The organism is Paraburkholderia sp. DHOC27, from assembly GCF_003429005.1.
GTDB lineage: Bacteria > Pseudomonadota > Gammaproteobacteria > Burkholderiales > Burkholderiaceae > Paraburkholderia.
The window spans coordinates 114,366-172,036 of the sequence record NZ_QVQV01000004.1; the positions used below are offsets into that span (position 1 = coordinate 114,366).

Sequence of the window (57,671 nt, forward strand, 5' to 3'; positions counted from 1 at the left end):
CTCGGCGGGCTCACCAGCTTCACCGGATTCGCCGCCTACGTGGCGTAACGCGCTCACCAGATAAGCGAGGTTAGCTCGCACGGCATCCGCGAGACGCGTGCGGAAATCCACCGGCTCACGGCTCGGCCACAGTACGAACGTCGCGAGCAAGGCGATCACGCTGCCGAGCACGTTGTTGCCGAGCCGCGCCAATGCATAGATCAGCTCGCTCGCACCGGGCGTCGCGAAGTCGGCCACCAGCACGAAGGTCGGCGTGAGGAACAGCACGAACAGGCTATAGCTGACGGGACGCAGTGCCATCGTCGCGCAGATCAGCGGAAACACGATCACGGCGATTGCGACCGGCGAATGCACCGCGAGACCGATCGCTGCCGCCAGCAAGGCGCCGACGATGCTGCCCGCCGCCCGCTCGATGCTGCGCGGCCAGGTGAGCGCGATAGACGGTTGCAGGATCAGCAGCGTCGCCATCGTGGCCCAGTAGCCGAACGGCAAATGCAGCGCGCGCACGATCGCGAAGCCCGCTGTCACCGCAATGCCCACGCGCGCGGCGTGCCGCAAGCCGATTGACTTGCGCGTGGCATTCGCCTTCAGCGTGAGCCAGGCCTGCGCGAGGTTGTCGGCGGCGGCCCGCCACCACGCGTGCGCCTCACGTGGCGCGGGATCGAAGTCGAGCGGTCCCGTGCCGTGCAGCCGCAGCGCGAGCGGCTGACCCAGGGCGGTCTCCAGCTGGCCGGCCAGCTTGTGCAAACGATGTTGCAGCGCCACCGGCGCCGCCGCGGGTTCGTCGTGAATCGCGCGACCAATACGCCGTGCCACCTCGGCCATCGCCGAGAGCAGCCGCGCCGCGCGCTGCGGCTCGTGCACACTGAGATGGCCGCGTTCGCAGGCGTCGGTGACGGCGATCAGATAGGCGAACAGACGCTCGGTATCCGCCAGCGCGATCAGCAGATTCTCGTAAGTGGCGCGGTGATCGGCGCGCGCGTTGGGCACCTTGGCCAGCACCGTACGTGCGGTTTCGAGCGCGCCGCGCGCCTCACCGCGAAACGTGGCCGCGTGGCTCGCCCAATGCCGGAAGTCCGCGCCTTCGTGGCGCAGAAGACGCGCGCCGTCGAACGCCATATCCGCAAGACGGCCATACACTGCGCGCACGGCCGCGCGGCTCGGCGCGAACGGATGAATGCGCCAGAGCGTCAGACTCAGCACCAGCGCGAACAGACACCCCGACAGATAGATCGCCACGAAGCGCAGACCGCTATGCGGGTCGTGCATGGGTTTGTCGACCATCACCACGCAGGCGGTGGCCGCGAGGATGCCCACTTGCGCAGCCGCTGAACCCCAGATCCGGCACAGCGCGCCGGCGGTCGCAAAGACGAGGATCGCAGCCGTCGCGGCGCACAGCCCAAGGTTAGATGAGAGACCGGACGGCAACCCTGAGGCAACGCCTGACGGCAGGCCCGCCGACCAGCCCGACACGAAGGCCGTGAGACCGCCGCATAAGCTCGACAGCAGCGCGAAACTCAGCATCGAGGCGAGGCGCATGCGGTTGGTGCCCGCGGCATCCGCGAGGCAGGTCCAGAACGCACCGATAGCCGCCCACGCGAACGCGGGGTCGTGCAGCAGATTGCCGAGCAGCAGCATGGCGGTCGACGCGCACGCGGCCCGCAGCCCTTCTGAGAGGTTGGTCTCCGCCACCGCGAACGACACCATCCACACCGGCCGGCGGCGCGCCAGAATGGCCGTCAGCGCGTGCAGCGTGGTCAGGCGGCGGCCGGCTGCGTGTCTTACCCGGCGATGGAGAGGACCGAACATGGCGCCTGCGGAATCGAGTCACGGTGTTAGTCGAAAGCGGCAATGACGGGCGTCTGAAGCAACCCGCCGCGTCATTGATCCACCATGCCGAATAATACGGGTAAACCCTGACCACAAATATGAGATCGGTGCATGCAAAGCATGCCTTTTGGCCATCGAGCAAGTCCTTGCCGCTCATTGCCGCTCATTGCCGCACATTCGCTGAGGACTGCCGCCTATGAAGTCGCACGCGTCAAGGAAGGCTAGCCGCGCGACCACGCTGCGAGGAGCGCCGGCAATTGCGCCATGTCCCTGAACACCTGTACGGCACCCACGGCGCGCAACGCATCCGGGTCGCTGTGGCCGGCTTGACCCGGACTGTAGCCAAACACCGTGGCGCCCGCGGCCACCCCTGCGGTAGCGCCCGTCACGGTATCTTCCACGATCGCACAGCGTGCAGGGTCCACGTCGAGGGCCTCGGCGGCCGCCAGATACACGTCCGGATAAGGCTTGCTGCGCGGCGTCTCATGGCCGCTGAAAATACGGCCTTCGAAGCAATCCAGAATGCCGATCTTCTGCAACTGCAGTTCCACCTTGACCCGATCCGCGCCGGAGGCCACCGCGATCCGTCCGTTGAGTCGCGCATGCAATTCGCGCACGGCGAACGCCGCGCCCTCGATCGCGACCAGTTCGCGCTCCAGTGCTTCGTTGCGCTGCGCCCTGAAGTCTTCGAGCCACGTCTGCGTGATGGCCACGCCGGTATTCGCTTCGATCAGCGCGGTCTCATCCTTCACGGCTTTGCCGACGAAGACCCGCAGCGTTTCCTCGGGTGTGATCTGCCAGCCCAGTTCGCCGAGCATCCGGGCGAGTACGCGGTTGGTGATGGGTTCTGAGTCGACGAGCACGCCGTCACAGTCGAACAGCACGGCGTCGAAGGGGAAGTCTGTCATTGTGTCAATGCGAAGTATCTGCGGGATTGCAGCGTCCAAGGATACTTCAGGTTCGGCGCCGGTGTTCACTGCGTGGGCGGCCCGCACTCCGGCTACGCAAGATGGGCGCGCATGCTCGATAGCCATTGACAGTCATACGAGGCTGGTCGCTATACTCGCCTTGCTCTCGCACAGGAACCTGAGAAGGAGTCCCCCATGACGACGCTTCGCGGCATGCTCGCGGCCCTCGCTGTCCTGTTGCTGTCTGCCTGTGTCGGCTTGCCGCCGCAGGCCAACCGGATCGAAACGCATGCGCTCGTCGACACTGGCGGCACGCGGCTCGGCACGGCCTTCGCGCCGCAGGAACAGAAGCACCCGGAGCAGAGCGCCTTTCATCTGCTGCCCGATGGCGTCGACGCCCTGCTCGCGCGCATCGTGCTGACGGACGCCGCGGATCGCACACTCGATTTGCAGTACTACATCTGGCACGACGACCTGACCGGGCGCTATCTGGCCAATGCCGTGCTGAACGCGGCCGATCGCGGCGTCAGGGTGCGTTTGCTGCTGGACGATCTCGGCACCAACGCCGACGACCGCGTGCTGCTCGCGCTCGCCTCGCATCCCAACATCCAGATACGCCTGTTCAATCCGGTTGCGGACCGGACTTTCAAGAAGCTCGGCAGTGCGCTCGAATTCAAGCGCATCAACCGGCGCATGCACAACAAGGCGCTGATCGCCGACAACCAGGCGGCGATTCTCGGCGGCCGCAATATTGGCGACGAGTACTTCGGCGCCTCCAGCGACGTCGCATTCGGCGATCTGGATGTGCTGACCTTTGGGCCGGTGGTGCATCGCGTGTCCACGGCCTTCGATCAATTCTGGAATTCGGACGCCGCGTACCCGATCGAGAATCTGACGGGTCACACCGCTCCCCCGGATGCGTTGCCGGCTTATCGGGAGAAGCTGCACGCCTTCGTGCTCGCCAATCGCGACACGCCGTATGTCGCGAAGGCCAGCGAACGGCTCAACGAAACCCTCGCGCCGAAAGACACCGATTTCTCGTGGGGCAAAGCCACCCTGCTCTACGACGACCCGGCCAAGATCACGCGCTCGCCCGACGATGCGCAAGGCCACCTGCTCACGCAATTCAAGGCGCTCGCTATCCAGCCGCAGAAGGAAGTGCTGATCGTCTCGCCGTATTTCGTACCGGGCAAAGACGGCGTAGCGTGGATGCGTTCGCTGACACAGCGTGGCGTGAGTGTGACGGTGCTCACCAACTCGCTCGCCGCCACGGATGTCGCCGCTGTGCACGCGGGATATCAGCGCTATCGCAAGGATCTGCTCGACGCCGGTGTGCATCTTTATGAGCTGAAGCCCGCCGCCGACGAAGACGACGACGGGCATACGAAGAAATCCATTCTCGGTTCGTCGAAAGCCTCGCTGCATGCGAAGACCTACGTGTTCGATCGCAGCAGCATTTTCATCGGCTCGATGAACCTCGATCCGCGTTCCGTCACGCTCAACACCGAAGTCGGCGTGTATTGCGAAAGCCCGGCGGCGGCCGCGCAGGTGGTCGACGGACTCGAACCGAAACTCAACCAGATTGCGTGGCGGCTCGAAGAGCGTCAGGACGCGAACGGCAAGACCCGCATTGTCTGGATAGATACGCGGCCCGATGGCACCACCGCCGAACTCAGCGAGCCCGATGTCACGACGATGAAGCGGATCGGAATATGGTTTCTTGGCCTGCTGCCGATCGAGTCACAGCTTTGAGTCACAGCTTTGAGTCACAGCTTTGAGTCACAGCTTTGAGTTGCGGCTTTGAATTGCAGCCTTGAATCGCGGCGTTAGCGTACGGAGTCATAGCCGCTGTCATCTCATCAGTATCGCGACAACCCAACGCTTTGGAGCGACGCATGACTGAACTGACGAACCACCCGCTGATTTTCTTTCTTGTGTCGTTCGTGCTGATGTCGGTCGCGGCATGGTTCGGCGCGTCCGTACTGCGCCGCAAGAAGCCGCTCGACAGCGAGATGCGCGAGGACTTCAGCGTGGTGCAGTCCGCGACGTTGACGCTGCTGGCACTGGTGATCGGCTTTAGTCTCTCGATGGCGGTGGGCCGCTACGATCAGCGCAAGAACTACGAAGAAGAAGAGGCCAACGCGATCGGCACGGAGTATCTACGGGCGAATCTGCTACCCGATGCGATGGCCAGCAGCGTGCGCGCCCTGCTCGTCAAGTATCTGGAGCAACGCATCCTGTTTTATCAGGTGACCGATGCGCAGCGGCTGGCGGAAATCGACGCGGCTACCGGCAAGCTCGAAGATCAGATGTGGGTCGATCTCAAGAATGCGGCGCTTGCCCAGCCTACCCCCGTCACCGCGCTGGCGGTGGCCGGCATGAACGATGTCATCAATACGCAGGGTTACACGCAGGCGGCATGGTGGAATCGCATTCCGCTTGCGGCGTGGACACTAATGATCGTGATCGGCGCGTTTTGCAACGTGCTGGTGGGTTACGGTGCGCGTACTGCGACGCTGTTCAAGCGCTTTCTGCTGGTGATGCCGCTGGTGGTGTCGCTCTCGGTCATGCTCATTGCGGATATCGACAGTCCGCGCAATGGCATCATTCGGGTCGTGCCGCAGAATCTGCTCAGCACTGCGCAATCGATGTCCCACTAGGTTTGCTGCGTGGGTTTGCTGCGTGGGTTTGCTGCGTGGGTTTGCTGCGTGGGCTGGCTCGCGACACGCCCCGCTCAGGCGTTTTACTGATGCGCATCGCCAATGTCGTTGCGCCAATGCATTAGTATCCAGTACTCAAGTTGCCTCGACACATGCGTCACGCAACACCCCTCATTGTGGAGAGCGATATGTTGAATCAGCGTGATACCGTCGACATCGCACGCATCATGCTCATTGTCGTCATCCTGTGCGGCTTGACGATAGGCAGCCTGTACGTCGTGCGTCCCTTCATTCCAGGGCTGATCTGGGCCACTACCATCGTGGTGGCCACGTGGCCCGCCATGCTGGCCGTGCAGCGACGCTGCGCCAATCGCCGCTGGATCGCGACCACCGTGATGCTGGTCATCCTGCTGGTGGTGATCGTGCTGCCGTTATATGCGGCGATCTCGACGCTCGCCGAACACGCGGGCGAGATCATGGACACCATCAAGCACCTGCCCGACTACGCGTTGCCGCCGCCACCGGGTTGGGTGGGCGATGTGCCGGTCGTGGGGCATCGCGTCTCGACCGAATGGCAGTCACTCTCCGATGCAGGTCCCGGCGGCCTGCTCGCGAGACTGGAGCCCTACGCGACCATTGCCGCGCGCTGGATGTTCGGACATGCGGCACTGGTCGGCGCCTTCGTGATTCATATGTTCGTGACCGTCATCATCACCGGCATTCTGTATAGCCAGGGCGAGAAGGCCGGCGCGTTCGTGCTGCGTCTTGCCACGCGCATCGCCGGCGAGCGTGGCGCGCAGGCGGCCGTGCTGGCGGGCGCCGCCGTGCGCGCCGTGGCGCTTGGCATCGTCGTGACCGCGGTTACGCAATCCGCACTGGGCGGGATCGGCCTGTGGATAGCGGGTGTGCCGGGCGCGGGCATTCTCACCGCGCTGATGTTGATGCTGTGTCTCGCGCAGATCGGGCCCATGTTGCCGTTGCTCGGCGGCGTCGCATGGCTGTTCTGGCACGGCGCGCACGTGGCCGCCGTACTGCTGTTCATCTGGTCGGTGATGATCGGCATGCTCGACAACTTCATGCGGCCGATGCTCATCAAACGCGGCGTCAACCTGTCGATGCTGCTCATCCTTGCCGGTGTACTGGGCGGGATGTTTGCGTTCGGAATCGTGGGCCTGTTCATGGGGCCGGTGATTCTCGCGGTCACCAGCACCCTGCTCAATGCGTGGATCAACGAGCGGCCGGTGCCGCCGGGAAACCCGGTGACGACGGCGCCGGTCGATCCACGGGTGGATGGGCAACATTAAGCGCGCTTTGTGCCAGCGTCCCGTGCGTTGGATGTCACTGGCTCGGAACGGCCTGCAGTGCGTCGAGGGTCGCTGCTGCTGCATCGCTTTGCATCGCGATGCAGCAGCAGCACGTAATCGCGCCGCCCCGAGCGCACGCCTCGTTACACGCCTTCCACGAGCACCGCGCGATAGCGTGAACCTTTGAAGCGGTGCTGGGCGACCTCCTGATACGCGGGACTGTCATACCAGCCACGCGCGGCTTCCGTGGTCGGAAACTCCAGGATCACGACGCCCTCGGGCGCGTCACCTTCGAGAACCTGTTGCGGTCCGTAAGCCGCCAGAACCTTCACAGGATGCCCGCTAAATGTGGGGCCCACCTTGCTCGAATAAACGTCGAGTTCCGTCTGATCCTGCGTGCTTTCCCGGGTAAACACGATGTATGTAGCCATGCCGTGCGCTCCTGATGCGATGAGGGTGGATAGAGTGCCGTTCTACAGCGGACCAACTCCGTGATCTTACCCCGCTCGCAACACGCTCGTGGTCGCTGCGTTCTTGGCATTGGGTGTAGCGCGCCCGTCTCAGGTATGCCCCTTGCGCGCCTATGGATACACCATTTTCCAAGGAGGCAATAATGGGCTCAATCAATCCTCAAGGTGATACGCGCAGCGGAGCGAACGTGATTGGCGGCGGTGTCGGAGAAGGCCCGGGACCGGAAATCATGGCCGCGGCGACACTCGACGGCAACAAGGTGATGTCCTCGGACGGCGAGCATGTTGGCAAGATTTCCGACATCATGCTCGATGTGCGCAGCGGACGGATCGCTTACGCCGTGCTGGCCGAGGGGGGCTTCCTGGGCATGGGCGCCAACCTGCACGCCATCCCGTGGAACGCTCTGACGCTCGACACGGATCAGAAATGCTTCCACGTCGACATCACTGCACAGCGTCTGAAAGATGAACCGGGTTTCGACAAGGACCACTGGCCGACGATGGCTGATTCGAAGTGGGGCACCACGACGCATAGTTATTACAATCGACAGCCTTATTGGCTTGCGACGCAGGAGGTCGTAGAAGACGATCCGGATGTGCGCTCGCCGCTGGGGCATTGAGGGCAGGCTGGCGTTGTAGGTTGCGTTTAATCTGGAGGTGGCCGTTTGCGCGGGGAGGTCGCGCAAACGGTGGGAGGGGTTGGTCGTTGTCTGCGGCTCGGCAAAGATTTTGACGCAAGTAATTATGTCGTAGTCCGTAGTAATTTTTGGTTTCGTTGGCAATCGGTTTTTTGCCCTTCCCTTCCGCCTCAGATGAATCCGCCGCACCAAAAGAAAAACCCGCACCACCTTACGGTGTGCGGGTTTGATTCTTGGTCGGGGCGAGAGGATTTGAACCTCCGACCACCTGCACCCCATGCAGGTACGCTACCAGGCTGCGCTACGCCCCGAACAGCACAAAAGTATAACAGACACTTTGCTCGATTAGAACCGCTGGCAACCAACAAAAACAGCAAGCGTGCAAATCAGTGGGCTAATCAATGGCTCAGCAAGTCGATCACGTGCAGGAGTTCCTTGCGCAACTGATCGACATCCACGCTGGCCATCGTCGACGCTGCCGCCGGTTCCATCACCTCGCCTTCCTCGACCATCTCTTCAGCAGGGCCGGCGCCATGTGTTCCGCCATGCGAATCGAGCCGGTTGCGCGCACCGTTGATGGTGAAGCCCTGCTCATACAGCAACTCGCGAATCCGCCGGATCAGCAGCACTTCATGGTGCTGGTAGTAACGGCGATTGCCGCGCCGCTTGACCGGTCGCAACTGCGTGAACTCCTGCTCCCAGTAGCGCAGCACATGCGGTTTCACACCGCAGAGCTCGCTCACTTCACCGATCGTGAAGTAGCGCTTCGCCGGAATCGGAGGCAAGACGACTTTTTCGATCGTCGCTGTCATCGTCAGTTAGCCGTCGTGGTGGGTTGCGCAGGAACGCGCCAGTCGATTAGCGCGCGAAGCTCGCCTCAGCGCCGCTTTCAACCAGCGCCTTCAGCTTTTGACTTGCATGAAACGTTACAACGCGACGAGCGGCAATGGGAATTGCCTCGCCAGTCTTCGGATTTCGGCCTGGACGCTGCGGCTTGTCGCGCAACTGAAAGTTGCCGAAGCCCGACAGCTTCACGCTATCCCCGCTTTCCAGCGCGTCACGAATCACTTCGAAGAACGCCTCGACCATGTCCTTCGCTTCCCGCTTGTTGAGTCCGACATTGTCGAACAGCAACTCAGCGAGTTCTGCCTTGGTGAGCGTGGGCGTTTCCGCCGAAGCGTTAGCGGGTGATGTCGGAATATCGCGAATCATGGCGCTACGTTGCGCCGTAAGAAGGGCTTCGAAATCACTCGAGTTCATTTCATTCATATCTATCAAATGGCGCGCCAACCTGAAACGGAAAATGCGGAAACTGCCGCGTTTAGAGTATTCCGCGGGTTATCCGCGCAACCGTGCGCCATATACTCGAGCCAGACGATCCACCAGGGTTTGAATGGCCAGATCGACCGTCTCGTCCTGAAGGGTCCCGCCAGTATCTTGCAAGGTCACACGGAACGCAAGGCTTTTCTCGTGAGCTGCCAATCCGCCGGAAGTGTTTGATTTTGGACGAAATTCGTCGAAAAGCGCAACCCTTCTGACGGTCTTGCAGGCGTCTTCGACGAGCGCCTTTTGCATCTCGTCCAGCAGTGCCTGAACCTCGATTTTTTCATCCACGACCACCGCAATATCACGGCGAACCGGCGGAAACTTTGATACTTCCGTAGGTACCGGCAATGCCCGCTGGATTAATGCGTCGGCTTCGATTTCAAACAGAATCGGCGCGTGCGGCAAATCATATTTCTGCATCCAGCGCGGATGCAATTCGCCAATCCAGCCCACTGCCCGACCATTCAATTCAATCCGCGCACTGCGTCCCGGATGCAGCGCCGGATGCTCCGCTTTCACGAAGCGCGCCACTGCCGGCGCGAGCACCGCTTCGAGATCGGCCTTGACGTCGAAGTAATCCACGCCACGCGTTGCCGCGCCCCACTGCTCGTCCAGCGCCGGGCCATAGGCAAGCGCGCCAAACATCTTCGGCTGCGAGAAACCTTCGACCTGCAGTTCGCCCGCCTTGATGGCCGGATCGTGCAGGAAGACGCGACCCACTTCGAAGACGCGCACGCGGTCCGCGCGGCGATTCAGGTTCGTGCGCAGCACTTCGATAAGGCTGCCCACCAACGTCGTGCGCATCACCGAAAGCTGGCTCGCGATCGGGTTGAGCAGACGAACCGGTTGCTCGTTACCGGCGAAATCCTTCTCCCACTCGGCGTCGACGAAGCTGAAGTTCACCGTCTCCGCGTAGTCGCGTGCAGCCAGCGCGTGCCGAATGTCGTGGAGGGTGCGGCGCGTTTCGTTGGTCGCGCGCATCTCGCTCGTCGCAACGGGCGGGCGCGCCGGAATCTTTTCGAAGCCATAGATGCGCGCCACTTCTTCGATCAGATCTTCCTCGATCTCGATGTCGAAGCGATACGACGGCGGCGTCACCGAAAACACGTCGCCTTCACGTTCGAACGTGAGACCGAGGCGCGTGAAAATCTGCGCGATCTCGTCGGCGTCGATCTTGACGCCGATGATGCGATTCGCCCGCGCGACCCGCATCTTCACTGGCGCGCGTTGCGGGATATTGACGATCTGATCGTCCACCGGACCCGCTTCGCCACCGCAGATGTCGAGGATCAACTGCGTGATGCGCTCGATGTGCTCGACGGTCGTCGCATAGTCGACACCGCGCTCGAAGCGATGTCCTGCGTCAGTGGAGAAGTTGTATTTGCGCGAGCGGCCGCGAATGCTGTCCGGCCACCAGAACGCGGCTTCGAGATAGATGTTGGCGGTGTCGAGCGTGACGGCCGTGCTGTCGCCGCCCATGATGCCCGCGAGACTTTCGATGTGCTGATCGTCCGCGATCACGCCGACGGTGTCATCCACTTCAACCGTGTTGCCATTCAACAGCTTCAGCGTTTCGCCCTTGCGACCCCAGCGCACATCCATGCTGCCGTGGATCTTGTCCAGATCGAACACGTGCGACGGCCGGCCCAGTTCGAGCATCACGTAGTTGGAGATGTCGACCAGCGCGCTGATGCTGCGCTGACCCGAACGCTCCAGACGCTCCACCAGCCAGTGCGGCGACTTCGCCCGTGCGTTCACGCCACGAATCACGCGGCCCGAGAAACGGCCGCACAGGTCGGGCGCCGAAATCTTCACGGGCAACGTCTCGTTCAACGTGACCTTGACCGGCTTGATATCCAGCGGATGCAGCGGCGCGCCGGTAATAGCCGACGTTTCGCGCGCCACACCGAACACCGACAGGCAGTCCGCCTTGTTCGGCGTCAGCTTGATTTCGAACACGGTGTCGTCGAGATTCAGCGTCTCGCGGATGTCCTGACCGATCGGCGTGTCTTCCGGCAGGATCATCAGGCCGCTGTGATCTTCCGAGAGTTTCAGCTCACGGGCCGAGCACAGCATGCCCTGGCTTTCCACGCCGCGCAGCTTCGACAGCTTGATGGCAAACGGCGCACCGCCTTCTTCGGCCGGCGGCAGCTCGGCGCCCACGAGGGCGACCGGCACCTTGATGCCAGGCGCGACGTTCGGTGCGCCGCAGACGATGTTGAGCGTCGTGCCCGTGCCGGCGTCGACCTGACACACGTTGAGTTTGTCCGCGTCCGGGTGTTTCACCACCTCGAGAACCCGGCCAACGACGATCTTGCTGGTCGGCGGCGCGGCCGGCCGCAGGCCTTCGACTTCGAGGCCCGCCATCGTCAGCGCGTGCGACAGCTCGTCCGTCGTCATCTGCGGGTCAACAAAGCTTCTTAGCCAGGATTCCGGGAATTGCATGGTTCTGTGTACGTTCTGATCAGGTTAATCCACGTCCGGGTAGGGCCTTGTCCGGTTACCCCTTGGTGGGATAACCACGCGCCCTGCCGGTGGCGTTGCTTGCGTCGCGCGCTGCGTCTCGTTGTGTCGATCAGCGTGCGCGGCCGCCCTCGTTGTACGGTGTTGCGTCTGTAGCCTGCTTTGCTGAAACGACCGCTAGGCTTGGTCGCGTTGGCTGCGTTGCCGCAGCAGTCGCTTCAGCGGTTCAGCGTCAGGCGAACTGACGCAGGAAACGCAGATCGTTCTCGAAGAACAGCCGCAGATCCTGCACGCCATAGCGCAACATGGCCAGCCGTTCGAGGCCGCTGCCAAACGCAAAGCCAATGTAACGCTCGGGGTCGAGGCCCATGTTGCGGATCACCGTGGGGTGAACCTGGCCCGAACCGGAAATCTCAAGCCACTTGCCGGCGTTCTTGCCCGTTTCGAACAGCATGTCGATTTCGGCCGACGGTTCGGTGAACGGGAAGTACGACGGACGGAAGCGTACCTGGATGTCGTCGCGTTCGAAGAATTTCTTGAGGAAGTCGCTGTAGACGCCCTTCAGGTCGGCGAAGCTGATGTTCTCGTCGATCCACAGGCCTTCGACCTGGTTGAACATGGGCGAGTGCGTCGCGTCGCTGTCCACCCGGTAGGTGCGGCCCGGCACGATCACCTTGATGGGTGGCGTGTTGGTGCGGGCGTAGCGGACCTGCATCGGGCTCGTATGCGTGCGCAGCAGCAACTGACGGCCGTCGGCGTCCTTGCCGTCTACATAGAAGGTGTCTTGCATGGAACGCGCCGGATGGTTCTCCGGGCTGTTCAATGCGGTGAAGTTGTACCAGTCGGTTTCGATTTCGGGGCCGTCGGCCACATCGAATCCGATGGTACGGAAAATCTGTTCGACGCGTTCCCACGTGCGCATGACCGGATGCAGGCTGCCTGCACCCGTGCCACGGCCGGGCAACGTGACGTCAATGGCTTCAGCGGCAAGGCGCTGGTTCAGAAGCGCGTCGGCCAGCGCCTGACGGCGCGCCGTCAAGGCGGCTTCTACTTGCTGCTTGGCGACGTTGATCCGCGCGCCTTCCGTCTTGCGCGTCTCGGGATCGAGTTTGCCAAGGCCCTTCAACAGCTCTGTCAGGGCACCCGATTTACCAAGAAAGCGGGCTTTCTCGTTCTCGAGGGTGGTGACGTCGGAGGCTTCTGCGAAGGCTTTTTGCGCATCAGCGACAATCTGGTCCAGATCCATTGATCCCATCTTTTCTACGTCAGTGTTCAATCGATGCAAAACTGGTTCGACCAACAAAAAAGGGGCTCGGTGAGGAGCCCCGTTTTTGTTGCAGCGTCACCGAGACTACCGGATGTTCGCTGCAACGAACCACGCAGTTTAATTGCCCAAAGCGCAATCAGGCTGCAACGGCGGCTTTCACCTGCTGAACGATCGCAGCAAAAGCAGCCTTGTCGAACACAGCCATGTCGGCCAGCACCTTGCGGTCGAGTTCGATCGAAGCCTTCTTCAGGCCGTTGATGAACACGCTGTACGTCATGTCGTGCTGACGCACCGCCGCGTTGATACGCGTGATCCACAATGCGCGGAACACACGCTTCTTGTTGCGGCGATCGCGGTAGGCGTACTGGCCTGCGCGCATGACCGCCTGCTTGGCGATGCGATAGACGTTATTGCGACGGCCGCGGTAACCCTTGGCCAGCTTGATGATCTTCTTGTGACGGGCCCGTGCGGTAACCCCACGTTTTACTCGAGGCATGTTTCGCTCCTATGAGTGTCGGTTAAGGGTTAAGCGAACGGCAGCATTGCGCGCACGGAGTTCAGATCGGAATCATGAACTGCCGTCGAACCGCGCAGATGGCGTTTGTTCTTGGTGGTTTTCTTGGTAAGAATGTGGCGCTTGAAGGCTTGACCGCGCTTGACGGTACCGCCCGGACGCACCACGAAGCGCTTTGCAGCACTCTTCTTGGTCTTCATCTTCGGCATGACAACTCCATTATTTGATGGATATGGGTGTGCGGTCGACCAGTTGGCCACTACCCGCCCTTCGAAACCCACTCCACTTGGTATGCAGCAGACCGGTCTTGCTGGTCGCCGCTTTTTCAGGATTCGCGGCCATTTTCATGGGACGCTCCTCCGAAACCTGCCTGTCTTCGCCACACACGTGGCGGCGAAGTACAAATCAATTCACAACTCAAACTCTTCGCTATTCCGGCGCACGCCACAAGGCGCGCTGCCAACCGCCCAGCGCTCAAAACCGCGCGGGAGATTTACTTCTTTTTCTTCGGAGCGAGCACCATGATCATCTGGCGCCCTTCCATTTTCGGCATTTGCTCGACCTGACCGACTTCGTCCAGGTCCGTGCGCAGACGTTCCAGCATGCGCATGCCAATTTCCTGGTGAGCCATCTCGCGGCCACGGAAACGCAACGTGATTTTCGTCTTGTCGCCGTCTTCGAGGAAGCGAACGAGATTGCGCAGTTTGACGTTGTAGTCACCGTCGTCGGTACCCGGGCGGAATTTGACTTCCTTGACCTGGATGACCTTCTGCTTGAGCTTTGCCTCGTGCTGCTTTTTCGCTTCCTGGTACTTGAACTTGCCGTAGTCCATCAGACGGCACACAGGCGGCACCGCCTGCGGGGCAATTTCAACCAGATCCACGTCTTGCTGTTCCGACATCCGGAACGCATCAGCGAGTTTCACGATGCCGAGCGGTTCGTTCTCGACTCCGACCAGACGCACCTCGGGTGCAGTAATTTCACCGTTGATGCGGTGCGCAGACTTATCAGTAGCGATGTTACGTTTCCTCTAAAAATTAAAAAAACGAGCCGCGCTGCCAAGTGGGTTTATTTGAACGACTGCACGTCCTGATGCAGACGCTCAAGGAAGGTGCTGACGGGCATCACACCCAGATCAACACCGCCACGGGCACGCACGGCTACCGTTTGGGCATCACGCTCTTTGTCGCCGACCACAAGGAGGTACGGCACCTTTTCCAGCGTGTGCTCTCGTATTTTATAGCTAATCTTCTCGTTGCGCAAATCGGCCTCTACTCTAACCCCTTGTTTTTGCAACGTTTGGGCTAGTGATTGGGCGTATTCGGCCTGACTTTCTGCGATATTCATCACCACAACCTGCATCGGGGCGAGCCACGACGGCATTGCACCAGCATGGTGCTCGATGAGAATACCGATGAAGCGCTCCATTGATCCGACAATTGCCCGGTGCAGCATGATGGGCCGGCGACGGCTGTTATCCTCCGCCACATACTCGGCGCCGAGACGCTCTGGCAGCACCATGTCGAGCTGCAACGTGCCGCACTGCCACGAGCGGCCGAGCGCGTCCTTGATGTGATATTCCACTTTCGGACCGTAGAACGCGCCCTCGCCGGGCAGCTCTTCCCACGTCACGCCACAGGCCGTCAGCGCGTCGCGCAGGCCCTGCTCGGCGCGATCCCACGTTTCGTCCGTACCGGCGCGCGCGTCGGGGCGCAGCGACAGCTTGATCTCGACGTTATCGAAACCGAAGTCCTTGTACACGCTCATGGCCAGCGTGTTGAAGGCGATCGACTCGCTGATGAACTGCTCTTCGGTACAGAAAATGTGCGCGTCGTCCTGCACGAAACCGCGCACACGCATCAGGCCATGCAACGCGCCCGACGATTCGTTGCGGTGACACGAGCCGAATTCTGCATAACGCAACGGCAGATCGCGGTACGAACGCAGTCCGTGATTGAAGACCTGCACGTGACCGGGGCAATTCATCGGCTTGATGGCGTAGTCGCGCTTTTCCGATTCCGTCGTGAACATGTTTTCACGATAGTTCTGCCAGTGGCCCGACGCTTCCCAGAGCGAGCGGTCCATGATCATCGGCGTCTTGATTTCGAGGTAGCCCGCACCGTTCACGCGGCGACGCATGTACTGCTCGACCTGCTGCCACAGCGTCCAGCCGCGCGGATGCCAGAACACCATGCCCGGCGACTCGTCCTGCATGTGGAACAGGTCGAGCTGCTTGCCGAGCTTGCGGTGGTCGCGCTTTTCCGCTTCCTCCAGCATATGCAGGTACGCTTCCTGGTCTTCCTTCTTCGTCCAGGCCGTGCCGTAGATACGCTGCAACTGTTCGTTCTTCGAATCGCCGCGCCAGTAAGCGCCGGCCACCTTCATCAGCTTGAAGACCTTCATCTTGCCGGTGGACGGCACGTGCGGGCCCCGGCAAAGATCGGTGAAGCCGCCGTGCGAGTACAGCTTGATTTCGTCGCTGGCGGGAATCGATTCGATGATCTCGGCCTTGTACTTTTCGCCGATGCTCTTGAAGAAGTCCACCGCTTCGTCGCGCGAAACCACGCGGCGCGTAACCGGCTCGTCTTTCTTCGCGAGTTCCTGCATGCGCTTTTCGATCTTCTCGAGATCTTCCGGCGTGAAAGGACGGTTGTACGAGAAGTCGTAGTAGAAGCCGTTGTCGATCACAGGCCCGATCGTCACCTGCGCTTCCGGATACAGATCTTTCACCGCATACGCCAGCAAGTGCGCCGTGGAGTGGCGAATGATGTCGAGGCCGTCGGCGTCTTTCTCGGTGATGATCGCGAGCGATGCGTCGTGATCGATCAACGCGGACGTATCGACCAGCTCGCCGTCGATCTTGCCGCCCAGTGCGGCCTTCGCGAGACCTGGGCCAATCGAAGCCGCCACTTCGGCTACGGTCACCGGGTGCTCGTATTGACGAACAGAACCGTCAGGCAGACGTATCGAAACCATTGCGTTCTCCGTGATGCCGACCGGTGGCGGCACATGCAACAAGCAAAAGAAAAAACATCAAGACGAAAAAAATGCGGCCCCACTTTCGAGGGGCCGCATTCACATTTCCAGCAAACTGCAATGGCGAAAGTGGTCCTCGACTAGCGTCGTTCCGAAGCAGTATCGGTCAACGTTCGCGGTGTCATAACCGTATTCGCCTTTTGCGCCAAGGCGCTTGCTACATCTCTCGAAACCCCGGAAAACCGAAATTTCTTTTTCGTTGGTAGGCTCGATTGGACTCGAACCAACGACCCCCACCATGTCAAGGTGGTGCTCTAACCAGCTGAGCTACGAGCCTGAAGAAACGAGATTATATGGAGCCCCACATCGCTTGGCAAGTACTTTTGTACGGTGACACTGAAAATTACCGCTATGCTTTACCGCTTTATTTCACGTAACTTCAACGGCCCGCTTTGAGCGCAGCCATCATGCTTTGCGCGACGCACGCACGACGCCCGTGACTTCACCGAGCAACGCACACGCACGCTGAATCTGCGCCGCGCTCCACACCTCGACCGTGAATTGCATGAACGCCGCGTTACGCCGCGTCTGCGTCTTCACACCTGTCACGTTCATCTTCTCGCGGGCGAACACTTCGGAGATGTCGCGCAGCAGGCCCTGCCGATCTGTCGCCTCGATAGACAGATCGACGGGATACACCGACTGTCCTCGTCCGTTCATCACCTCCGCGGACCATGCGGTCTCCAGCACACGTTCAGGCGCGCGCTCGGCCATGCGCAAAAACGTCGGACAGTCGCTGCGGTGGATCGACATGCCTTTGCCGCGCGTGACAAAACCACTGATGCCATCGGGTGGCGCCGGGCGGCAGCAACGCGCCAGTTGCGTAAGCAACGCATCGACGCCGACGACCAGCACGCCCGTCGACGCACCCTGCGCGACGCTCGACCCACTGCTGCGTTTCTCGAACTGTTCGGGCGCTTCGACTTCCGGCTCGGGCGGCGGCGCGTCCTGCAACGCCTGCTCGATCAGCCGCAAACTGAACTCTTCCTTGCCGACCACCGAGAACAGATCGTCCGTGGTCTTGAAGCCGAGCTTTGCCGCCAGTTGATCGAGGTTGACCGAAGTCTTGCCTTCACGCTGCAAGGTCTTTTCAACCATCGCGCGGCCGGTGGCGATATGTTCCTGCACTTCGACCGCGTTGAACCACGCGCGCACCTTCTGGCGCGCACGCGGGCTATGCATATAGCCCAGTTGCGGATTGAGCCAGTCGCGCGACGGGCCGCCCTCCTTCACCGCGACGATCTCTACCGTCTGGCCGTTTTGCAACTGCGTGTTGAGCGGCACCATCGCGCCGTCGACGCGCGCGCCGCGGCACCGATGTCCCAGTTCGCTGTGCAGGTGATACGCAAAGTCCACAGGCGTTGCGCCCTGCGGCAGCGGAATCACACGCGCCTGCGGCGTCAGCACGTAGATGTGGTCGTCGTCGAAGGTGGCCTGGCGCAATTGTTCCCACGGCTGTGCCGCGCGCTTCTCGCCATGCTCGCCCTCGGAGACATCGTCTTTCCACGCCAGCAACTGACGCAGCCAGGCAATCTTCTCGTCGTACTTCTCACTGGCAGTGACCTGACCGCCATAGCCGCGCGCGCCCGCTTCCTTGTAACGCCAGTGCGCCGCCACGCCGTATTCGGCGAACTGATGCATTTCCTGCGTACGGATCTGCACTTCGAACGCACGGCCGTCGTCGCCGATCACCACCGTGTGCAGCGATTTATAGCCATTCGGCTTGGGACGCGAAATGTAGTCGTCGAATTCCTTCGGCACCGGTTGCCACAGGTTATGCACGATGCCGAGCACTGTGTAGCAATCCTTGATATCCGGCACGATCACGCGAAACGCGCGCACGTCATACAGCTCGGCAAAGTCGAGTTCCTTGCCGCGCATCTTGCGCCAGATGCTGTAGATGTGTTTTGGCCGTCCGCTGACTTCCGCGCGAATATGGGCCGCTGCGAGTTCCTGTTGCAGCCGCGCGATGGCCTCGGCCACATAACTCTCGCGCTCCACACGCTTCTCATCGAGCAGCTTCGCGATACGCTTGTAAGTAGCGGGCTCTTCGAAGCGCAGCGCGAGGTCTTCCAGCTCCCACTTCAATTGCCAGATGCCCAGCCGGTTTGCGAGCGGTGCGTAAATATCGAGCGTCTCACGCGCCACGTCGGGCGACGGTGTGACCTTCGCGGCGGCGTAGTAACGCAGCGACTGCAGCCGCGACGCAAGGCGGATCAGCACCACGCGGATGTCCTGCGCAAACGCGAGCAACATCTTGCGCAAGGCTTCGACCTGCGCGCGGCGTGCCGCTTGCGCGTCGCGCCCTGCTTCCGGAATCGCATTCTGCGCCGCGCGCAAACTCACCGTGCCGAGGCGCAGCAACTTGCGCACGTCGCTGACGAGTTGCGCAACCTCTTCGCCGAAGTCGTCTGCAATCACCTGCTCGGGATCCTGCAGATGCGGCGTCAGCGCAAACAGCGCCGCCGCCAGCACCGCCGCCGGATCGACATTGAGCGTGCGCATGATCGACGCGGTACCCGCCGCGTGATCCGCCAGCAATTCTCCCGATGACAGCCGCACCTCGCCCGCATGTTCGCGCACGAACGCCATCGCTTCCTCGAAGGAAGGGACGGGAAGAGGAGCGGTCGTGACGGTATCGGTATTCATGGTGCGACGGCCCGCCGGGCCAGACGGATCAAATTAAGTTCAAGCGTGTTTCAACAGCAGATGCATGCGCCGATCTAGTCGCGCGTTGCGGCCACGACGACGATTTCGACGAGGCACTTCGGATTCGCGAGACGCGCTTCGACGGTGGCGCGCGGCGGCGTAGCGCCCTGCGCGACCCACTCGTCCCACACGGCATTCATGCCGGGGAAATGCGCCATGTCCGAAATGTAGATCTGCGCCGACAGCAAATGCGACTTGTCGCTGCCCGCTTCGCCGAGCAACCGGTCGATGTGCCCGAGCACTTCGCGCGTCTGGCCGGTGATGTCCTGCTCGTCGTCTTCCGCAATCTGGCCGGCGAGGTACACGGTGCCGTTATGCACTGCGATCTCGGAGAGCCGTTTGCCGACGTGGTGACGAATGACTGCCATGTGGATTCCCGATGATGATGATTGAATTGAACGAACACCGCGAACGCCAGTGCGCTTCGCAGCCCGCAAAAGTGTGCCGCGCAACCCGATATTATGACGCGTCTGCGCCAGCCCCGAGAAAGAAGCGGCGCGCAATGTCGATCTGCCCGGCGCTCAAAAACGCCGGCGCATGCCCCACACCCGGAATCTCGACGCTCGATACCGCCTTACCCTGCGCCATCATTTTCGCAACCGTCTCGCGCGACAGCAGATCCGATTGTTCCCCACGCACCACCAGCACGGGGCCGGCAGTCGCCCCCAGCGCGCCCCACAGCGCCGCCTCACCAGCCTTCACGGCCTCTTCGGTGGTCGCCTTGAACGGCTCGGCAATGCGTGGGTCGTAGCGGAAGTACCAGGCGCCGTCACGCTCATGCAACAGCGGCGTATTGATCTCGCACCATTCTTCCGGTGTAAGCGGGCCGAACGATTGCGCAAGCAAAGCGGCGTAATCGATGCCCTGTTGCAGCGTCTCGAAACGCACCGGCTTGCCGAGGTAGTCCCCGATGCGCCCCACCGCGCCACCCTCGAGGTGCGGCCCGACATCGTTGAGCAACATATTCTGGATAGGCGAGCCCGGCAGCCCGGCCAGCCCCATGCCGATCAGACCGCCCATCGAGGTGCCGAACCAGTCCACTTTTTCGACATCGAGCCGCGCGATCAGCGTGACCATATCCGCCACGTACTGCGGCACGCTATAGTAGTTGGGGATGGTTAGCCAGGATGAAAGCCCACGCCCCACCACGTCCGGACAAATCACCCGGTATGTGTCGGCGAACGCCGCCGCGAGCCGGTCGAAATCGCGACCCGAACGCGTCAGCCCATGCACACACACCAGCACTCGCGGATTGGCCGGATCGCCCCATTCGGTGTACGCCACGCGATGCAAGCCGCCGGGGCTCGCACACTGGACGAAACGTTGGCGGGGCGAAGTCCGATTTGCTGCGGTGAGAGAAGCGGAAGGCGTAGCGGTCATCGAATTTCCCTTTGCAAAAGTGCGGACCCTTCAGAAACCCACAGCGAAGGCCCACAGCGTGCAAACGATTGTAAACCGCTTTGCCACACGGCACGATCGACCGAACGGCCTAGGAAAAATCGCATGCCCATGCCACCAGGCCAAGCCCCGCGCCGCATCAAAAGAAAAAGCGGGCGGAGACTCGCGTCCCGCCCGCTATACCGTCCCTCTTCGCCATTGCCCTTCACAGAGGCGCCAGCGCGAGAACAACGAACTAAGATCAGCTCACCGCGCTCACATCCAGCGGCGCGCCCGTCTTGGCCTTGATTTCCTCGACCGTGACGCCCGGCGCCAGTTCAGTGAGCTTCAAGCCATCTTGCGTCACCTCGATCACGCCCAGGTCGGTGATGATCTGATCCACCACGCCCACGCCCGTCAACGGCAGCGTGCATTCTTCGAGGATCTTGTGCTGATCGCCCTTCGCGACGTGCTCCATCAGCACCACGACGCGCTTGACGCCAGCCACCAGATCCATCGCGCCGCCCATGCCCTTGATCATCTTGCCCGGAATCATCCAGTTGGCGAGGTCGCCCTTCTTGCTGATCTGCATGGCGCCGAGAATGGCCAGGTTGATGTGGCCGCCGCGGATCATCGCGAACGAATCCGCCGACGAGAAAATCGACGAACCCGGCAGCGTGGTCACCGTCTGCTTGCCGGCGTTGATCAGGTCAGCGTCCACCTCTTCCTCTGTGGGCGATGGGCCAATGCCGAGCAGACCGTTTTCCGACTGCAGCCACACCTCGACACCGGCCGGCACGTGGTTCGCCACCAGCGTGGGCAAGCCAATGCCCAGGTTCACGTAGAAGCCGTCCTGCAGTTCCTTCGCCGCGCGTGCGGCCATTTCGTCACGAGTCCATGCCATGATCACGCTCCTTTCGCGCGGACGATGCGTTGTTCGATGCGTTTCTCCGGATGCGCATTCAGCACGATGCGCTGCACGAAGATGCCCGGCGTGTGGATCGCGTCCGGATCGAGTTCGCCCACTTCCACGATTTCCTCGACTTCCGCCACGGTGATCTTGCCCGCCATTGCGCACATCGGGTTGAAGTTGCGCGCCGTGCGGCGATAGATCAGGTTGCCGGACTTGTCGGCCTTCCATGCCTTCACGAGCGCGACATCGGCGGTCAGCGAGTGTTCGAGCACGTAGTGGTTTTCGCCGAACTGGCGGGTTTCCTTGCCTTCGGCGATCAGCGTGCCGTAGCCGGTGTTCGTGAAGAAGGCCGGGATGCCGGAGCCGCCCGCGCGCAGCTTTTCGGCGAGCGTGCCCTGCGGGGTGAATTCCAGTTCGAGTTCGCCGGCCAGATATTGCCGTTCGAATTCCTTGTTCTCGCCCACGTACGACGAGATCATCTTCTTGATCTGGCGCGATTCGAGCAGCAGGCCGAGGCCGAAACCGTCGACACCCGCATTGTTGCTGATGCAGGTGATGCCTTTGACCGCCGAATCGCGCAACGCCGCGATCAGCGCCTCGGGGATGCCGCACAGGCCAAAGCCGCCGACGGCGAACGTCTGCCCGTCCTTGACGATGTCCTTGAGCGCGGTGACCGCGTCTGGATAGACCTTGTTCATCAGTGTGTCCCTTCCTCTATGGAAACTCGAAATCCGGTACGCCGGCCCCCGGACCGGTGCGATGCAGGGTGCTCGAGCACGGTGACCGTGTCACCGCTCTGGCGTGGCGTGCGCGCGAGGCGTGTGTTGCTGTGCCCAGAACGTCATTCTAGTCATCCGCCGCCGCGCCTGCGCTGACGTTGAACAACGCGCCGGACACGCCTTGCACATGAGCGCCGGACGTAGCCTTCGCCGAAGCGCCACGCGCGTCTCTCGCTGTGACATCGCAGCCTTATGATTGGTTCGGCAAGGGTACGATGCGCCCGTCATACGGCACAATACGCAAAAATACATAAGTAGACACCCGCCGCCCCGCCATGCCTGCACTGGATTACCAAACCGCTTTCCACCTTGCGCCTATCGGGCTCGTGCTCTCACGCGAGCGTTTCATTGAAGACTGCAACGACCAGTTGGCGTCGATCTTCGGCTGCGCGCGCGAGGCGTTGCTCGGGCAGTCGTTTCAGGTGCTGTATCCGTCCACGGACGAATTCGAGCGGATCGGCGCTCGCATTCCGCCCATCATGACCGCGCAGGGCAGTTATGCCGACGATCGCATCATGAAACGCGCCAATGGCGAACTGTTCTGGTGTCACGTGACGGGGCGCTCGCTCGAACGCGCCGCGCCGCATGCCGCCGGCGTCTGGACTTTCGAGGATCTGAGCGCGACGCGCCGGGTCGCCGTGGAGCTGACGCCGCGCGAGCGGGAAATCGCCGCTCAGCTCGTCACGGGTAAAACCAGCAAGCAGATCGGGCGGGCGCTGGACATCAGCCCGCGCACCGTGGATGTCTACCGGGCGCGGCTGATGCGCAAATACGGCACGGGCAACGCCACGGAACTGTTGCAGCGGCTGCTCGGGCAATGACCCGGGGCTGCGGAATGTGCGCGTGTACGCGTGTTGTGCGTGGCGCGGATGCTGCGGCGCGCGTAGCACCCGCAGCACGTGCTTCAGGCACCCTTGACGAGCACCGCCCCTTCGATGGTGGCGCGCAGCACATCGGGGATCGGCGTCGATTTGCCGGCCGCGTAGTCGATCCACACGCAGCGTGCGGCACCGCGTGCATAGACGGTATCGGGATCGTCGGCGCGCGTGAGTTCGAACGCAGTGTCGAAACTGCTGCGCCCGGGCGTGCCGACCGACATCCGGCCAATCACGTCACCGGGGTAATGCAACTGCTTGAGAAACTCCATCGACGCATTGACGATCACCGGCCCCTGCCCTTCACTGTTGCCGCCGGCAATGCCCAGTTGCTCGAACCAGGAAATGCGCACCTGCTCCATATAGCGGAAATAGACCGTGTTGTTCACATGGCCAAACGCGTCCATGTCGCCCCAACGGATCGGCATGGACAGCTCAAAAACTGCGTGGTAATCGGTCATCAGACTTCTTCTGCGGGTTGAAACAGGGAGCGCGGCCACGCGCCGATGAATGACGGACGTTCAGGACAGCCCGAAGCCGTCATCGGCGGCAATGATCGAGCCGTTGATAAATTGCGATTCGTCGGCGGCGAGCAGCAGCAACAGCCCATCCAGGTCTTCCGGCTTGCCCACCCGGTGACGCGGCAGCATGGCCGTCAGCTTCTGGCCCTGCTCGGTGGACCAGTGGTGGTGATTGATTTCGGTGTCGATATAGCCCGGACAGATGGCGTTCACATTGATGCCATGCTTGCCCCATTCGAGCGCCATCGCCTTGGTCATGTGCACGACAGCGGCCTTGCTCATCGAGTACAGGCCGATTTGCGGCAGCACGCGCAAGCCCGCCATCGACGCGATGTTGATAATGCGGTACGACGGTTTCTGCCCGCCGTTGCCACGCATGATCATGCGTTTGGCCACTTCCTGGGCAACGAAAAAAGCGCCGCGCGTGTTGGTATCGAAGACGTACTCGAAATCCGCGGGCGTCACGTCCGACAGCTTCTGGGTGGTCGACACGCCCGAGTTGTTCACGAGAATGTCGATGGTGCCCGCCTCGGTTTCGGCGTGCGCGACGGCAGACTTGATGCTCTGGTAATCGGTTACGTCCAGCGAAACGACATGCGCCGCGCCGCCGGATGCCTCGATCTCGGCGCGCAGTTCCTTCAGGCGCTCGGTACGGCGGCTTGCCAGCACGACTTTCGCGCCCGCCTGCGACAACACCTGAGCGAAGCGCTTGCCGAGCCCGCTCGAGGCGCCGGTAATCAACGCAACCTTGCCTTCCAGATTGATCGAACGGCCCATTGTGGTTACCTTGTTCGGTTGGGTTTCGGGTTCCAGTTCCACGTTGCAGCGCTGCGGGTAAGGCCAGATACGTCAGGCACCGGCTGCGACGGGCACACCGACCGCCCATGTGCGGGACAACACCCTATCACATAAATAGAACGATCGTGCTAATCTCTACTTCTTGAGTTGCAGCTCATGGATCGTTCGCCCACAATACGATCCCGCAAAAGCATTCTCGCAAAAAGCATTCTAACGGTAAGAGGAGCATCAATGACCCCCGCAAGTCTCATTGAGCAGTACGGTCCCCGCGAGTCGATGGAATACGACGTGGTGATCGTCGGCGGCGGCCCGGCTGGCCTGTCGGCGGCGATTCGCCTGAAGCAGCTGGCGCAGGCAAAAGGCGTCGAGATCGGCGTCTGTGTGCTGGAAAAGGGCTCGGAGATCGGGGCGCACATCCTCTCCGGCGCGGTCATGGACCCCCGCGCGCTGAATGAACTGATTCCCGGCTGGAAGGAAAAAGGCGCACCGCTCGACGTGGAAGTGACCGAAGACCGCTTCCTGTTCCTCTCGGAATCCGCGGCGAAGACCGTGCCCAACTGGGCACTGCCGGACAACTTCAAGAATCACGGCAACTACGTGATCAGTCTCGCGAACGTCACGCGCTGGCTGGGCCAGCAGGCCGAGGCGCTGGGCGTGGAAATCTTCCCGGGCTTTCCGGCAGCGGAAATCCTCTACAACGACGACGGCTCGGTTAAGGGCGTCGCCACGGGCAACCTCGGCATCGGCAAGGACGGCCAGCCCACCGAGAACTTCCAGCTCGGCATGGAGCTGCACGCCAAGTACACGTTGTTCTGCGAAGGCGCGCGTGGCCATCTGGGGCGTCAGCTCAGCGACAAATTCAAGCTGCGCACGGGCGTCGATCCGCAGGTTTACGGCATCGGCATCAAGGAACTGTGGGAAATCGACCCGGCGAAGCACAAGCCGGGGCTCGTCATCCACACGGCCGGCTGGCCGCTCGACACCGACACCTACGGCGGCTCGTTCCTGTATCACATGGACAACAACCAGGTGATGGTCGGCTTCGTGGTGGGGCTCGGCTATTCGAACCCATACCTGTCGCCGTTCGAGGAATTCCAGCGCTACAAGACGCATCCGGCGATCCGCGCGTTCCTCGAAGGCGGCAAGCGGGTCTCTTACGGCGCGCGGGCCATTACCGCCGGCGGTTTGATGTCGCTGCCGAAGCTGGTGTTCCCGGGTGGCGCGCTGGTGGGTGACGATGCGGGCTTCCTGAACGCCTCGCGCATCAAGGGGTCGCACGCGGCGATCAAGACCGGCATGCTGGCGGCCGACGCAGCCTTCGAGGCAGTCCAGGCGGGACGTCAGGCGGACGAACTGGCGGCCTACCCCGAGGCCTTCAAGACTTCGTGGCTGCACGGCGAGCTTTACCGTGCGCGCAACTTCAAGCAATGGATGAGCAAGGGCCTGTACCTCGGCACGCTGATGGTGGGCATCGAGCAGAAGCTGCTGGGCGGCAATGTGCCGTGGACGCTGCACCACCAGCACTGGGATCACGAGATGCTGAAGCCGGCTTCGCAGTGCAAACCGATCGTGTATCCGAAGCCGGATGGCAAGCTGACCTTCGACCGGCTCTCTTCGGTGTTCATCTCGAACACCAATCACGAAGAGAATCAGCCGGCTCACCTGACCCTGAAGGATCCGACGGTGCCGGTGAACGTGAACCTGCACACGTATGCGGGACCGGAATCGCGCTATTGCCCGGCCGCCGTGTACGAGTTCGTGAAGAACGACGACGGCAGCGAGCGCCTCGTGATCAACGCGCAAAACTGCGTGCACTGCAAGACCTGCGACATCAAGGACCCGACGCAGAATATCGTGTGGGTCACGCCGGAAGGCGGCGGTGGGCCGAATTATCCAAACATGTGATGAGCGTGTTTTTGACGCCGCATCGCGTGAGGATGTGAAAAGCGCCGCTTTATGCGGCGCTTTTTTTGTGTCTCTGTGCTTTCGGCGTTGCTGCCGGCACCGTGCCGCTAGCGCGCTATTACCGCGCCGTTACCGCGCGGCCAACGCCTCCAGCCGCGCCCTCACGCTGGCCAGAACAGGCGCCCACGCGCCGATTGCCGGTTGACGGAACAGTTCGATCGAGTCGTACCACGGCGTTCGCTGATTCGCCGCGCCCCAGAACCACGCCGATACATGGTCGATCATCAGGCAGGTCGGGACGCCGAGCGCGCCTGCGAGATGTGCCGGCCCGCTGTCGATCGTCACGACCAGGTCCAGGTTGGCGAGCAGCGCGGCCACGTCGTCGAAACCGGCCTCGAAATGCGCGGTGGGGTCGATGATCTGGACGCCGTGAGCACGCCACGCCTCGACCGTCGCAGTACGCCCCGGTGACAGCGCAACGTACGTGATGCCCGGCACGGTGAGCAGCGTTTCGATCTGTTCGACTGGCACCGAGCGCCGCATGTCACGGATGTGCTGCGGATTGCCATTCCACACCAGCCCGACTCTCGGACCCGCCGCCGTACTCTGGGCCAGTTGCGCACGCCATGAAGCGGCGCGCTGCGGATCGGCGCTCAGATATGCGTGGCCCCAGCCGGATGCTTCGAAGACGCCAAGCCGCAGCGGCAAGCTCATCAGGCCGCAATGAAAATCGGGCCGCGTATCGAGACTGGTTTCGAGCGTCACGCCACGCGGCAACATTCGTTCGAACAGATGCCGCAATGGTCCGTCGTGGCCGAAAATCACACGGCCGCCCTCGCGCTGCGCACGCTCGGCCAGCAACGGCAAAAAGCGCACTGCCCAGAGACAATCGCCATTACCCTGCTCGCCGTACACGACGAGCGTCTTGCCGGCCAACGATTCACCCTGCCAATGAGTGCTGATGGCAGCGAGCGCAAGATGCGCTTCATTCAGATCGTCACCGAACGCAATGCGCGATTCGTAATGCGCCCAGCCTTCCGCATAACGACCCGAACGGATTTCCAGCTCGGACAGATCGAACTGCGCATGGGCACTTTGCGGCGCGAGCTCAAGCACGCGCCGCAGCAGCGCTTCTGATTCGTCGAAACGGGCTTGCTCTTTCACGCACAGCGCGAGTTTATGCAAGGCCACCGGATTGCCCGGCACGACACGCACGGCCTCGCGCAGCAGCCGCTCGGCTTCGTCAAAGTCGTTGCGTTGTTGCACGGCGGCCGCGCGCCAGACGAGCGCGTTGGCATCCTCTGCATTTTGCGTGAGCAGAATCGCTGTGGCGGAGTCGACCAGATTCCAGTCACGCACGATGAAGGCGGTTTGCGCAATCGTCGCAAGCAGGTTGGGCTCACAGGACGCGTCGAGCTGATACGCACGCACCAATGCGCCGAGTGCTTCGCGTTGCAGTTCACGCTGCGACTGGCCGCGTTGTTGCCCGGCCGCCTGTAGCACGGCCTGCCCCAACGCTAACCAATCTGTCGCGCCGGCTTGGGGTGTGGTGACGCGTGCGCGTAATTCGGCGAGGGTTGCGGCGTCGGGGCGATGCGACGCTTCTTGCGGTGCGCTTCCCGACCTGTGTGGGTCCATCATGACTACCTTTCCGCTCGAACCAGGCAACGCCTTTCAGGGCGCGCTGGCAGCAATCTTCGGTGTCGCAACGGCGACGTCGCCACACTGCGCGCGATGGCGCAACGCGTGATCGATCAGCACCAGCGCGAGCATCGATTCGGCAATCGGCGTGGCGCGGATGCCGACGCACGGATCGTGACGCCCGAACGTTTCGACGACGACCGGCTGGCCCGCTTTGTCAATGGAACGCCGTGGCGTGCGAATGCTCGAGGTGGGCTTGATGGCGATCGACACCGTGATGTCCTGCCCGGTGGAAATACCGCCCAGCACACCGCCCGCATGGTTGCCGACGAACCCTTCCGGCGTCAGCTCGTCGCCATGCACCGAGCCGCGTTGCGCGACGCTGGCGAAGCCCGCGCCGATCTCCACGCCCTTCACCGCATTGATGCCCATCATGGCGTGCGCGATGTCGGCGTCGAGACGGTCGAATAGCGGCTCACCGAGGCCGACCGGCACGCCAGACGCCACCACGTTGATGCGCGCGCCGATGGAATCGCCGTCCTTGCGCAGCGCGTCCATATACGCTTCGAGTTGCGGCACGAGATCGGCATTCGCCGCGAAGAACGGGTTTTCACGCACATGCGACCAGTCAACGAATGGCACGTCGATCTCGCCCAAGGCCGCCATATAACCGCGGATTTCGGTGCCGAAATGCTCGCGCAGCCACTTCTTGGCCACGGCGCCCGCAGCGACCGTCGGCGCCGTGAGACGCGCCGACGAACGGCCGCCGCCACGGTAATCGCGGATGCCGTATTTCTGCCAATAGGTGTAGTCGGCGTGGCCAGGGCGGAAGGTCTCGGCGATATTGCCGTAATCTTTGCTGCGCTGATCCGTATTGCGGATCAGGAGTGCGATGGGCGCGCCGGTGGTGACGCCTTCGAACACGCCGGAGAGAATCTCGACCTTGTCCTCTTCCTGACGCTGCGTAACGTGGCGCGACGTGCCCGGCTTGCGGCGATCCAGTTCGATCTGGATGTCGGCTTCGACCAGCGCCATGCCCGGCGGGCAGCCATCAATCACGCAGCCAATAGCGGGGCCGTGCGATTCGCCAAAGGTCGTGACGGTGAAAAGCGTACCAAGCGTATTGCCGGACATGGCGTGATCCAAAGAAATGCGGGAAACCCCTATTATGCCAGCCCATCTTCGGGCGAGGGCCGTGCGGCGTGAGCGTTGGCCGAATGGATAAGGCGCGGCGGGCGCGAGGGGCGTGGGCGAGGGTCCTGGAGTCACGGCGTCGTGGCTCCCGGCTCCCGGCTCTCGGCTCTCGGCTCCCGGCTCTCGGCTCCCGGCTCCCGGCTCCCGGCTCCCGGCTCCCGGCTCCCGGCTCCCGGCTCCCGGCTCCCGGCTCCCGGCTCTCGGCTCTCGGCTCTCAGGGTAGCGCCGCAGCGGCCTTGCACCCCGGCGTGGGTCGCCGCCGCGTCACAACCTCCTGCAAAATCTACTTCCGCGCCCCCCGCAGCTCCGTCACGATGTCCTGTAGACGCTCAGGCGTGACCTCTGACGGCTCCAGCGGCTCGCCCACCGCCAGCGTCAGGCGGCTCATCACGCCCTTGCGCAACGGCCTCGGCCAGCGCGCATCGATGGCGCGCGAAAACACGCTGCCCCATAAGCCACGCAATGCCATCGGAATCACCGGTGCCGGGTTGCGGCGCAGGATCTCGCTCACGCCATGCCGGAACGGGTTCAGCTCGCCGGTTTTGGTCAGCTTGCCTTCCGGGAAAATGCACACCAGTTCGCCCTCGGCAAGCGCCTCGGCACAGCTTTCATAAGCGCGCGCCAGCATCTGCGGGTCTTCGTGGGACGGTGCGATCGGAATAGCCTTCGCATGTCGAAACACCCAGCCCGCAAACGGTGCCCGGAAGATGCGGTGATCCATCACGAAACGGATTGGCCGCGGGCTCTCCGCCATGATCACGAGGGCGTCCACGAAGCTCACGTGATTACACACCAGCACCGCAGCGCCCTCTTCGGGTATGCGCTCGGCGTGCACGAGCCTGATCCGGTAAAACGTATGCACCAGCAGCCACGCAATGAAACGCAGCAGAAACTCAGGCACCAGCGAATAGATGTACGCGGCTACGACGATGTTGAGCAACGCGGTGACGAGAAAGATGCCCGGGATGCCGACGCCTGCTGAGGTCAACGCCATCGCCATCAGCGCGGACACGATCATGAACAACGAGTTGAGAATGTTGTTCGCGGCAATGATGCGCGCCCGGTGACTCGGCTGGCTGCGGCTCTGGATGAGTGCATAGAGCGGCACGCTGTAAAAGCCGCCGAACATGGCCAGCAGGAACAGATCCGCCAGCACGCGCCAGTTGGCCGGCACGACGATGAATTCCGCCACGCTCAGCAGATGCGCCGGGAGCGGCCGCGCGTGGCTGGCAAAGAACAGGTCGATGGCGAACACGCTCATGCCGATCGAGCCCAATGGCACGAGGCCCACCTCGACACGGCGCTTCGACAGACGCTCGCACAGCAGCGACCCCAGCCCGATGCCAATGGAAAACGTTGCGAGCAGAACGGTCACGACGTCCGGATTGGCGGACAGCACATCCTTCGCAAAGCGGAAGAACGACGACAGAAACGTCGCGCCCACGAACCACAGCCACGAGATGCCGAGCAGGCTCAGGAACACCGTGCGATTTTCACGGGCAATCCGCAGATTGCGCCAGGTTTCGCTGAGCGGATTCCAGTTGATCTGCAGATTGGGTTGCGCCGCCGGCGTGACCGGCACGAAGCTCGACACCACCCGTCCTGCAAACGCAACGACGATACACGTGCAGCCCAACACGACAGCGCCATGCGCGACAAAACCCGCTGCTTCGCCCCCGACGATCGTGCCCACCAGAATGGCAACGAAGGTGCCCATTTCGACCATGCCGTTGCCGCCCACCAGCTCCGATTTGCCCAGATGCTGCGGCAGGTACGAGTACTTGACCGGGCCAAAAATGGTGGAATGCACGCCCATCAGGAACGTGCACAGATAAAGCAGCGGCGCGCTATGCAGCCAGAAGCCCGTGGCCCCGATCAGCATGACGGCGATTTCGAAGGTTTTGACGAAGCGCGTGAGCATCGCCTTGTCGTATTTGTCCGCGATCTGACCGGAGGTTGCGGAGAACAGCACGAACGGCAGGATAAAAATGGCGGAAATCAGAAACGCTGCCGTGGCTGCATCCACGCCCGAAAAACGTGCCGTTTGATACGTGACCAGCGAGGTAAAGCCGATCTTGAAGACATTGTCGTTCATGGCGCCCAGGAACTGGGTCCAGAAAAATGGCGCGAAACGACGCTCGCTCAAGAGGCGAAACTGGGATTCGTGCGCGTCGCCGCTACGGGCGGCTCGGCGGGCGGCGGGTAACGGGCGATCGCTCATGAAATTCGAAGAAAGTTGAACGGGACCGCATGAACGCGGAGGCTATGTAAGGTGCCATTGCGCGAGGTGCGGGGCATGCTGCGACGTCCCGCCGCACATCCCCACAGCATTGATGGCGCATTCGCCTCAATGCCGCCTGGCGCGCGGACGCAAAAAAGGCGCACGCTTTCGCGCGCGCCCTGGATCAATAACGCTTGCCCGTGTCAGCTTGATGGCCAGTACAACGTGGGGATTGCGCTTTTGCGGATCGTGCCTGTCTAGCGTGTCTCGACGCCCGCACGCACCCGCTTCAAGCCTTCGTTACTGCGCCTGCTGCGGCTCCTGCTCTTCCGGCCAGTCGCGGATATAAGCCTTCAGCATGCGATTTTCGAAACCCTGTTCTTCCACCACGGCCTTGGCCACGTCGTAGAACGAAATCACGCCCATGAGCGTGCGGCTTTCCATGACCGGCAGGTAGCGCACGTGATGCTCGAGCATCATGCGGCGCACTTCGTTGACGTCGGTTTCGGGCGTGCAGGTGAGCGGATGGTCGTCCATGACCTTGCGGATGGTGGACGTTCCCACGCTGCCCTGGTGCCGCGAGAGTGTCAGGATGATTTCACGGAAGGTCAGCATGCCGACCAGATCGCCGTACTCCATCACCACCAGTGAGCCGATGTCGTGCTCTGCCATTGCGTTGACAGCGTCGACCAGCGGCGTATCCGGCGTGACAGTAAAAAGGGTGTTGCCCTTGACCTTGAGAATGTCGCTGACTCGCATGATTGTCTCCTGTGTCGACGGAGGTCAGCGCCCTGGCGCCTGCCCCAGTTTCATGCAAATAGTTGCCATTGACTGAAGTTAGCGTTTTAGCGCCTTCCCCGGTGCCATGCACGATGGTTGCAAAATCCGGAAAAGCCATTAATACGTGACTGACTTTCGATCCTATCGGAAAGGCCCGTAAAAGGAAAGCGAGCCGGGAACCGCCCGCTCACCGGGGCGCAGCGGACTTCGCGGCGTGCCAGGTCGGGAAAATCGCACTTGAAGGCAATAGCCCCGGTGATAGGATGGCCCCCACTTTCACCCTTCGCGGAGCCGTCCGTGGCTCCGCCGCCTCAGGATGTCCGCCAACCGTTTCGACACGCTTGCGCTGCACGCCGGCGCCGCCCCCGACCCCACCACGGGCGCCCGCGCGACGCCGATCTATCAGACCACCTCGTTTTCCTTCCGCGACACCGATCACGCCGCCGCGCTGTTCAACATGGAACGCGCCGGCCACGTCTACTCGCGGATCTCGAACCCGACCGTGGCCGTTTTCGAGGAGCGCGTTGCCGCGCTGGAAAACGGCGCGGGCGCGATCGGCACGGCCAGCGGCCAGGCCGCCCTGCATCTGGCGATCGCCACACTGATGGGCGCGGGCGCGCACATCGTCGCCTCCAGCGCGCTGTACGGCGGCTCGCACAACCTGCTGCATTACACGCTGCGCCGCTTCGGCATTGAAACGACCTTCGTCAAACCGGGCGATCTGGACGCCTGGCGGGCCGCGCTGCGCCCCAACACCCGCCTGCTGTTCGGCGAAACGCTCGGCAATCCGGGGCTCGACGTGCTCGATATCGGCGCGGTCGCGCAGATCGCTCACGACCACGGCGTACCGCTGCTGGTCGATTCCACCTTCACCACGCCGTACCTGCTCAAACCCTTCGAGCACGGTGCGGACTTCGTGTATCACTCGGCCACCAAATTTCTCGGCGGCCACGGCACGACCATCGGCGGAGTGCTGGTGGACGGCGGCCGCTTCGATTTCGAGGCCTCCGGGCGTTTTCCCGAGTTCACCGAGCCATACGAGGGCTTTCACGGTATGGTGTTCGCCGAGGAAAGCACCGTCGCTCCCTTCCTGCTGCGCGCCCGCCGCGAAGGCTTGCGCGACTTCGGCGCGTGCCTGCATCCCCAGGCCGCGTGGCAATTGCTGCAAGGCATTGAAACGCTGCCGCTGCGCATGGATCGCCATGTGGCCAACACTCGCAAGGTGGTCGAGTTCCTTGCCGCTCACGCCGCCGTTGAATCCGTGGCGTATCCCGAACTGGACACGCATCCCGATCATGCGCTCGCCAAACGTCTGCTGCCGCGCGGCGCCGGCGCAGTGTTCAGCTTCAACCTGCGCGGCGACCGCGCCGCCGGCCGCCGCTTCATCGAAGCGCTCACGCTGTTCTCGCACCTCGCTAACGTGGGCGACGCCCGCTCCCTCGTGATTCACCCCGCCTCCACCACCCACTTCCGCATGGACGCCGCGGCGCTCGCCGCAGCGGGCATTGCGGAAGGCACGATTCGCCTTTCGATTGGCCTCGAAGACCCTGACGACCTGCTCGACGACCTCAAGCGCGCGCTGAAGGCTGCACAGAAACCCGCGAAAGCCGCACCTTCTGCCAACACGACGCCGTCCCCGTCCCACGGTCCTGCCGATGCAGCCACCGCCCCCGCCACCGGTGGCGCGCAGAAGGAGTCGACATGATCTTCGAGGTGCAGCACCAGCCGGTGTACGCCTATACCGGCGGCAAGCCGTTCGACCCCAGCCTGCCCACCGCCGTGTTCATCCACGGTGCCGAGCATGACCACAGCGTGTGGGGCCTGCAGACGCGCTACTTCGCACACCACGGTTTTGGCGTGCTGGCGGTCGATCTGCCGGGCCACCATCGCAGCGGCGGCCCCGCGCTGACCAGCATCGGCGCTATGGCGCAGTGGCTTGCTGCCGTGCTCGACGCGGCCGGCGTGACGCGTGCCTGCGTGATCGGCCACAGCATGGGCTCGCTCGTCGCGCTCGAATTCGCCGCACGCTACCCCGAGCGCGCCACCCACCTCGCGTTGCTTGCCACTGCCGCGCCGATGACGGTCTCCGACACCTTGCTCGACGCCGCGCTCAACCGTGAGCCCGAAGCCATTGCGATGGTCAACCAGTGGTCGCATTCGACGCTCGCCGCCAAGCCCTCGAGCCCCGGTCCGGGCTTCTGGCTGCATGGCATGAACCAGCGCCTGATGGAACGGGTTTCGGCCACCGGCGAACCCCATCTCTTTCACACCGATTTCGCCGCCTGCAACGCCTACGCGGACAGCCTGCCGAGCGCAGCACAGGTGCGCTGCCCGGTCTTGCTGCTGGTTGGCAAGCGCGACATGATGACTCCGCCGCGCGCAGCGCAGGCGCTTGCCCAGGCCTTCGATCACGCTGGTGTGGCGCATCAGACCGTCACGCTCGATGCAGGCCACGCGCTGATGACCGAGCAACCCGACGCGACGCTCGACACGCTATTTGCCTTCGCGAAGCACAGCACCAAAGCCGCCCCGTCACCACAACGATAGTGGACAGACACGCTTCGCACCATCGGCCGAATGGCCGAGTTGCGCCCACCTGCCGATAGCAGCACAATGGCTCAAGCCTGTCGGGAACGAGCTTTGCACCACCGCTATGCGCGCCGCGTACGTTTGGCATTGCCAGGCAGCGCGGTTCGATTCACAGCGTGATAGAGGGGCAGGTCAGGAAGATGTCACACAAGCAGCGTAACGGAGGCCATGATGGCTCAAACCGCTCATACCGATCACTTCGCGAGTTTCGCGGAGTTTTATCCGTACTACCTGGAAGAGCATCGCAACAACACGTCGCGACGGCTGCATTTCGTGGGCTCGCTGGGCGTGATCGGCTTCCTCGCCATGACGCTCGCCACCGGCAACTGGCTGTGGCTGCCGGCCGCCGTCATCTGCGGCTATGGCTTCGCGTGGGTCGGCCACTTCTTCTTCGAGAAGAACCGCCCGGCCACCTTTCGTCACCCTGTCTATAGCCTGATGGGCGACTGGGTCATGTTCAAGGACATCTGTACGGGGAAAATTTCGCTTTAACGCGGGCGCGCCTTGTTCATGCCGCTCGTGCCGTTGATGCCGCTCATGCCGTTTGATGTGGCATGGACGCGGTCTGCTGTTCGGCCTGCGCTGCGCGTTCGGCTCTCGCCGCGGCGCGCAGTGCCAGCAACGACGCAAGCGTGACGCTCAGCTTGTCGTTTTCGAGCGCGGAAAGAAGCGTGGCACCGTCCACCCGCGTCGAATCCAGATTGAGCTGATATTCGAGTTCGCCGCGATCGACCACGAACAGGTCGAAAAGACGCGCCACCGTGACCTGATTCGGATTGGCGAGCAGCAGGAAACACGGCCGCGCGCCGTCCTCCTGCAAGCGCGCGATCCACTCGATTTCCTCGAGCTTGTCGAGCAGCGCGGTGGTCGTATCAATGTCACGGCGGAGCATGCGCGCCAGATCCGGCAGAGAGTAACCGCGCTTGCCGGCCTCACGCGCCTCGCAGAGCCGCGCGAGCAATTCGAGCGCGTCGAACAGGTCGCTGCCCGCAAAGCGCGGCCGGTGAAACTGGCCAATACGGATGGCTGGCAGCGCCGAGGCCACCATCGCGCCCGCCAGTGTGATGAACCAGCTCAAGTACATCCACAGCAGGAACATCGGCACGGTGGCAAAGGCGCCATACACGGCCGTGTAGGTGGGGACGCGGCGGATGTAATAGCCAAAGCCACGCTTGGCGAGCTCGAAGGCAATCGCCGCGCCCACCCCGCCTACCACCGCGTCGCGCCACTCGACGCGGCAGTTCGGCAAATACACGTAGAGCATCGTGAAAGCGAGCGCAGTGAGCGGCAACGCAGCGCCCGTCAAGGCCCAGTCGATCAGCGGCGTGACGTGCTGGGCCGCGCTGAACGCCATGGAGCGGGTGAACAGATAGGAGGAGATCGACAGGCTGACGCCGATCAGAATGGGCCCCAGCGTGATCACCGCCCAGTACACCAGTACGCGCTGGGCAAACGGGCGCGGCTTGCGCACGCGCCAGATCACGTTGAAGGCGGATTCGACGGTCATCATGGTCATCACCGAAGTGAGGAACAGGACGATCATGCCCATCGTGGTCAGCCCCTTGGCCTTGGACGCGAACTCGTTCAGATAGTTGAAAATCTGGTTGTTAAACTGCGTGGGCATCAGATGCGCGGCGAGGAAATTCTGCAGCGACATCTGGAACGAACCGAAGATCGGGAACGCCGTGAACAGCGCGAACGCCACCGTGGCCAATGGCACGAGCGAGAGCATGGTGGTGAAGGTGAGACTGCCCGCCACCTGAGGAATCCGATCTTCGCTGCTGCGCTGCGCGGCGAACTGCGCGAGGCGTTTGAGCGCATCGAGGTCTAAACGCACCCTGGACAACAAACCTGCCTCCTTCGACTTCGTAAAGCCCGCCGCGCCCATTGCGGCCGGCGGCGGATTGCCTGCGCGCGGCCTGTGCCGCGGACCCAGCCCCTATAATACCTGCTCACCCGAAGAGGCCTATGAAAGACATTCTCGTGCTCTATTACAGCCGTTACGGCGCCACGCGTGAACTTGCGCTGGCGATTGCGCACGGCGTCGACAGCGTCCCCGGCATGCAGGCGCGGGTTCGCACAGTGCCCCCGGTGTCCACCGTTTGCGAGGCCACCCAGCCGGACATCCCGAGCGAAGGGCCGCCGTACGTGGAACTGCGCGATCTGGAAGAATGCGCCGGTCTCGCGCTCGGCTCGCCCACCCGCTTCGGCAACATGGCCGCACCGCTCAAATACTTTCTGGACGGCACCACGCCGCAGTGGTTATCCGGCGCGCTCGCGGGCAAACCCGCATGCGTATTCACCGCCACCGGCAGCATGCACGGCGGCCAGGAAACCACGCTGCTTTCGATGATGCTGCCGCTGCTGCATCACGGCATGCTGATTCTCGGCATCCCCTACACCGAGAGCACGCTGACCACCACGCAAACCGGCGGCACGCCTTACGGCGCGTCCCATTACGCACGCGCGGACTCCGCTGAACACGGCATTTCAGCCGACGAGAAGACACTCGCCGTCGCGCTCGGCGCGCGTATTGCACGTACGGCTGCTGTCATGAGCGAACGGCCGTGAATACGCCTGCTCCCTTTGAGACTGCAGCGGATAACCCGGCGAGCGCGCCACCTGTTCCAGCCACACCTCGCCGTCGAGGCGCGGCCCTCGGCGCCGCCCTCGCGCTGATCGCACTGATCGTGCTGTCGGTTGCGTGGGAATGGTGGCTCGCACCGCTGCGGCCCGGCGGCACGGCGCTCGTCCTCAAGGCGGTGCCGCTGCTGCTGGCGTTGCCGGGCGTGCTGCGCCGCCAGCTCTATACGTTGCAGTGGGCGTCGATGCTCGTCTTGCTGTATTTTGCCGAAGGCATCGTGCGCGGCATGAGCGACCGTGGTCTCTCCGCGCAGCTTGGCTGGCTGGAGACGGTGCTCGCCTTGATCTTCTTTGTCTGCGCACTCGCCTATGTCGCCCCGTTCAAGCGCGCCGCACGACAGCGTGCGAAGCATCCGGGCTAACGCCACGCCTCACCCACGTCCCTTGTCTTCCGGTATCTGTCTGAGCACCTCTTGATCGACCGACCATCATGACTCAACCCACTTCCCCCGCCGGCAACGGTACTGACGCCCCCTCACAGGCGTTCATCGCCGCATGCCGCGACGCCATCGGCGCAGCGCATGTGTTGACCGAGCCGCATGACACCGGACCCTATCTGACCGACTGGCGGCGCCGCTACACCGGCGCCGCGTGCGCCGTGCTGTGTCCGGCGACGCCTGCCGAAGTGGCCGCCGTCGTCAAACTCGCGGTCGAACATCGCATCGCAATCGTGCCGCAAGGGGGCAACACGGGACTGGCCGGCGGCGCCACGCCGGATTCGAGCGGGGCGCAGGCCATCCTGAGTCTGCGGCGGCTCAACCGCATCCGCGACATCGACCCGCACAACAACACGATCACCGTCGAAGCGGGTGTGATCCTCGCCGAAGTGCAGTCGCGCGCCGAAGAAGCCGGCCGTCTGTTCCCGTTGAGTCTCGCCGCTGAAGGCAGTTGCACGATTGGTGGCAATCTCGCCACCAACGCGGGCGGCACCGGCGTGCTGCGCTATGGCAACACGCGCGAACTGTGTCTCGGCCTCGAAGTCGTGACCGCGCAAGGCGAGTTGTGGGACGGCCTGCGCGGATTGCGCAAGGACAACACGGGCTACGACCTGCGCGACCTCTACATTGGCGCAGAAGGCACGCTGGGCATCATTACCGCCGCCGTGCTGAAGCTCCATCCACAGCCCGCCGCACGTGTCACGGCGCTCGCTGCACTGGCCTCGCCGCAGGCCGCGCTCGATTTCCTCTCGCTCGCGCAACGCTTCGCGGGGCCGCTCCTGACCGGCTTCGAATTGATGTCGGATTTCTGCCTGCGGCTCGTGGGCCATCACTTCGAACAGATGCGCTATCCGTTCGCGGAATCACATGCTCAGGTCGTGCTGCTCGAACTGTCTGATAGCGAAAGCGAAGAACACGCACGCGCCCTCTTCGAACGCCTGATGGAAACCGCGCTCGAAGACGGTCTGGTCGAAGACGCGGTGGTGGCGGAAAACCTCGCGCAGTCGCGGGCATTCTGGAATCTGCGCGAACACATTCCGCTCGCACAGGCCGAAGAGGGGCTCAACATCAAGCACGATATCGCGGTGCCGATCTCGCGCATCGGCCATTTCATCACGGAAACCGACGCGGCCATCGCAGAGGCGGTGCCCGGTGCGCGCATGGTCACGTTCGGGCATCTCGGCGACGGCAATCTGCACTACAACGTGCAGGCGCCGGAAGGTGGCGACGCGAAGGCGTTCCTCGCGCAGTATCAGAGCCCGATCAACAAGATCGTGTATGACAGCGTGCACCGGCATCGCGGCAGCATCAGCGCCGAACATGGGCTTGGCCAGCTGAAAATCGACGAGGCGGCGCACTACAAATCAGAGGTGGAAGTGCAGTTGATGCGCACGCTCAAGCGCGCCCTCGACCCGCTCAACCTGATGAATCCGGGCAAGGTGATACGCTAGCAGCTGGGCACGGCCTAGCGCCGCGCTGATGCATCCGCTGTTGTACCACACACCGTCCGCGCTTTTCTGACAGGAGCATCGTTCGTGAAGATTCGCGTGCTGTCCGATCTGCATCTGGAGTGCGACGAGCCGGAAGTCATTCCGCACGCTCAGGCGGATCTGATCGTGCTTGCCGGCGACATCCACAATCACGCAGCCGGGCCGCGCTGGGCGGCAGAAACCTTTGACGGGTCGGTGCCGGTGGTGTACGTGCCCGGCAATCACGAGTATTACGACGGCGAGTTCGGTGCACTGGAAACGGCCATGCACGATGCTGCCGCCTCGGTCGACAATGTCCATCTGCTCAACAACGCCGCGCTGGTCGATCCGGCGGGCGAGTGGCGCGTGCTCGGCACGACGTTGTGGACCGACTTTGCCCTGTACGGCGCGCAACCGGAAGCCATTGCGGATTCGATTGCGGCGGCCGAACGCGTGATGCTCGACTTCCGCGGCTTGATCCAGATCGCATGGCCGCATGAGCGCACCGCCGCTCCCGAAGCCGCAGCGCCGCGCAATTTCACGCCCGGCGATTCCCTCGCCCTGCACGCGCAGGCCCGCGCCTGGCTCGCAGGCGAACTGGCGAAGCCATTCGGCGGCAAAACCATCGTCGTCACCCACCATGCGCCGCATCGCTCGAGCCTTGCCGAGCGCTATGCCAACGACCTCGTCTCAGCCGGCTTCGTGAATCATCTGCCGGAGCTGGTGCGTGCGCCCGTCGCGCTGTGGATACACGGTCATACGCATACCGCATTTGATTACACCGTCGACGGCACGCGGGTGGTCTGCAATCCGCGCGGCTATCCCGATCGTCGCACCGGACAGATGGAAAACCCGCTGTTCGCATGGGACAAGGTGGTGGAGATCTAGTCGCGCGGATCTAGCCGCCCGCTGGTCACATCCGGCGCAACGCATTAAGCTGCGGGCGTCGGCAAGCCGTTGCGCCATCCATCCGGGAGCGCTCATGTGTGGTCGAATCAGCCAGTACCGCGAAGCATCGCGCTACGCCCAGCACCTGGGCCTCGCCAATCCCTTCATGCTGTTCGATGCCGCCGACCGCCGTCCCGGCTACAACCTGCCGCCCGGCACGCATCCACTCGCCATCTATCCAGACGAAACCATGCGGCCCATTCATTGGGGATACTGTCCGGACTGGGCGCGCGCCCAGAATCTGCCGCAGACCATCAACGCACGCGCAGAAACCGCCGCCGGTGGCCGCTATTTCAAGGAATTGTGGATGACCGGCCGCGTGCTGGTACCGGCGGACGGCTGGTTCGAATGGCGGCTGGAGACCGCGCCGGAAGATGAGCGTGAGGAGAACGAAACAGGCAACGGCGCACCGGAGAGTCAGTCTGCCAGTGCGTCCGTGCTGGCCGAGAATGAGTCAACCGGGCAGATGCGCCCTCCGACGCGCCACCAAACCGATGCGATGTTCTCGAAGCAACCGGTCAGGCAACCCTACTACGTGCGTCTGAAACGCGACGAGCCGATGTATCTGGCGGCGCTATCCAACGTGCAGGGCACCCAGCCGCAAACCGAGGGCATGGGACTCGTGATCGTGACGGCCACCGCCGACGCCGGCCTGATCGACGTACACGATCGCCGGCCGCTGGTATTCGGGCCCAAGGCCGCGCGCCGCTGGCTCGACCCGGCCATAAGCGGCGCCGAAATCGACGATCTGGCCCGTCACGCAGGCGAGCCGGCGGCAAAATTCAGGTGGTATCGGGTGAGCCTCGACGTGGAACGGCCGTTGGTCGACGAGCCACGCTTGATCGAGGCGTTGCAGTAGCCTGCAGTACCGTTTGGGAGCGGCTGGTTTGAGCGCCACTTAAGGGCAGCTTACGGGCACCTCAACCGCAGCATAAGCGCGGATCGAGGACCACTTGCGCGGAGCGACCGCGCGAACTCATCGAGCGCTTCGCGAAGCGCGTTTCCGGACGGCTAGCAACTGCGCGTTACCGGACGGTCAGCAACTGGTTAGCAACCGGGATGCGACTCCGGCTGCAACCCGCGCCAGCCCGAAGCCCGCTTCCCAGGACCGCCCAGAACTCAACGCCGCCGCGTGTACCCCGCCGCATCGCGGCGCTCGGCGCGGATCGGCACGAGTTGCGGTTGAGCCTTGAAGCGGCGCAGCAGCTCGCGCGAGCCCGCAATTCCGATCAGTCCCAGCATGACGGCCACGCCGATCAGCAGATGCGTATCCATATTCCTTCTTCCTTTTTGATTCCAGATTCCTGAGCGCTGGCCGGCGCGGCCGGCAAGTACGTTGGACACCACGTTATCAAATCAAATCGGAGCCAGAAGTAAGGAAATGTTGCGACGCCGCGCTTCTGTAACATCGCGCAACGCCGCGACGAGTCCGCGCTTCGTCAAGTCCGGGCAAACTTGCGCAGTTCGGTTTGATCCGCCGCGAGCGTTGCAGGCAGTTCGTCGCGCAGGAATTCCACCCACGTGCGGATCTTCGCGTCGAGGTACTGGCGCGACGCGTACAGCGCGTACAGATTCATTTCCTGCGACGTGTATTCGGGCAGCACCCACACCAGCTGCCCGCTACGCAGCCCGCTGATGGCCGAATAAATGGGCAGCAGACCCACCCCCATGCCTTCGCGCACCGCTACTGCCAGCGCTTCGGCCACGTTGACCTGAAACGTGGCGGCGCCTAGCGCAACGCTTTCCTGGCCATTCGGGCCGTCGAAAATCCATTCAGCCGTAGGGAAGATGGGCGTCACGAGTTGCAGACAGGTGTGCCGGTTGAGATCGTTCGGCACCTGCGGCACGCCGTGCCGCTCCAGATAGGCCGGCGACGCACAGGCTATGCTGAAGGCGCCGCCCAGCCGCTGCGACACCAGACCCGAATCCGGCAGGTCCTGCGCCAGCACGAGCGCCACGTCGTAGCCCTCGTCGAGCAGATCAGGAACACGGTTCGAGAGCGTCAGTTCGATCTGCACTTCCGGATAACGCTGCTGATAACGCCCCACGGACGGCACCACGTAGTGCTGTCCGAAGCTCGTCATGCCATGCACCTTGAGCTTGCCGGACGGCCGCGCGTGGGCGTCGCTCGCCTCGGCCTCGGCCTGGTCGACGTAGGCAAGAATCTGCTCGCAGCGCTGCAGATAGCGCTCGCCGGCTTCGGTGAGCGCGATGCGGCGCGTCGTACGGTTGAGCAGGCGCGTGCGCAAATGCGCTTCCAGGTCGGAGACCGCGCGCGACGCATAAGCCGTCGTCGTATTCAGGTGCTGCGCCGCACCGGTGAAGCTGCCCGCTTCGACGACCCGGACAAATACGCGCATGTTTTGAAGCGTATCCATACCCATCCTTACTGAGACAGTGCGATTGTTACATGCTTCGTAAGAGCGATTGTCACAGTTTCCGTAAAAATGCCTTGCATCTTTACAGCTTATTCATGAATACCACCAAAAATATAATAACGCACAGGGTTCTATAGTCAATTCAGGGGGAAATCGTGCAGTGTCCGGTACAAAAAGGGATCGCCACGTTGGCCGCTCTTACGATCTCGATAATAATCGCCGGCTGCGCCAGTAACGGGGGCCTGGCACCGCAGGACCGCGCCACGGAAACCGGAACGCTCGACGCCGGCGCGGCCATCCGCGCGGCCAATGCCGAAGCACAGTGGCCCGCTGCCGACTGGTGGCACACCTATCACGATCCGCAACTGGACGCCTGGATCGCTGCCGCTCAGGCGAATAACCCCACGCTGGCCATCGCCCAGGCGCGGGTGCGCGAGGCGCAAGCCATGACGGGCATCGCACGCGCCGCGCAGGCACCGCAGATCAACGGCAGTCTTTCGATCGAGCGTGAACACTGGCCCGACAACGTCTACTACGGCCCCGGCCCGCTCTCCGACGCGAACACCTGGAACAACACCGGCACGATCGGCCTCTCCTATCACCTCGATCTGTGGGGCAAAGACCGTAACAATACCGAGCGCGCGCTCGATCTCGCCCACGCCAGCGCGGCCGACGAGCGCGCGGCGCAGCTCGAACTCGAAGCCAACGTGGTGCGCGCATACGTCGACATGTCGATGAATTACGCGCTGCTCGATATCGCCAACGCCACCCTGCAGCAACAGCAGCAGATCGTCGATCTGGCCACGCGCCGTCTGAAGGGCGGCCTTGGCACGCAGCTCGAACTGAGCCAGGCGCAAACGCCGATTCCCGAATACGAACGTCAGATCGATGCGCTCGAAGAAGCCATCGCGCTCGACCGCAACCGGTTGGCTGCGCTGGCCGGCAAAGGGCCCGGCGCGGGCGACGCGATCACGCGGCCCGCGCTTTCGCTGGCGGCGCCGGCCGGCTTGCCGTCGGCGTTGCCGGCCGAACTGCTCGGCCACCGTCCGGACGTCGTCGCGGCGCGCTGGACGGTGGCGGCGCAGGCGCGTGGCATCGACGTCGCCAAGGCTAACTTCTATCCGGACATCAACCTGCTCGCCTCGATCGGCGGTTACGCGGCGGCGGGGCCGCTGTTCCAGTTCCTGCGTTCGGCCAACGGAAGCTGGACGGGCGGTCCGGCAATGTCCCTGCCGATCTTCGACGGCGGCCGCCTGCGCGCCGAACTCGGCACCTCGGACGCGGGCTACGACGCCGCGGTCGATCAGTACAACCAGACCATCGTGAGTGCGCTGAAGGACGTCGCGGATCAGGTGGTGCGCCTGCGTTCGCTGCAAACCCAGCAAAGCGACGCGGAACGTTCCGTCGCCGCCGCACGCAAGAACTACGACCTGTCCCGCGAAGGCTACAAGCGTGGCCTGACCGATTATCTGAACGTGCTGATCGCGCAGAATCAGTTGCTACATGCCCAGGAAGGCGTGGCGCGGATTCAGGCGCAGCGGCTCGGCGCGCATGCGTCGTTGATGACCGCGTTGGGTGGCGGCCTCGCCGATCCCGCGGATGGCCCGAAGCCGGATGAGACGCTGCCCGCGCATGGTCGCGGCAAGGGCCAGCCGGGGAGTAACGCCCCTGACGTCCCTAAGGCCCCTAACGCCCCGCTCAGCACGCAAACCGCCGCGCCCGCGACGGCCCTGCAATAACGCGCGGCGCTCCCATGTCTACATCCACCGCGCCCCGCCAGCCGTTGACTCCGGCGACGCTCTACACAGCCGTCGCCGACTGGGCCCGCACCGACGGCCTCACGTGGCTCTACGTGCTGAAGGCGCTGACGGCCGCCTTCCTCGCGCTCGGCATTGCAATGAAGCTCGACCTGCCGCAGCCGCGCACGGCCATGACCACCGTGTTCATCCTGATGACGCAGCAAAGCGGTCGCGTGCTGGCCAAGAGCTTCTACCGGATCTGCGGCACGCTGGTCGGGCTCGTCGTGATGCTGGTCCTGATCAGCCTGTTCTCGCAGCAACCGGAACTCTTCATCACGTCGACCGCGATCTGGGTCGGCATCTGCACCGCGGGCTCCGCGCGCAACCGCAATTTCCGCTCGTATGGCTTCGTACTTGCGGGTTACACGGCGGCGCTAATCGGCATCCCTGCTTCGCAGAATCCCGACGGCGCGTATATGTCGGCGCTCACGCGGGTGGCCGAAATTACGCTGGGCATCATCTGCTCGGGCGCGGTGAGCGCGCTGATTTTCCCGCAATCGGCGGGCGACCAGATGCGCAATACGGTGCGGGTGCGTTTCAGCGCATTCGTCGACTATGTGGCGGCCGCCTTGTCGGGGCAAGTGGATCGAGCCCACATCGAGGCCACCAACGCGCGCTTCGTCGCGGATATCGTGGGCTTCGAAAATACCCGCAGCGTGGCCGTTTTCGAAGGTCCCGAAGCGCGCATGCGCAGCGGCCGGCTGTCGCGGCTGAACAGTGAGTTCATGACCGCGTCGACGCGGTTTCACGCGCTGCACCAGTTGATGAACCGCCTGCACGATGCGAGCGCCGCACGTGTGATCGAAGCGCTGCAACCGTATTTCAGCGAGATCGCGCCGCTTCTGAACAAGTCCGGCCAGCCCATCCTGAGCGCCGCCGACGCCGCGCATGCCACTGCGCAACTCGAGGCTTACAAGGCGACGCTGCCGCAGCGGGTGCGCGCGACCCGCGCCGGACTGGCCGCGGAAGACGACACCCCGTTGCTCGATTTCGACACGGCGGCGGAACTGCTGTACCGCTTCGTCGACGATCTGCACGCCTACACGGCCACGTATGCCTCACTCGCCGTGGATAACCATGAACGCGAACGCTGGATCGAACGCTACACGCCGAAGACCAACGCGCTGGCGGCGGCGATCGGCGGCTTGCGCGCCACGTTCGTGGTGATGCTGCTCGGCGCCGTGTGGATCGCCACCGCGTGGCCGAGCGGCGTCTCGCTGGTGCTGACCGGCGCGGCGACCTGCGCGCTGGCGTCCTCGTCGCCCTTCCCCGCGCGCATGGCGTTTCACATGGCTATCGGCACGGCGCTCGCGGGTCTCGTCGGGCTCGTGCTGACGTTCGGCGTGTATCCGCATATCGACGGCTTCCCGCTGCTTTGCGTCGTGCTCACGCCCTGTCTTGCGCTGGGGGTGTTCATGACCACGCGTGCGAAGCTGGTTGGCTACGGCTTCGGCTACTGCGTGTTTTTCTGCACGCTGGCCGGACCGGACAACCTGTTCCACTACGATCCGACCGCGTTCATGAACGACGCGATTGCGCTCGTGCTGTCCATGCTGGTGACGGCCGTGGCCTGCGCGACCATCCTGCCGCCTTCGATCCCGTGGATGCGCAATCGCCTGCTGATCGACCTGCGCCGCCAGGTCGTGAGCGCGTGTCACGCACGGCTCACGCGACTGCGTTCGCGCTTCGAGAGCGGCACGCGCGATCTGCTGTTCCAGCTCAACGCACTGGCCGCGACCGAGCCCGAGTTTCAGCGCAATGCGTTGCGCTGGATGTTCGCGGTGCTCGAGACGGGTAACGCCGTGCTCGACCTGCGCCGCGAAATCGCAACGCTGCCTGCCAACGCCCGCTATGCCAGCACGATGCCGTGGCGCGTGGCGGAAACCCGCGCGCGCCGCGCCGTGGCGGCGCTGTTCGAGCGGCCGGACGAACGCCGCATGGACGCAGCGCTGGCGGCCACCACCGATGCGATCGCCGCCGTGCAGCAGGTGTTGACGACGTTTGCGCCGCCGCGCGAGGAACGTCATCAACTGCAACGCATTTTGAGTCATCTGCATTTCATTCGTACCGCGCTGCTCGATCCGCAATCGCCGCTGGAAACGCTGGTGGGCACGCGGACCGACGCATCACAAGGAGTTCGCCATGCCACGTGAAGTTGCCGTCCTCGACGCCTATGTGCCGGCCATCGTGCTGCTGTTTGTGGCCGGCACGCTGCTGACGTGGATGCTGGACCGCGTGCTGGCCTATACGGGCCTGTACCGCGTGGTATGGCATCCGAACCTGTTCCGGGCCAGCTTGCTCGTGTGTGTGTGCGGCGCGCTGGGTCTCGCCGTTTATCGTTGACCAGAGTCGAATCATGACCATTCGAAATATTGTGGGTTTTGTCGCGACAGCCATCATCTTCGCGTTAGCGATCTTGATTGGCCGAGCCTTGTGGGTGCACTACATGGATCAGCCGTGGACACGGGACGGCCGCGTGCGCGCCGACGTCGTCAACATTGCGCCGGACGTCTCCGGCGCGGTCGTGGCGTTGCCGGTGCACGACAACCAGATGGTGAAGAAGGGTGACCTGCTGATGCAGATCGACCCCGCGCACTATCAGATCGCCGTCGAACAGGCCGAGGCCGCCGTGGCCGCACGCAAGGCCGAACTGCAGATGCGCCGTGACGACGCGAAGCGCCGCGCCGACATGGACAGCATGGTGGTCTCGAAGGAGAGCATGGACAATGCGACCCATACCGCCTCAGCAGCCGAAGCGGCGTATCAGCAGGCCCAGGCCGCGCTGGATGCAGCAAAGCTGAATCTGGAGCGCACGCGGGTGGTATCGCCCGTGGATGGTTACGTGACCAACCTGAACGTATTCCAGGGTGACTACGCAACGGCGGGCGCAGCGAAACTGGCCATCGTGGATAGTCATTCGTTCTGGGTGTATGGGTACTTCGAGGAGACGAAGCTGCCGCACGTGAACGTGGGGGATAAGGCGCAGATGCGGTTGATGAGTGGCGGCGTGCTGCAGGGACACGTGGAGAGTATTTCGCGAGGGATTTATGACCGCGATAATCCGCAGAGCCGGGAGTTGCTAGCGGATGTGAATCCGACTTTCAATTGGGTCAGGTTGGCGCAGCGCGTGCCTGTGAGGATTCGGATTGATCAGGTGCCTGAGGGGGTAGTGCTTTCGGCTGGTACTACTTGTACTGTTGTTGTGCAGCCTGGTTGATGTTTTTTTTGCCTGCGGCGCTGGCTGTTTTTGTTGGCGCTTTTTTGCTTTTTTTTTGGCCTTTCTCTTTGGCCTTTCCTTGATTTCTTATTGGTTTATTTGCGTTGCCCCTGTGCGGGGCAGCACCTACTTTTCTTTGCCTGCCGCAAAGAAAAGTAGGCAAAAGAAAACGGCTCACACCGCCAGCTTGTAGGTGTCTCCCTCGCCGCTTCCGTGGCGTTGGTCCGAGACGAGACCCTCCCTCGCGCCGCATCCCTCCGTGACAAAGCATTCATTCATCCCACTTCGCACTGCGTGCGTCGCGGTTGGGTCTGCATGGGGAAGCGGGCGGGGGATATTTTGGGCTGCCCTCCCTCCAGACTAATTAGATATCCAAACGAATCTTCGGCCGACCTGAAACTGTGGGAGTCGCGCCAGCAGTTGCGCAAACTGGGCCAACACCTTGGGTTATGCCCAACGGCGGGGCGCGCAGCGCAACGCTGGAGCGAATGACGGCCTGGTCACAAAGGGAGGAAATGCGAGGGCTGATCTCGTCTCGGACCAATGCCGCGAGCGTGGCGAGGGAAACACCTACTGGCTGGCGGTTTGAGCCCGCTTTCTTTGCTTACTTTCTTTGCGGCGGCAAAGAAAGTAAGTGCCGCCCCGCACAGGGGCAACACAAATAAACCAATAAGAAATCAAGGAAAGGCCAAAGACAATGCAAAAAAAGGCCAAAAAACAACGACCAAAAACAAAAACAGCGAGCGCCGCAGGCAAAAAACTACCCTAACTTAAACCTCGCCACCATCACCTTCAACCCCTTAGCCTGATCATCCAGAGACCGAGCAGCAGCAGTCGCCTGCTCAACCAACGCTGCATTCTGCTGCGTCCCGGAATCCATCTGCGTCACAGCCAGATTAATCTCCTCGATCCCCGAACTCTGCTCGGCCGAAGCCGCCGAGATCTCCCCGATGATGTCGGTCACCCGCTTCACTGCCTTCACCACCTCGTCCATCGTCTGACCCGCATCCTGCGCCAGCGCCGAACCATTCCCCACCCGCTCCACCGATGCGCTAATCAACCCCTTGATCTCCTTGGCCGCGCCCGCGCTCCGCTGCGCCAGATTGCGCACCTCGCCCGCTACCACCGAGAAGCCACGCCCCTCTTCGCCCGCGCGCGCCGCTTCGACCGCTGCGTTCAGCGCCAGAATGTTCGTCTGAAACGCAATGCCCTCAATCACGCCGATGATGTCCGCAATGCTCTTCGCGCTCTCGTTGATCTGGCTCATCGTCGCCACCACGCGGCCTACCACTTCGCCACCCTTCTCCGCTATTTCCGATGCGTTGTGCGCCAGCGCGCTCGCCTGCTTCGCGTTGTCGGCGTTTTGCCTCACCGTCGAGGTCAACTGCTCCATGCTGCTCGCCGTACGTTCGAGCGCCATCGCCTGCTGTTCGGTCCGCTGCGACAGATCCAGATTGCCCGTCGAAATCTCCCCCGATGCCGTGGCGATCGCATCCGCGCTCGCGGCGATATCCGAGACGGTAGTCGCAAGCCCGCTTTGCATCTCGCGCAACGCCGACAGCATGCTCGAGCGGTCCTGACTCGCTAGCGCAATACGATTCGACAGATCGCCCGCGGCAATCCGGCTCGCGATTTCCTTGGCATACACCGGCTCGCCGCCGAGTTGCCGCGCGAGCCGCCGCACCACCCATTCGCTGATCACGAAGGCGAGCGCGATCAAGCCAGCGGTCATCCCCGCCAGCATCACGAACGACGAGTGGTAGATGAACCCCGAGGCATCGATGGTCGCCTTCGCGGCCACGCCGCGCTGCTCGACCAGACCATCCACCATCTTCTCCAGCTTTTCCGTCTCCACCAGCATCGAGACGTCCTGGGTGCCAACCTGCCAGTTCATCTGCGACAGATCCAGCGGCTGCGCCTTCACGAGCGTCACGAAATCGCGCAGATGCCCGCTCCAGGTTGCAACCGCGGCGGCAAATTTCTGCTCCTGCGCGGCGGCATCGCTATCCGCGGGGTCGGCGTACTGGCGCAGCGCGTTTAGTTGCGTCGCGAGTCCTGCGAGATCCTTGTCGATGTCCGCGCCCAGTTCGTCGCGTTCCTTCGCGGTCGTGGCGGTCAGCAGCATCTTCTGCGCACGGCTCGCGCGCAGCACATGACCGCGCGCCTCCTCCGCCGCGCGGCTCGCCACGTGACCCTGCACGTAGATGGACTGCGCCGAGCCATTCAGACGGCCGATCTGCGTCAACGAAAACACCCCAATCACCAGCGTGCCGAGCAGCAGCATCGCAAACGCCAGCCGCAATGTGGCTTTTACGGACAAACCCTGCGGACCGGCCGCCGGTGCGCGCGGCTGCGACGCCCCTCCAACCCGCTCGCTATCTGCAACAAATCCCACCCCTGTCCGGCTGCCCAGCGAAACTTTCATATTTGTTGGCCCCGCGCCACGTTTGCACATCTGCGGGAACAAGCCGTTCCCGCATTCCAGGATATCTATCTCCCTGTATCTACGGCATCTGTGTCGGCATTCTTTAACGAGGGACGCGAAGCTCAGCGTCGTTCCACCGCCCGCCCCATCCTGACGCCCTGGCCGCGTGGCCGGAACTCGACTGAATGGTCAGGAAATGGCCGTTTCGCGACAAAAGTTGGCCTAACATTTCGCGTCAGCCAAATTACAATTCATCAAACAGAAGAAAATGCGTGCGAGCGCGTCCAAAAGCCGCAGCCAGCCCGCAATCTGGATCGCGCCCTGCCGATCCACTCGCCATTCCGTCATCAACCCGTTTCAGCCTTCTCAAAAGCGCATGGAAACCAGTCTCGATAAAGGCACCCTCGCCGCCGCCAGCCCAGCCGGCGTCCATCCCGTGCCGCCGCCCGCGGCGGGCAAGGTGCAGCGCACCGTATATTCGGTGCTCGGTGCAATCAGCTTCTCGCACCTGCTCAACGACATGATTCAGTCGCTGATTCTGGCCATCTACCCCATGTTGAAGGACAACTTCTCGTTGTCGTTCACGCAGATCGGCCTGATCACGCTGACCTACCAGATCACCGCGTCCATGCTCCAGCCGCTGGTCGGCATGTACACGGACAAGCATCCGAAGCCGTACTCGCTGCCGGTCGGTATGGGCTTTACGCTGAGCGGTCTGCTGCTGATGTCGGTTGCGCCCAACTTCGGCATCCTGCTGGTGGCCGCGGCACTGGTCGGCTGCGGTTCCTCGGTGTTCCATCCGGAATCGTCCCGCGTGGCGCGCATGGCGTCGGGCGGCCGTCACGGCCTCGCGCAGTCGTTGTTTCAGGTGGGCGGCAATGCCGGCTCGTCGCTCGGGCCGCTGCTCGCAGCACTGATCGTGATTCCGCATGGCCAGCGCAGCATCGCGTGGTTTTCGGTGGCGGCGCTGGTAGCGATCGTCGTGCTCACGCAGATCGGCCGCTGGTACAAGCAGCATCCCGCGACGAAGAAGGCACGCGGCGCGCAGGCGGCGCATCCGTCGCTCTCGCGTAACAAGGTGCTGTTCGCAATGGGCGTGCTGGTGCTGCTGGTGTTCTCGAAGTACTTCTACCTCGCCAGCATCAACAGCTATTTCACCTTCTACCTGATCGACAAGTTCCACCTGCCGGTGCAGGCCGCTCAGGTGCACCTGTTCGTGTTCCTTGCCGCCGTTGCCGCAGGGACCATCATCGGCGGTCCGGTGGGTGACAGGATTGGCCGCAAGTACGTGATCTGGGTGTCGATTCTCGGCGTAGCCCCGTTCACGCTGCTGCTGCCGTATGCCAACCTGTTCTGGACCGGCGTGTTGACGGTGGTGATCGGCGTGGTGCTCGCGTCGGCCTTCTCGGCCATCCTGGTCTATGCGCAGGAGCTGATTCCCGGCAAGGTCGGGATGGTGGCGGGCCTCTTCTTCGGCTTCGCGTTCGGGCTGGGCGGCATTGGTGCGGCCGTGCTCGGTCAACTGGCGGACGCGACCAGCATCGCCTACGTCTACAAGGTGTGCTCGTTCCTGCCGTTGATCGGCATTCTGACGGTGTTCCTGCCAAATATCGAAGGCAAGAAAGCCAAGGCTTGAGGCGGCGTTGAAACGCTCGGCAATCCTGCATGGAAAAAGGCGCTTCGGCGCCTTTTTCTTTGCCCATGCGGCTTGAACCGCGACACCCACGGCCGACGCGCGGGCGTCCTATGGTGAACCCGCGTTGTCCGGCTGCGCGGGCGTACTCTATGCTGTGCACACGCACGCCGCCGACGCACTCCGTGGCCACTCGCCGGCGTGCTTCGTATCGTGCTCCACGTCCCCTCACCCTCGCTGCCGCAAGGATCGCCGCTGATGACGAACTACCGCGACTTCCACCGCCGTTCCATCGATCATCCGGAAGATTTCTGGCGCGAGGAGGCGCGGCGCATCCATTGGGAAACGCCGTTCGACAAGGTGCTCGATACGTCGAATCCGCCGTTTGCGCGCTGGTTCGTCGGCGGCCGCACCAATCTTTGCCACAACGCGGTGGACCGTCATCTGGTGGAACGCGCGCAGCAAAATGCGCTCATCTACGTCTCGACGGAAACTGGCATCGAGCGCCGCTACACCTACGCGGAGCTGTACGCGGAAATCAACCGCATGGCTGCCGTGATGCGCTCGCTCGGCGTGAAGCGCGGCGAGCGCGTACTGATCTATCTGCCGATGATCCCCGAAGCGGTGTTCGCCATGCTCGCCTGCGCGCGGCTCGGGGCGATTCACTCGGTGGTGTTCGGTGGCTTCGCCGCGCCGAACCTGGCAGCCCGCATCGACGACGCCAAACCCGTGCTGATCGTCACCGCCGACGCCGGCGCGCGTGGCGGCAAGGTGATCGACTACACGCCGCTCGTCGACGAGGCCCTCGCACGCGCGCAGCACAAGACCGCGCAGGTGCTGCTGATCGACCGACAACTCGCGCCCGAGCGTCTGAACGCCAGCTACCTGGTGAACTACGAGCCGCTGCGCGAGCAGTTTTTCGATGCCCATGTGCCGTGCGAATGGCTGGAGTCGAACGAGCCTTCCTATGTGTTGTACACCTCGGGCACCACGGGGCGGCCCAAGGGCGTGCAACGCGATGTGGGCGGCTATGCGGTAGCGCTGGCGGCGTCGATGGAATACATCTTCGAAGGCCGCGCGGGCGACACCATGTTCACCGCCTCGGATATCGGCTGGGTGGTCGGCCATAGCTACATCATCTATGCGCCGCTACTCGCCGGACTGACCACCGTGATGTACGAAGGCACGCCGATTCGCCCGGACGGCGGCATCTGGTGGCGGCTCGTCGAGCAGTACAAAATCAACCTGATGTTCACGGCACCCACCGCGCTGCGCGTGCTCAAGAAACAGGATCCGGCCTTGCTGAAAAAGTCCGACCTGTCGAGTTTGCGGACCTTGTTTCTGGCCGGCGAACCGCTCGATGAACCGACCGCCTCGTGGATCACCGGTGCGCTCGGCAAGCCGGTAGTCGACAACTACTGGCAGACCGAAACCGGCTGGCCGATGCTGGCCATCCAGCGCGGCGTCGAAGCATTGCCGCCGAAGCTCGGTTCGCCTGGTGTGCCCGCCTACGGCTACGACCTGACCTTGCGCAACGAAGCGAACGGCGAACCGTGCGCGCCAGGCGAGAAAGGCGTGTTGACGCTGGGATATCCATTGCCGCCCGGCTGCATGTCCACCGTGTGGGGCGACGACCAACGCTTTATCGACACGTACTGGTCGAGCGTGCCGGGTCAGGCCGTGTATTCGACTTTCGACTGGGGCATCCAGGATGACGATGGCTACGTGACCATCCTCGGACGCACGGACGACGTGATCAACGTCGCGGGTCACCGGCTCGGCACGCGGGAAATCGAAGAAGCGCTGTCGAGTCACGCGGCCGTCGCCGAGGTCGCCGTGGTCGGCGTGGCTGATCCCGTGAAAGGCCAGGCAGCGCTCGCCTTCGTCGTGCTACGCGATGCTGAGCGCTACGCGAGCGACAAGGCGCGCGCAAAACTGTCCACGGAACTTACCGCGACCGTCGACCGGCAACTGGGCGCGATTGCGCGGCCGGCGCACGTCCATGTGGTGTCGATGTTGCCCAAAACGCGCTCGGGCAAGCTGCTGCGCCGGGCCATTGCGGCGTTGGCGGAAGGACGCGAGCCGGGTGATCTGCCCACCATCGAAGATCCCGCGGCACTCGTGCAGGTGCGCGAGGCGCTGGCGGCAGCGAGCGGGAAAGCGTGAACCTCAGCCGCGCGCCTGCAGGAACCGCGTGAGAATCCCGTTCGAATACGTGCCGGCAAGCTCGGTCAGGAAGGTCGTGAACGACGCCGGCGCATGGGCGTCCGCCGTATCCGAGACCGTGCGCACGATCGCACACGGCACGCCGTACTCGTGACAGACCTGGGCAATCGCGGCGCCTTCCATCTCGACCGCGAGCGCATCAGGCAATGCGGCCCGCAGCGTTGCCACCGCCGCCGCACTGGCCACGAACTGATCGCCGCTGATGATGAGCCCGCGATGCAGTTGCGGCGTCTCGATGGCAAAGCGCTGCACGAGCGCCGCACCCTCCTCCGCGATGAAACGCCCGGCGGCCGCCGCGAGTTGTGCGGCCAACGCAGAATCCGCCGCAAAGCGTGCAATGCCGAGCAACGGCACTTCGAAGCGAGGGAACAGCGGCGACGCATCCAGATCGTGCTGCATTAGCGAGTCCGCGACGACGACCGCGCCGATCCGCACGTCGTGCCCCACGCCACCCGCGACGCCGGTGAACACGACGGCCTCGACATCGAAGGCATGAATCAGCGCACTGACCGTGGCCGCTGCCGCGACCTTGCCGATGCGCGCCAGCGTGACGACGCACGGTGCGCCATAGGCAGTACCGACGTGATAGTCACGCCCGCCATGCGTGACCGTATGCACGCCCGACTCCGCGCGCATCACCTCGATCAGGCTGCCGAGTTCCTGCGGCAACGCCGCCATGATGCCCAACGGCCGCCGTCCGTTCGCCGCTTCGTTACGCAGCGCGCTCATTCGACCGCCTGCAGTTTGGCGACCGCGAGCGCGAGCCACTTCTCGCCGTGACGCTTGAATTTGACCTGCGCCTTCGCTTCAGCGCCGCCTCCTTCGAGCGCGGTGATGGTGCCCTCGCCGAACTTGGTGTGAAAGACCTGTTGACCGACGCGGAAGCCGACTTCCGCGGCGCGCTGCTCATTCGCAAACGCAGGTAGCGGCGCAGAGGTTGCCGCCCCGCTGTAGCCCTGCTGGCGATCGGGCCGCGCAAACCAGTCGCGGCCGTAGCCTGCGTTGTCCGAACGGCCGCCCCAACGCGCACCGGCTTCGACCTTGGGCGTGAGCCACTTGAGCGTTTCCTGCGGCAGTTCGTCGAAAAAGCGCGAACGGATGTTGTAGCGCGTCTGGCCGTGCAACATGCGGCTCTGCGCGAACGACAGATACAGGCGCTCCTTCGCGCGCGTGATCGCAACGTACATCAGACGGCGCTCTTCTTCGAGGCCGTCGGTTTCCATCGCGCTGTTCTCGTGCGGAAACAGGCCTTCCTCGAGCCCCGTGATGAACACCGCCGTAAACTCCAGTCCCTTGGCCGCGTGCACCGTCATCAGCTGCACGGCTTCCTGACCGGCTTGCGCCTGGTTGTCGCCCGCCTCGAGCGACGCGTGCGAGAGAAAGCCCGCGAGCGGCGTCATCGTGTCGGGGTTCTGCGCCGGGTCCGTGAAATCGGGTGCATCGAGTACGACGGTGTTTGGATCGTCCGTGGCCACGCCCAGCTCCGGCGCGGCGCTCGCGCCAGGTCGCAGCGGAATGGAGCGCGCGGGTGTATCGAGCCCGTAACCCTCTTCGCTGACGAACGCCGCCGCCGCGTTGACGAGTTCCTGCAAGTTTTCGAGGCGATCCTGGCCTTCACGCTCAGTCTGATAAAACTCGGCGAGGCCGCTCGTGCGCACCACGTACTCGACCGTCTCCGGCAGGCTCATCTGCTGCGTCTCCGCGCGCATCTTGCCGATCAGGTTGGCGAAACCGGCGAGACTCGAGCCCGCTTTGCCGGCCACGTACGGTATCGCCGCAGCCATCGAACAGTTGTAGAGACGCGCGGCGTCCGCCAGTTGTTCGATGGAACGCGCCCCGATGCCGCGGGTCGGGAAATTGACGACGCGCGCGAACGCGGTGTCGTCATTCGGGTTGTCAATGAGGCGCAGATAGGCAAGCGCATGCTTGATTTCCTGGCGCTCGAAAAAGCGCAGGCCGCCGTACACGCGATACGCGATGCCTGCATTCACCAGCGTGTGTTCGATGGTGCGCGACTGCGCGTTGCTGCGGTACAGAACCGCGACTTCGCTGCGTGACGTGCCGGTATTGATCAGCGCCTTGATTTCTTCGACGATCCAGCCGGCTTCCTGACTATCCGTGGCGGCTTCATAGACGCGCACCGGTTCGCCGTGACCGGCGTCGGTGCGCAGGTTCTTGCCGAGCCGCCGCGAGTTGTTGGCGATCAGTTGATTGGCCGCATCGAGAATATGGCCGTGCGAGCGATAGTTCTGCTCCAGCTTGATCAGATTGCGAACGTTGAATTCCTGCTCGAAGTCGCGCATGTTGCCGACGTTCGCGCCGCGAAACGCGTAGATGGACTGGTCGTCGTCACCGACCGCGAAAATCGCGTTGGTTTGCCCGGCGAGCAGCTTGAGCCACGCGTATTGCAGCTTGTTGGTGTCCTGAAACTCGTCGACGAGAATCTGCCGGAAGCGCGCCTGATAGTGCGCGCGCAGCGGCGGATTATGGGCGAGCAGCTCGTAGCAGCGCAGCAGCAGTTCGGGGAAGTCCACCACGCCTTCGCGCTGGCATTGCTGGTCGTAGGCTTCGTAGAGCTCGACGAACTTGCGGTTGAAGTTGTCGGTGGCGTCGACGTCCTTGGGGCGCAGTCCCTGCTCTTTGGCGTTGTTGATGAAGTACTGCAGGTTCTTGGCCGGGTACTTCTCGTCGTCGATGTTCAGGCCTTTCATCAGACGCTTGATCGCGGAGAGCTGGTCGGCGGTATCGAGAATCTGGAAAGTGGCGGGCAAACCGGCATCGCGGTGATGGGCGCGCAGCATGCGGTTGCACAGACCGTGGAAGGTGCCGATCCACATGCCACGCGTGTCGATGGGCAGCAGCGCCTGCAGACGCGCCATCATTTCCCGCGCCGCCTTGTTGGTGAAGGTGACGGCGAGGATGGTAGCGGGCGACGCGAGGCCCTGCTGGATCAGCCACGCGATGCGGGTGATGAGGACGCGGGTCTTGCCGCTGCCCGCGCCGGCCAGGATGAGCGCGGGTTCGTTGGGGAGGGTAACGGCGGCGTGTTGTTCGGGGTTGAGGTTGTGGAGGAGTTCGGGCATTTTCCGGGAAAGCGGGTCGGGGTCGGGGTCGGCGGGTTCGTTCCTCATTATAAGGTTTGGGGGGCCGCCGCGCGGCGGGGGTATCGGGTGCAGCGTGGTGCGGATTTGCCTGCGGCGCCGTGGTTTTTTTGGTGTTGGCCTTTCGTTGCTTTCTCTTTGGACTTTCCTTGATTTCTTATTGGTCTATTTGTGTTGCCCCTGTGCGGGGCGGCATCCAATTCCTTGGCCTTTCCTTGCATTCTTAATGGTCTATTTGTGTTGCCCCTGTGCGGGGCGGCATCCAATTCCTTGGCCTTTCCTTGATTTCTTATTGGTTTATTTGCGTTGCCCCTGTGCGGGGCGGCACCTACTTTTCTTTGCCGGCCGCAAAGAAAAGTAGGCAAAAGAAAGCGGGCTCAAACCGCCAGCCGGTAGGTGTTTCCCTCGCCACGCTCGCGGTATTGGTCCGAGACGAGATGGTCTCTCGCACCGCCCGCTTTCGTGACCAGGCAGTCATCCGCTCCAGCGTTGCGCTGCGCGCTCCGCCGCCGGGCATAACCCCCGTCAGTGGGTGGCACCCAACCGCGACGCACGCAGTGCGGAGTGGGATGAATGAGCCCTTTGTCACGGAGGGATGAGGCGCGAGGGAGGGTCTCGTCTCGGACCACTCCGGGCTGTGTCCAGTGGGGGACACCTAAACGCTGGCGGTGTGAGCC

Annotated in this window: 50 protein-coding genes and 2 tRNA genes (1 of these 52 only partly in view); 20 read left to right on the forward strand and 32 right to left on the reverse strand. The window is 63.0% G+C overall.

The genetic code is table 11. The annotated features are described in order from the left end of the window. Together D0B32_RS16055 and D0B32_RS16060 are read right to left on the reverse strand one after the other, a co-directional pair. A protein-coding gene (locus D0B32_RS16055; protein ID WP_117334984.1) for an FUSC family protein crosses the window boundary here: on the reverse strand, window positions 1-1,809 show its 5' portion. The gene continues 378 nt to the left of window position 1, outside the view; the window shows 1,809 of its 2,187 coding nt (coding positions 1-1,809); its start codon is at window positions 1,807-1,809; its stop codon lies beyond the left edge, outside the window. 242 nt (window positions 1,810-2,051) lie between these two features. Continuing rightward, window positions 2,052-2,738, reverse strand: a complete 687-nt coding sequence (locus tag D0B32_RS16060) for an HAD family phosphatase (protein ID WP_117334985.1) — start codon at window positions 2,736-2,738, stop codon at window positions 2,052-2,054. Window positions 2,739-2,933: 195 nt separating this feature from the next. Here D0B32_RS16060 and D0B32_RS16065 point away from each other — a divergent pair, with 195 nt between their 5' ends. From D0B32_RS16065 to ydiK, 3 genes are all read left to right on the forward strand, one after another. Continuing rightward, complete coding sequence (locus D0B32_RS16065; protein ID WP_117334986.1) at window positions 2,934-4,490, forward strand: phospholipase D family protein; 1,557 nt, start codon at window positions 2,934-2,936, stop codon at window positions 4,488-4,490. Between the two features lie 143 nt (window positions 4,491-4,633). Continuing rightward, window positions 4,634-5,398 carry a hypothetical protein gene (locus D0B32_RS16070; RefSeq protein ID WP_117334987.1) on the forward strand — a complete coding sequence of 255 codons (765 nt, stop codon included), beginning with the start codon at window positions 4,634-4,636 and terminating at the stop codon, window positions 5,396-5,398. Window positions 5,399-5,586: 188 nt separating this feature from the next. After that, on the forward strand, window positions 5,587-6,702 hold the full coding sequence (ydiK, locus tag D0B32_RS16075; RefSeq protein WP_117334988.1) for an AI-2E family transporter YdiK: 1,116 nt from the start codon (window positions 5,587-5,589) through the stop codon (window positions 6,700-6,702). A 143-nt stretch (window positions 6,703-6,845) separates the two neighbouring features. Here ydiK and D0B32_RS16080 read toward each other — a convergent pair whose 3' ends face one another. Further along, a complete protein-coding gene (locus D0B32_RS16080) occupies window positions 6,846-7,133 on the reverse strand; it encodes a DUF1330 domain-containing protein (RefSeq protein WP_117334989.1) in 288 nt (95 codons plus the stop codon). Window positions 7,134-7,315: 182 nt separating this feature from the next. On the opposite strand from D0B32_RS16080, the gene D0B32_RS16085 reads away from it, so the two are divergent. Beyond that, window positions 7,316-7,792, forward strand: coding sequence for a PRC-barrel domain-containing protein (locus D0B32_RS16085; RefSeq protein ID WP_117334990.1), 477 nt, complete (start codon window positions 7,316-7,318; stop codon window positions 7,790-7,792). Between the two features lie 252 nt (window positions 7,793-8,044). On the opposite strand, the gene D0B32_RS16090 is transcribed toward D0B32_RS16085, so the two are convergent. The 16 genes from D0B32_RS16090 to D0B32_RS16165 form a co-directional block, all read right to left on the reverse strand. Then, window positions 8,045-8,121 (reverse strand) — tRNA-Pro (locus D0B32_RS16090). Between the two features lie 87 nt (window positions 8,122-8,208). Next, window positions 8,209-8,622, reverse strand: a complete 414-nt coding sequence (locus D0B32_RS16095; RefSeq protein WP_117334991.1) for a MerR family transcriptional regulator — start codon at window positions 8,620-8,622, stop codon at window positions 8,209-8,211. 46 nt (window positions 8,623-8,668) lie between these two features. After that, a complete protein-coding gene (locus D0B32_RS16100; RefSeq protein WP_117334992.1) occupies window positions 8,669-9,079 on the reverse strand; it encodes an integration host factor subunit alpha in 411 nt (136 codons plus the stop codon). A gap of 69 nt (window positions 9,080-9,148) precedes the next feature. Then, window positions 9,149-11,581, reverse strand: a complete 2,433-nt coding sequence (pheT, locus tag D0B32_RS16105; protein WP_117334993.1) for a phenylalanine--tRNA ligase subunit beta — start codon at window positions 11,579-11,581, stop codon at window positions 9,149-9,151. 250 nt (window positions 11,582-11,831) lie between these two features. Further along, window positions 11,832-12,845, reverse strand: a complete 1,014-nt coding sequence (pheS, locus tag D0B32_RS16110; RefSeq protein ID WP_181969826.1) for a phenylalanine--tRNA ligase subunit alpha — start codon at window positions 12,843-12,845, stop codon at window positions 11,832-11,834. 157 nt (window positions 12,846-13,002) lie between these two features. After that, window positions 13,003-13,362 carry a 50S ribosomal protein L20 gene (rplT, locus tag D0B32_RS16115; protein ID WP_006052502.1) on the reverse strand — a complete coding sequence of 120 codons (360 nt, stop codon included), beginning with the start codon at window positions 13,360-13,362 and terminating at the stop codon, window positions 13,003-13,005. Window positions 13,363-13,391: 29 nt separating this feature from the next. Beyond that, entirely contained in the window at window positions 13,392-13,589 is a 198-nt protein-coding gene (gene rpmI, locus D0B32_RS16120; RefSeq protein ID WP_006052501.1) for a 50S ribosomal protein L35, read from the reverse strand. A gap of 10 nt (window positions 13,590-13,599) precedes the next feature. Further along, window positions 13,600-13,728, reverse strand: coding sequence for a hypothetical protein (locus tag D0B32_RS32940; protein WP_259295025.1), 129 nt, complete (start codon window positions 13,726-13,728; stop codon window positions 13,600-13,602). Window positions 13,729-13,873: 145 nt separating this feature from the next. Then, entirely contained in the window at window positions 13,874-14,398 is a 525-nt protein-coding gene (infC, locus tag D0B32_RS16125; RefSeq protein WP_075643713.1) for a translation initiation factor IF-3, read from the reverse strand. Window positions 14,399-14,448: 50 nt separating this feature from the next. Beyond that, window positions 14,449-16,356, reverse strand: coding sequence for a threonine--tRNA ligase (gene thrS / locus D0B32_RS16130; protein ID WP_117334995.1), 1,908 nt, complete (start codon window positions 16,354-16,356; stop codon window positions 14,449-14,451). Window positions 16,357-16,616: 260 nt separating this feature from the next. Then, window positions 16,617-16,693, reverse strand: a tRNA-Val gene (locus D0B32_RS16140). A 128-nt stretch (window positions 16,694-16,821) separates the two neighbouring features. Further along, the gene (locus D0B32_RS16145) at window positions 16,822-19,065 is read right to left on the reverse strand and encodes a bifunctional (p)ppGpp synthetase/guanosine-3',5'-bis(diphosphate) 3'-pyrophosphohydrolase (protein WP_117334996.1); all 2,244 of its coding nucleotides are present in this window, start codon (window positions 19,063-19,065) and stop codon (window positions 16,822-16,824) included. 74 nt (window positions 19,066-19,139) lie between these two features. Beyond that, on the reverse strand, window positions 19,140-19,493 hold the full coding sequence (locus D0B32_RS16150) for a RidA family protein (RefSeq protein WP_117334997.1): 354 nt from the start codon (window positions 19,491-19,493) through the stop codon (window positions 19,140-19,142). Between the two features lie 91 nt (window positions 19,494-19,584). Beyond that, window positions 19,585-20,505 carry an alpha/beta fold hydrolase gene (locus D0B32_RS16155; protein ID WP_117334998.1) on the reverse strand — a complete coding sequence of 307 codons (921 nt, stop codon included), beginning with the start codon at window positions 20,503-20,505 and terminating at the stop codon, window positions 19,585-19,587. A gap of 259 nt (window positions 20,506-20,764) precedes the next feature. Then, on the reverse strand, window positions 20,765-21,406 hold the full coding sequence (locus D0B32_RS16160; RefSeq protein WP_117334999.1) for a CoA transferase subunit B: 642 nt from the start codon (window positions 21,404-21,406) through the stop codon (window positions 20,765-20,767). Window positions 21,407-21,408: 2 nt separating this feature from the next. Beyond that, window positions 21,409-22,113 carry a CoA transferase subunit A gene (locus D0B32_RS16165; RefSeq protein ID WP_117335000.1) on the reverse strand — a complete coding sequence of 235 codons (705 nt, stop codon included), beginning with the start codon at window positions 22,111-22,113 and terminating at the stop codon, window positions 21,409-21,411. Window positions 22,114-22,469: 356 nt separating this feature from the next. Between D0B32_RS16165 and D0B32_RS16170 the strand changes: the two genes are divergently transcribed. Continuing rightward, entirely contained in the window at window positions 22,470-23,015 is a 546-nt protein-coding gene (locus tag D0B32_RS16170; protein ID WP_117335001.1) for a LuxR C-terminal-related transcriptional regulator, read from the forward strand. Between the two features lie 83 nt (window positions 23,016-23,098). Here D0B32_RS16170 and D0B32_RS16175 read toward each other — a convergent pair whose 3' ends face one another. Both D0B32_RS16175 and D0B32_RS16180 read right to left on the reverse strand, forming a co-directional pair. Continuing rightward, the gene (locus D0B32_RS16175) at window positions 23,099-23,530 is read right to left on the reverse strand and encodes a thioesterase family protein (protein WP_117335002.1); all 432 of its coding nucleotides are present in this window, start codon (window positions 23,528-23,530) and stop codon (window positions 23,099-23,101) included. Window positions 23,531-23,590: 60 nt separating this feature from the next. Then, complete coding sequence (locus tag D0B32_RS16180) at window positions 23,591-24,367, reverse strand: SDR family oxidoreductase (RefSeq protein WP_117335003.1); 777 nt, start codon at window positions 24,365-24,367, stop codon at window positions 23,591-23,593. Window positions 24,368-24,619: 252 nt separating this feature from the next. Between D0B32_RS16180 and D0B32_RS16185 the strand changes: the two genes are divergently transcribed. Continuing rightward, window positions 24,620-26,293: an electron transfer flavoprotein-ubiquinone oxidoreductase gene (locus tag D0B32_RS16185; RefSeq protein WP_117335004.1), complete on the forward strand. Its 1,674-nt coding sequence runs from the start codon at window positions 24,620-24,622 to the stop codon at window positions 26,291-26,293. A 129-nt stretch (window positions 26,294-26,422) separates the two neighbouring features. On the opposite strand, the gene D0B32_RS16190 is transcribed toward D0B32_RS16185, so the two are convergent. From D0B32_RS16190 to D0B32_RS16205, 4 genes are all read right to left on the reverse strand, one after another. Next, entirely contained in the window at window positions 26,423-27,934 is a 1,512-nt protein-coding gene (locus D0B32_RS16190; RefSeq protein WP_404935557.1) for a tetratricopeptide repeat protein, read from the reverse strand. A gap of 33 nt (window positions 27,935-27,967) precedes the next feature. Next, a complete protein-coding gene (gene aroC / locus D0B32_RS16195) occupies window positions 27,968-29,068 on the reverse strand; it encodes a chorismate synthase (RefSeq protein WP_117335005.1) in 1,101 nt (366 codons plus the stop codon). A gap of 343 nt (window positions 29,069-29,411) precedes the next feature. Next, the gene (locus tag D0B32_RS16200) at window positions 29,412-31,349 is read right to left on the reverse strand and encodes an MFS transporter (protein WP_117335006.1); all 1,938 of its coding nucleotides are present in this window, start codon (window positions 31,347-31,349) and stop codon (window positions 29,412-29,414) included. 300 nt (window positions 31,350-31,649) lie between these two features. Continuing rightward, window positions 31,650-32,108, reverse strand: coding sequence for a CBS domain-containing protein (locus tag D0B32_RS16205; RefSeq protein ID WP_117335007.1), 459 nt, complete (start codon window positions 32,106-32,108; stop codon window positions 31,650-31,652). A 337-nt stretch (window positions 32,109-32,445) separates the two neighbouring features. Here D0B32_RS16205 and D0B32_RS16210 point away from each other — a divergent pair, with 337 nt between their 5' ends. The 3 genes from D0B32_RS16210 to D0B32_RS16220 all read left to right on the forward strand — a co-directional run bounded on the left by D0B32_RS16210 (window position 32,446) and on the right by D0B32_RS16220 (window position 35,210). Continuing rightward, a complete protein-coding gene (locus D0B32_RS16210; RefSeq protein WP_117335008.1) occupies window positions 32,446-33,834 on the forward strand; it encodes an O-acetylhomoserine aminocarboxypropyltransferase in 1,389 nt (462 codons plus the stop codon). Continuing rightward, the gene (locus D0B32_RS16215) at window positions 33,831-34,676 is read left to right on the forward strand and encodes an alpha/beta fold hydrolase (protein ID WP_117335009.1); all 846 of its coding nucleotides are present in this window, start codon (window positions 33,831-33,833) and stop codon (window positions 34,674-34,676) included. The genes D0B32_RS16210 and D0B32_RS16215 overlap by 4 nt, the downstream gene beginning before the upstream one ends. A gap of 213 nt (window positions 34,677-34,889) precedes the next feature. Next, window positions 34,890-35,210: a DUF962 domain-containing protein gene (locus D0B32_RS16220; RefSeq protein WP_117335010.1), complete on the forward strand. Its 321-nt coding sequence runs from the start codon at window positions 34,890-34,892 to the stop codon at window positions 35,208-35,210. 43 nt (window positions 35,211-35,253) lie between these two features. Here D0B32_RS16220 and D0B32_RS16225 read toward each other — a convergent pair whose 3' ends face one another. Further along, the gene (locus D0B32_RS16225; protein WP_259295026.1) at window positions 35,254-36,567 is read right to left on the reverse strand and encodes a YihY family inner membrane protein; all 1,314 of its coding nucleotides are present in this window, start codon (window positions 36,565-36,567) and stop codon (window positions 35,254-35,256) included. A gap of 119 nt (window positions 36,568-36,686) precedes the next feature. On the opposite strand from D0B32_RS16225, the gene wrbA reads away from it, so the two are divergent. The 5 genes from wrbA to D0B32_RS16250 all read left to right on the forward strand — a co-directional run bounded on the left by wrbA (window position 36,687) and on the right by D0B32_RS16250 (window position 41,074). Beyond that, entirely contained in the window at window positions 36,687-37,289 is a 603-nt protein-coding gene (gene wrbA, locus D0B32_RS16230) for an NAD(P)H:quinone oxidoreductase (RefSeq protein ID WP_117335011.1), read from the forward strand. After that, on the forward strand, window positions 37,286-37,723 hold the full coding sequence (locus D0B32_RS16235; RefSeq protein ID WP_117335012.1) for a DUF2069 domain-containing protein: 438 nt from the start codon (window positions 37,286-37,288) through the stop codon (window positions 37,721-37,723). The genes wrbA and D0B32_RS16235 overlap by 4 nt, the downstream gene beginning before the upstream one ends. A gap of 68 nt (window positions 37,724-37,791) precedes the next feature. After that, a complete protein-coding gene (locus D0B32_RS16240; RefSeq protein ID WP_117335013.1) occupies window positions 37,792-39,249 on the forward strand; it encodes an FAD-binding oxidoreductase in 1,458 nt (485 codons plus the stop codon). Window positions 39,250-39,333: 84 nt separating this feature from the next. Beyond that, complete coding sequence (locus tag D0B32_RS16245; protein ID WP_117335014.1) at window positions 39,334-40,155, forward strand: metallophosphoesterase; 822 nt, start codon at window positions 39,334-39,336, stop codon at window positions 40,153-40,155. A gap of 94 nt (window positions 40,156-40,249) precedes the next feature. Next, window positions 40,250-41,074, forward strand: coding sequence for an SOS response-associated peptidase (locus tag D0B32_RS16250; RefSeq protein WP_259295027.1), 825 nt, complete (start codon window positions 40,250-40,252; stop codon window positions 41,072-41,074). 260 nt (window positions 41,075-41,334) lie between these two features. Here D0B32_RS16250 and D0B32_RS32570 read toward each other — a convergent pair whose 3' ends face one another. After that, window positions 41,335-41,490 (reverse strand): hypothetical protein, encoded by a 156-nt coding sequence (locus D0B32_RS32570; protein ID WP_181969828.1) that lies wholly within the window; start codon window positions 41,488-41,490, stop codon window positions 41,335-41,337. Window positions 41,491-41,654: 164 nt separating this feature from the next. Beyond that, a complete protein-coding gene (locus D0B32_RS16255; RefSeq protein WP_117335015.1) occupies window positions 41,655-42,593 on the reverse strand; it encodes a LysR family transcriptional regulator in 939 nt (312 codons plus the stop codon). A 155-nt stretch (window positions 42,594-42,748) separates the two neighbouring features. On the opposite strand from D0B32_RS16255, the gene D0B32_RS16260 reads away from it, so the two are divergent. From D0B32_RS16260 to D0B32_RS16275, 4 genes are read left to right on the forward strand one after another with little or no spacing between them, the layout of a single operon-like run. Then, window positions 42,749-44,332: an efflux transporter outer membrane subunit gene (locus tag D0B32_RS16260; RefSeq protein WP_117335016.1), complete on the forward strand. Its 1,584-nt coding sequence runs from the start codon at window positions 42,749-42,751 to the stop codon at window positions 44,330-44,332. A gap of 14 nt (window positions 44,333-44,346) precedes the next feature. After that, window positions 44,347-46,545, forward strand: a complete 2,199-nt coding sequence (locus tag D0B32_RS16265) for an FUSC family protein (protein WP_117335017.1) — start codon at window positions 44,347-44,349, stop codon at window positions 46,543-46,545. Further along, entirely contained in the window at window positions 46,535-46,735 is a 201-nt protein-coding gene (locus tag D0B32_RS16270; RefSeq protein WP_117335018.1) for a DUF1656 domain-containing protein, read from the forward strand. Before D0B32_RS16265 ends, D0B32_RS16270 begins: the two co-directional genes overlap by 11 nt. A 13-nt stretch (window positions 46,736-46,748) precedes the next feature. Then, entirely contained in the window at window positions 46,749-47,609 is an 861-nt protein-coding gene (locus D0B32_RS16275; protein ID WP_117335019.1) for an HlyD family secretion protein, read from the forward strand. Here D0B32_RS16275 and D0B32_RS32295 read toward each other — a convergent pair. Together D0B32_RS32295 and D0B32_RS16285 are read right to left on the reverse strand one after the other, a co-directional pair. Next, window positions 47,578-47,787 (reverse strand): hypothetical protein, encoded by a 210-nt coding sequence (locus D0B32_RS32295; RefSeq protein ID WP_147329535.1) that lies wholly within the window; start codon window positions 47,785-47,787, stop codon window positions 47,578-47,580. The genes D0B32_RS16275 and D0B32_RS32295 overlap by 32 nt on opposite strands. A 582-nt stretch (window positions 47,788-48,369) precedes the next feature. Next, window positions 48,370-50,034 carry a methyl-accepting chemotaxis protein gene (locus D0B32_RS16285; RefSeq protein ID WP_117335021.1) on the reverse strand — a complete coding sequence of 555 codons (1,665 nt, stop codon included), beginning with the start codon at window positions 50,032-50,034 and terminating at the stop codon, window positions 48,370-48,372. Window positions 50,035-50,410: 376 nt separating this feature from the next. On the opposite strand from D0B32_RS16285, the gene D0B32_RS16290 reads away from it, so the two are divergent. Together D0B32_RS16290 and D0B32_RS16295 are read left to right on the forward strand one after the other, a co-directional pair. Further along, the gene (locus tag D0B32_RS16290) at window positions 50,411-51,670 is read left to right on the forward strand and encodes an MFS transporter (RefSeq protein WP_117335022.1); all 1,260 of its coding nucleotides are present in this window, start codon (window positions 50,411-50,413) and stop codon (window positions 51,668-51,670) included. Between the two features lie 255 nt (window positions 51,671-51,925). Beyond that, complete coding sequence (locus D0B32_RS16295; RefSeq protein WP_117335023.1) at window positions 51,926-53,833, forward strand: propionate--CoA ligase; 1,908 nt, start codon at window positions 51,926-51,928, stop codon at window positions 53,831-53,833. 3 nt (window positions 53,834-53,836) lie between these two features. Here the strand turns inward: D0B32_RS16295 and D0B32_RS16300 are convergent, their stop codons facing one another. Both D0B32_RS16300 and D0B32_RS16305 read right to left on the reverse strand, forming a co-directional pair. After that, the gene (locus D0B32_RS16300) at window positions 53,837-54,622 is read right to left on the reverse strand and encodes a 5'-methylthioadenosine/adenosylhomocysteine nucleosidase (protein ID WP_117335024.1); all 786 of its coding nucleotides are present in this window, start codon (window positions 54,620-54,622) and stop codon (window positions 53,837-53,839) included. After that, entirely contained in the window at window positions 54,619-56,976 is a 2,358-nt protein-coding gene (locus tag D0B32_RS16305; protein WP_117335025.1) for a UvrD-helicase domain-containing protein, read from the reverse strand. Before D0B32_RS16305 ends, D0B32_RS16300 begins: the two co-directional genes overlap by 4 nt. Between the last annotated feature and the right edge of the window lie 695 nt (window positions 56,977-57,671).

Bases quoted from the DNA above. Each gene is read 5' to 3' on its own strand.
- D0B32_RS16295 (WP_117335023.1), top strand. From the start codon at position 51,926: ATGACGAACTACCGCGACTTCCACCGCCGTTCCATCGATCATCCGGAA.
- D0B32_RS16095 (WP_117334991.1), bottom strand. From the start codon at position 8,622: ATGACAGCGACGATCGAAAAAGTCGTCTTGCCTCCGATTCCGGCGAAG.
- D0B32_RS16240 (WP_117335013.1), top strand. From the start codon at position 37,792: ATGACTCAACCCACTTCCCCCGCCGGCAACGGTACTGACGCCCCCTCA.
- pheT (WP_117334993.1), bottom strand. From the start codon at position 11,581: ATGCAATTCCCGGAATCCTGGCTAAGAAGCTTTGTTGACCCGCAGATG.
- rplT (WP_006052502.1), bottom strand. From the start codon at position 13,362: ATGCCTCGAGTAAAACGTGGGGTTACCGCACGGGCCCGTCACAAGAAG.
- D0B32_RS16185 (WP_117335004.1), top strand. From the start codon at position 24,620: ATGACCCCCGCAAGTCTCATTGAGCAGTACGGTCCCCGCGAGTCGATG.
- D0B32_RS16100 (WP_117334992.1), bottom strand. From the start codon at position 9,079: ATGAATGAAATGAACTCGAGTGATTTCGAAGCCCTTCTTACGGCGCAA.
- D0B32_RS16205 (WP_117335007.1), bottom strand. From the start codon at position 32,108: ATGCGAGTCAGCGACATTCTCAAGGTCAAGGGCAACACCCTTTTTACT.
- D0B32_RS16215 (WP_117335009.1), top strand. From the start codon at position 33,831: ATGATCTTCGAGGTGCAGCACCAGCCGGTGTACGCCTATACCGGCGGC.
- D0B32_RS16080 (WP_117334989.1), bottom strand. From the start codon at position 7,133: ATGGCTACATACATCGTGTTTACCCGGGAAAGCACGCAGGATCAGACG.
- D0B32_RS16300 (WP_117335024.1), bottom strand. From the start codon at position 54,622: ATGAGCGCGCTGCGTAACGAAGCGGCGAACGGACGGCGGCCGTTGGGC.
- D0B32_RS16155 (WP_117334998.1), bottom strand. From the start codon at position 20,505: ATGACCGCTACGCCTTCCGCTTCTCTCACCGCAGCAAATCGGACTTCG.
- D0B32_RS16065 (WP_117334986.1), top strand. From the start codon at position 2,934: ATGACGACGCTTCGCGGCATGCTCGCGGCCCTCGCTGTCCTGTTGCTG.
- D0B32_RS16265 (WP_117335017.1), top strand. From the start codon at position 44,347: ATGTCTACATCCACCGCGCCCCGCCAGCCGTTGACTCCGGCGACGCTC.
- thrS (WP_117334995.1), bottom strand. From the start codon at position 16,356: ATGGTTTCGATACGTCTGCCTGACGGTTCTGTTCGTCAATACGAGCAC.
- D0B32_RS16270 (WP_117335018.1), top strand. From the start codon at position 46,535: ATGCCACGTGAAGTTGCCGTCCTCGACGCCTATGTGCCGGCCATCGTG.
- D0B32_RS16165 (WP_117335000.1), bottom strand. From the start codon at position 22,113: ATGAACAAGGTCTATCCAGACGCGGTCACCGCGCTCAAGGACATCGTC.
- wrbA (WP_117335011.1), top strand. From the start codon at position 36,687: ATGAAAGACATTCTCGTGCTCTATTACAGCCGTTACGGCGCCACGCGT.
- D0B32_RS16180 (WP_117335003.1), bottom strand. From the start codon at position 24,367: ATGGGCCGTTCGATCAATCTGGAAGGCAAGGTTGCGTTGATTACCGGC.
- D0B32_RS16170 (WP_117335001.1), top strand. From the start codon at position 22,470: ATGCCTGCACTGGATTACCAAACCGCTTTCCACCTTGCGCCTATCGGG.
- D0B32_RS16305 (WP_117335025.1), bottom strand. From the start codon at position 56,976: ATGCCCGAACTCCTCCACAACCTCAACCCCGAACAACACGCCGCCGTT.
- D0B32_RS16220 (WP_117335010.1), top strand. From the start codon at position 34,890: ATGGCTCAAACCGCTCATACCGATCACTTCGCGAGTTTCGCGGAGTTT.
- D0B32_RS16210 (WP_117335008.1), top strand. From the start codon at position 32,446: ATGTCCGCCAACCGTTTCGACACGCTTGCGCTGCACGCCGGCGCCGCC.
- D0B32_RS16070 (WP_117334987.1), top strand. From the start codon at position 4,634: ATGACTGAACTGACGAACCACCCGCTGATTTTCTTTCTTGTGTCGTTC.
- D0B32_RS16190 (WP_404935557.1), bottom strand. From the start codon at position 27,934: ATGATGGACCCACACAGGTCGGGAAGCGCACCGCAAGAAGCGTCGCAT.
- D0B32_RS32570 (WP_181969828.1), bottom strand. From the start codon at position 41,490: ATGGATACGCATCTGCTGATCGGCGTGGCCGTCATGCTGGGACTGATC.
- D0B32_RS16150 (WP_117334997.1), bottom strand. From the start codon at position 19,493: ATGGCAGTCATTCGTCACCACGTCGGCAAACGGCTCTCCGAGATCGCA.
- D0B32_RS16290 (WP_117335022.1), top strand. From the start codon at position 50,411: ATGGAAACCAGTCTCGATAAAGGCACCCTCGCCGCCGCCAGCCCAGCC.
- D0B32_RS32940 (WP_259295025.1), bottom strand. From the start codon at position 13,728: ATGAAAATGGCCGCGAATCCTGAAAAAGCGGCGACCAGCAAGACCGGT.
- D0B32_RS16145 (WP_117334996.1), bottom strand. From the start codon at position 19,065: ATGAATACCGATACCGTCACGACCGCTCCTCTTCCCGTCCCTTCCTTC.
- D0B32_RS16285 (WP_117335021.1), bottom strand. From the start codon at position 50,034: ATGAAAGTTTCGCTGGGCAGCCGGACAGGGGTGGGATTTGTTGCAGAT.
- rpmI (WP_006052501.1), bottom strand. From the start codon at position 13,589: ATGCCGAAGATGAAGACCAAGAAGAGTGCTGCAAAGCGCTTCGTGGTG.
- D0B32_RS16200 (WP_117335006.1), bottom strand. From the start codon at position 31,349: ATGAGCGATCGCCCGTTACCCGCCGCCCGCCGAGCCGCCCGTAGCGGC.
- D0B32_RS16060 (WP_117334985.1), bottom strand. From the start codon at position 2,738: ATGACAGACTTCCCCTTCGACGCCGTGCTGTTCGACTGTGACGGCGTG.
- pheS (WP_181969826.1), bottom strand. From the start codon at position 12,845: ATGGATCTGGACCAGATTGTCGCTGATGCGCAAAAAGCCTTCGCAGAA.
- ydiK (WP_117334988.1), top strand. From the start codon at position 5,587: ATGTTGAATCAGCGTGATACCGTCGACATCGCACGCATCATGCTCATT.
- D0B32_RS16250 (WP_259295027.1), top strand. From the start codon at position 40,250: ATGTGTGGTCGAATCAGCCAGTACCGCGAAGCATCGCGCTACGCCCAG.
- D0B32_RS16085 (WP_117334990.1), top strand. From the start codon at position 7,316: ATGGGCTCAATCAATCCTCAAGGTGATACGCGCAGCGGAGCGAACGTG.
- D0B32_RS16255 (WP_117335015.1), bottom strand. From the start codon at position 42,593: ATGGATACGCTTCAAAACATGCGCGTATTTGTCCGGGTCGTCGAAGCG.
- D0B32_RS16275 (WP_117335019.1), top strand. From the start codon at position 46,749: ATGACCATTCGAAATATTGTGGGTTTTGTCGCGACAGCCATCATCTTC.
- D0B32_RS16175 (WP_117335002.1), bottom strand. From the start codon at position 23,530: ATGACCGATTACCACGCAGTTTTTGAGCTGTCCATGCCGATCCGTTGG.
- aroC (WP_117335005.1), bottom strand. From the start codon at position 29,068: ATGTCCGGCAATACGCTTGGTACGCTTTTCACCGTCACGACCTTTGGC.
- D0B32_RS16160 (WP_117334999.1), bottom strand. From the start codon at position 21,406: ATGGCATGGACTCGTGACGAAATGGCCGCACGCGCGGCGAAGGAACTG.